Below are 56325 nucleotides of genomic sequence, written 5' to 3'. Positions count from 1 at the left end.
TGAACTGATCACGGAACGTGTGAACGCCGGGATCACGGCCGCCCGGGAAGGCGGCACCAAGTTCGGCCGGCCCCTGTCAGATCCCGTCGTCGTTGCCGACAAGCTCAAGCTCGTCACCGAGGCCAGGGCAAAAGGCCGAACCGCGGAGGACGCAGCGAAACTCGTCGGGTGGAGCCGCGCCACTCTTTACCGGCATCAGAAGGCCCTCGCGGCTCGCGAGAGCACCACCGTGTAGGTGACGCATGGACGCGGCCGAGCGGTGGCGTGTTCTTCGGCTGCATGTCGAAGACCAGATCCCGCTCGCAGTCCTCGCCCGAGAGACCGGGATCTCCGTCCGAACGCTGCAACGCTGGAAACATCTCTACCGCGTAGGCGGCGTCGCAGCCCTCGACCCTCATGACCGCACCGACAAGGGCGTGCGCCGAACCCCAGCGGAGACGGTCGCGTTCATCGAACGACTAGCACTCACTCGGCCACGCCCGGGCATCGCCACCTTGCACCGGCTCGCCTCTACGGATGCGAGAGCTCACGCACTGCCGTCGCCGAGCTACGCGACCGTGCGACAGATCGTGCAGGCACTCGATCCGGCTCTTGTCACGCTGGCACTTGAAGGCCCGGTCTCGTACCGGGACAAGCACGAGCTCGTCTTCCGGCGCCGAGCGGAACACCCCAACCAGACGTGGCAGTCCGATCACACCGAACTCGATATCCTCATCGTCGGCGCTGACGGGAAACCTGACAGGCCCTGGCTGACGACGGTGATGGATGACTACTCCCGGGCGATCTGCGGGTACATGGTCTTCACCGGCGCACCCTCAGCAATCAACACCGCCCTCGCCTTGCGGCAGGCCATCTGGCGCAAGACCGATCCCGCGTGGGCGATGTGCGGCATCCCAGACATCCTGCATGTGGACCACGGCTCCGACTTCATCAGCCATCACCTTGAGCGGACCGCGATCGCCCTGCACATCAGGATCATCCACTCGACCGTCGGCCGACCCCAGGGACGAGGGAAGATCGAGCGGTTCTTCCGCACCATTAACACCGAGCTCCTGGCCACGCTCCCCGGCCACCTCCGATCCGGCAGCCGGACACCTGCACCGGTCCTCGACCTTGCCGGCCTCGATCGTGCGATCAGCGAATTCATTGGCACCTACAACGAGCGAACCCACAGCGAACTGGGGACCTCACCGCGCGACGCGTGGGTTGCGGATGGCTGGCTGCCTCGGATGCCCGACAGCCTCACAGAACTCGACGGGCTGCTCCTTACTGTTCCGAAGAACCGGGTCGTGCAACGCGACGGCATCCACTTCCAAGGCCAGCGCTATCTCGCCCCGACCCTGGCCCCGTTCGTCGGGCATACCATCACGATCCGGTACGACCCCCGCGACATCTCCGAGATCCGCGTGTACGACCGCGACACGTTCATCTGCACAGCCATCGACGAAGCCCATCCCAACCTTCGCCTCAGCCTCCGCGACATCGAAACGGCCCGCCGCACCCGCCGCAAGCAGCTGCGCCGAGCCATCAACGATCGCATCCCGACCGTGGCCACACGCGAGGAACCCCGCACCCCTCAACCGACGAAGCGGCGGCCGAAGTTGCGCACTTACGAAGAGGACGAGTGATGAACCAGGCATTCATCGTCACCAAAGAACACCGACGCTTCACCGAGTTCGCCAACGCCGTGCGGAAAGAGAAAACCATCGGGATCTGCCACGGCGCCGCCGGCGTCGGGAAAACCAACTCCGCACGCCGCTACGCCAACTGGGACGCCCTCGAGCCCTACATCAACGAATGGGGACCCAGAGGAGACCACGACGCGAAACACTACGCTCTCGCGAACCGATCCCGCACCGTCTTCTACACCCCCGAAGTCCTCTGCCGACCCAAAGACCTCATGCACGACATCGACCACTGGCAGATGAAAGTCGGCATCTGCGCCGACGAGCACATCCGCTCCCTGATGCCTGAGCCGGAACGGCTGAGGCAGAACGACGTCACTCGCCTCGTCGAGCTGCTTATCATCGACGAAGCCGAACGCCTCACGCCCACGGCACTGGAGTTACTTCGCGATCAGCACGACCGCACCAACCGGGCGATGATCCTGATCGGAATGCCCGGCATTGACGAACGATTCCGCCACTACCCCCAGCTCTACAGTCGGCTCGGGTTCTCACATCACTACCGTGCCCTCGGCCGCGAAGAACTCCTCTTTGTTCTCGACCGCCACTGGAAGCGACTCGGCAGAACTCTCGACCCTGACGACTTCACTGACGCGCAAGCAATTGCTGCGATCGAACGCATAACCCGCGGCAACTTCCGCCTCCTCGAGCGGCTATTCCCCCAGATCAACCGAGTACTCAAGATCAACCAGCTGGACAGCATTACCGACGACGTCATCGAGGCCGCCGCCAGCATCCTCGTCATCGGCAACTAGCGACAAAAAGCGACCACAGAAAACCGCCAAAGAGCGCCAAAGTCCACATGAGCGAGGAGGGTGTCAGCTGACTCATGAACGGTCGTTCGCGAGGGCGTCCCACTCCCGGTAGCGGAGAAGAGGGACGGACTATCGGGTTGCAGTGACGGCGGTTGTTTTCATCCAGGGCCCGCTCCACCATCCGCGCCAACCAAGTGGGAAGGTCGTGACGGTGAGGCCTGCGGCGCGCAGGTCAGTCGCGTACTCCTTCGCACGGCGGATGTCGGCGATGAGGATGCGGCCCTGCGGGGCGAGGACTCGGACAGCCTCGGAGACGGCTCGGTGACGACCGTCGCGGCTCCGAATGTTGTGGATCGCCAAGCTCGCAGTGACCAGGTCGAAGGTGCCGTCAGGGTAGGGCAGTGCGGTCATGTCTCCGGTGTCGAAGTGGATGCGGTCCTGGACGCCGTTCAGTGTTGCGTTGCTCTGCGCGGCGGTAATGGTGTTGCCGGATTGATCGACGGAGCGCCAGAGGTCGATGCCGGTCACGATGGTGTCGGGGAACCGTAGAGCTGTCATGATCGCGACAGTGCCGTGCCCACATCCCAGATCCAAAGCGGATGAGCCGCCCGAGAGAGTCGTCTGAGAGAGAAGCCGATCCCAGAGGACGAACTTGCCGCGCAACGAGGTGTGCCAGTAGAGCGCGGCTCCCGCGGCAAAGCCGATGGTCGCAAGGCCGACGAGCGCCACGACCCACCACCAGGCATCCCAAAGAGTCGCCGCTGCAATCGTGATCGCGGCGTAGAGCACGGTGTATCCGATCCACATCCAGGGAACCCATGGTGCGTCGATGCCGTAATCGCCACGCGGTCTCACTGCCGCCATCTCGAACCCCTTACTATAGTTTTAGTAAAGCTTAGAGGAGGCGGTCGCCCATGTCGAGACAGACCACACGGCTGATGGTGCTCGGCGTGATCGCATACCGGCAACCGATCAGCGGCTACGGGATCCAGAAGACTCTGGACGAGTGGGCCGTATCCCGGTGGACGACGATCGCGCCCGCGTCCATCTACCAGCAACTCCGCACCCTCACCGCCCATGGAGCAGTGGAGCCTGTGCTGGGTTCGACTGGGCGAGCCACCGAGTATCGTTGCGCTCCGACCGGGCGAGAAGAACTCCGCGAGCTCATGCTCGGCCTGCTTCACGAGCGTGACTTCCAGCCGATGAGCCTGATGCCCTTGCTCTACTTCACCCCGAGCCTCAGCATTGAGGAACTCGACGCGGGGCTAACTACCCGCGTCCAAGTCATCGACGACGCTCTCGCGATGGAGCACGCGATGATCGAGCGCTCCGAAACCGTCGGACCATCGCACGTGACTGAAATCTTCCGTCTCACCTGGCACGGACTCCGCGCCGACCGCGACTGGTGTAACGAATTCCGAGGCCGCCTCACCGGCGGACGGCCATCATCGGGAACCACCTGAAGCGCGGGATGCCCCGAACAGCAATCGCCATTTGAGGCTGAGAGATGACAAATAGCGTCGCTCGAAATCGGCCATCTACCGTCGCGAATCACATGTCGGTTGGGGGCACCTGTGATTTTTGGCTACTTCTTCCCGCCGCGGAACGCCCTGATAAGGCGCACGACACGACGGTTGACCTGGTCGCTGAAAGCAGCGACCAGGATCACGACGCCAAGGGCGAACCCGAGGAACGGGAACGCGCCGGCGTATTGAAGAGCCTCGGTCAGCAGTGGGGGCATGAGCCACCTCCTGTTGCGAGGTGTCGACCCAACCGGTCGACGAAGGTTGACCGCCGGACGGCAATCAGCCAGTCACATGCGGCGATCCGCACGGGTGGGTGCGGAGTTCGCCGGTTAAACAACAAAACGGCCGAACCTTCCGGTTCAACCGTTTTTTGCGCACTACTAGAGCGCTCCTCACTTTACCGCAAAGGCGCGGAGAGAAGCAACCAGTGTGCAGTTATCCCCCATCACCGCGCACTTCATCGTTTAGGTACATACGACGAGTGAGACGTCGCATGGCGTGGTGCGCCAGCCGAGGGATGCACTGAGGGACCGGCTATCGGGCGCTATCTCAGGACAGGTCAACAAATGAGTTGGATTGCAATGATTTCCGGCTCATGTCCCATGCACCGGAAGCCGTCCTCCATTGCACCCTGTCATCTCGAGGGCAATACTCAACTAAAGGTGGGCTCAGCCTTTCGGGGGGCGTCCAGTCGTCGTCGGGCTTCCTCGTGACGATCGACTGGAGTGGCGTCAATGACTCTCCGCACCATCAGCTCTAGAAATCGCGACGGCTGGAGCGCCGGCGGCACCGCGTCGTGACGGATGGTCACACGCGGCAGGTTATCGAGGGCTTCGTCAATAGCCGAGGCGGGAACTTCCTCGACCTCGTCTTCGTTCTCGTCTGGTTCGAGGCCGGCGGCCGCGAGGGGGTTCTCGCCGTCGTCCTCATCCACGTCGCCCTCGGCGGGCACTTCAGCGCCGTACTCGATCATGATGAGTGCGACCGCGTGGTAGGCGTCGTCTTCGCGGCCCAGCTTTTGAAGGAGGTCGATCAGCCACCTGGCCTTTTTCGCTTCCTCAGTCAGGATCGTTGAGCGCAGACCGTAGACGAAGCCGAGAGCAGCGAGTGGGTGCCGGAGCCGGAGGTTCTTCGCGTCGCCATAGCTCTCCTCGACCCGGTTCGCGGCGTTCTTGCCGAAGCTGGAGTCCATGCGCTTAGTACTGATCAGCAGCTCAGGCCCGGTATCCCAGTCCGACATGACGACGTCGACCTGCTTGAGGTAGTTCTTCCCCAGGATGTTCGCTGAAGCCGAGACAACACCCTTCATCGGTGTGGGCTTCGCGAGGCGGGCGACGAGCTGCGCGCGCTCCTTACCTTTCAGGCTTTGAAGCAGGTTCGCGATCGCCGTCGGCAGGATTCGAGGATGTTCGGCGCGCGGCCACGTCGCATTCGGATCGAAACCGGCACGGCGCAGCTCGTACGAGACCCACACGTCCAGAGCCAGAGCAGGGACACCGGAGGTTGTCGGTGCCTCCAAGTACAGAGGGACCCCAAGAAGCTTTTCAAGCACGTCATAGTCGGGGTCATAGCGGACTTCACCGTCTGCCCCTTGAGCCCAGGGATTGGAGTGGATGCCGCCAGGCGCCGCGTCGGAGCAGATCCGGTCAAAAACAGCCCATGCCTTGGACCGAGCGGATTGTTCAGCGGCCACTTTCTGCCCTTGCTACTCGTCGTGAGGTCATCGCCTGGTGTGCCCGGCGCACGACGTCCACGTCATGCGCCGAAAGCTCTGTTGAGTCCAAGAGGAGGGCCTGGTCGACAACCTTGACGGCTTCGAGCAGTTCACCCGTGCGCAGAAGGCGGGCCACACGCGGCTTGATGGCGCGAAGCGCGTCCGCGCGTGCTGCCACCAGGGTGGGCGACGGCATGGCCCAGACGTCTGCTTCCCTGGGTTCAATCTTGAGAATGCCGCCGCCATAGGAGCGGCCCACCATCTCCGCATTCAGCAGCGTCACCGAGTTCAGGCTGGCCAACGGCAACAACTCTCGGCCGAGCTCTCGATGCTCGTCCGAGAGGTAGACACCGTGTACCGAATTGAGGTGCAGCGCGCCGGCCTCGTTGGTCGTCAGTCGCGGCGTGTCGGCATTCATGCATGTCAGGAGCAAGTCAGCCGGCGGAAGGAGGGGCACTTGGTACCAAGTACGCCGGACGCGGCACTTGTACGCCTGGTCGACGCCAGCGGTGTGGCCGGCCTTGATGTACTCCTTGGCAGCAGCAGAGGGAGTATCTCCGGGGCGGAACAGCCAGGTCGCTTTGCCCGCGTTGCCGAGGTCGGTCATGTTGTGCCGCGTGAGGGAAAGCCCCCGAAGATGTGAGCTGCCCGGAGGAGACAACCGCAAAAGATCGGATCGGCTCAGGCCCAGTTCTTTCACGCGTGCAGGCGAGAGGGCGAAGTATCCGTTGTTACCCGTCACCATCCCCAGGGTCGTGTCACCCCAGTCCTCGAGCACACCGAATGCACCCGATTCACGCAACTCCCTCAGAGGTCGAAGTGCTTCCGCACCGATCAGCAGCCCAGTCCATTTATCCGCCGGCGTCCTCGGCGACCATGTGAGCGGGACGCCGAGCGTTTCGAGGGCTTCGGCGTCGCGGGCTTCGTGGATGGTGGCGTGATCTGCGGGGCCCTCATCGAACCCGTCCGCGAGCAGAAGAACGACGTCAGCCTCAGCTTCCGGAAAGACGCGCTCGGTGAACAGCACCAGCTCGACACTTCTGAACCGGTCGAAGAGGAACTGCCGGACCGGGGCTGCGTAGTTCACGCTCAATAGCTCTGCAGGTAGCACCAACCCCATGCGGCCCCCCGGGCGCAGAAACAGGGCCGACTGAATGGTGAAGGCGGCCCAACTGGACGCGAGCCCGCTCAGAGCCACCCCGGCCTTGAGCGCTGCTGCGCGTGAACGGCTGCGGGCTTCGCCGGTGAAATCTTGGTATCGGATGTAGGGAGGGTTCCCGATCACCGCGTCGTAGCGGGGGGCAGGATCGACCAAGAAGAAGTCGCTGTGGGCTATGTTGGGAGCACCGCCAGCGCCGGTGATGCGTTCGCGCGCGACGCGAGCGCTGTGCTCATGGATCTCGACACCGGCAACGGTGGGCGCCGCCACGCCCAGGTCGACCAGCCGGCGTACCGCCTCGATCAGGAATGCAGCATCACCCGCCGAGGGCTCCATAACCTGATCGGCAGGCGTGCGGACCGCCCACTCGGCGATGAACCGGGTCAGCGGCTGTGGGGTGAAGAATGCGCCCCGCGCTTTGCGCAGCTCTGAGGTGTCAGAGGCATCAAGCAGGGACACGGAACTCACTCTCCCATTCTTTAGCATCCCGATGACAACCGCCGACGACTCTCCCAAGGCGGCTGGTTAACCTGCACCGCGGGCGGCATCGGCGAGCATCGCACTGGGGCTGCGTCCGGTTCGCGGGTCGAGACCGGCCCGCCATCGTTCGCGCTGCTCTTCGGGAGTGATGATCGTGCCATCCGGCGCGGTCGCCGGCGCGAGGAAGTTCGGCATGCCAAGCGCCAGCGCGCACGCGTCGAGCGCCTGCCGCAGCTCGTCGTAGTAGCCCAACGGCCAGCGGTCGCTGCGCTTGAGAACCCAATGGTCGACGCGGTACATCATCAGCGTTTCGTGCGTGTCGGAGCGGGTCGCCGGCGCGTACTCGATCTGGAACTCGATCCGGTTCGCAGCGTCGTCGAGGACCAGCCAGACCTTCTCCCCCGCGTGCAGCGTTTTCACGTTTCCTACCTCCCACAACATTCGAACATATCTTCGAATTGTGGTGCAATGGGGTGACACCGAGCAGTTGGAGGTCCTGGTCATGAGCATCGCGCCCGCCGCAGACATTGTTCACGTCTGGATCGAGCAGGGCTCCCCGGTCCGCCTGGTGTGGGCGGGTAACCGGTACAGAGCCGTAGGCGCTGAGGCAATCCGGACAGCGGTGGCCCACGATGCTCTGACGCATCCGGCCGAGCACCTGGTCGGGTGGTCGGTCATCGGCCGCAGTGAGCAGGATCCGGCGGACGTGCGCGTGTTCCAGCTGCAGCGCCACGGTGTCGGCTGGATCCTGGTCGACGTCGACCCGACTTGAGAGCTCGTGGGTACGAACAAGCGCTACGACGTCTATTCGGCACAGCTGGCGGAGATTACCAAGGCGGCCGAGCGACAACCGCGGCCGATCAGCCTCCCGGACGAGATGGTGCGTGCCAGCGGTCGACGTCGAGACGAACCTCAACCGGTCCCGGTGAAGGCGCACGTGCCGGTGCAGGTGGCCTACACCGACGTGCAGCTCGTCGACGCCGAGGCGATCGCCTGGACCACCGGTGGCCTGGTCCTGATCCGCTATGTTCCCGAAGGCGGTCGATCGCCTGTCTACGTATGGGTGGCGGGGAACTTCGTGCACCGGCTGTGACACCCGTTAGGCTGCGCGCATGCCGCTGGTGCCGTTCCCCGACCGGGACAACCCGACGATGTGGGTCAATCCTGAACACATAACCTCACTGGTTCCAACGATCACGACGCCTCCAGCGCCGATCATGGTCAGCGTCCGATGCAAGCTGCAGGGACTCTCGGAGTTCGTGGTGCACCTGGGGCAATTCGACTCCCCCACTGCTGCGCAGCAACGCTGGCGCAGCCTGCTCGAGCTCCTGGGAAACGCCGTGCTCGACGCGCCTCGCGGCTCGCTCTAGACACAAGAAAGCCCCGGCCGGGAGAGTGCGGCCGGGGCTGGCTCTTGGGACGTGAGGCGTCGTCGGATGGTCCTACGCGGTGGCCTCATGGGTGCGGCGGGAGATATTGGTCAGTGCCTGGTTGTCGGATCGGTACGTCCCACGGGGTGAGGGGCGCCGACTCGGATTCGTTCTTGGTGCGCCGCTCGAGCACGGTCATGTAACGCAGATGGCGGTTGACGATCTGGGCGATTGTTCCGTCCATCGCGATCACCGTGCGTTCTATGTCGTGTTCGGCGTCTTGGATCTGACGTAGGAGTTCGTCTCGCTCCTGCAATGCGGTGCATACGCCGTGCACGTACAGAGCAAGGCCCTTCTGGGTGAGGCGGTCCAGTCGGACTCGCCGTGCCGGCCATTCGAGGTCCTTGCCACCGAACGCCGGCGGTGAGGGATGGAAGTCCACCGCACCCTCCTGCTGCGGTTCGGGCCCGTCGTCGACGAAGGCTCGGTGGTAGTAGTACGCCGCTTCCTGACGGAGTTCGTGCAGCTCGACGTATAGGTCCGCGAAGCTCTCGCGTGTGTCCTGGATACCCCCGGCGATGATTTCGGCCGGTGTGTACTTGGTCATGGAGACAGCCCGCCCCGGCGCGCCGAAGGAGGGCGGGCGCGCTGCGCCCGCCCCTGCGGCTTCTTCGCCATCACTGGCAGGAGTCGCATTGAAGGTCCTCCATGGGGTCGATCGGGACGATGTAGGGCTCGGGAGCGGGCATGTAGTGCTGGTCGCCCAGCTCGTCACTGGTGGCGTGCGCGTCGAGCCACAGGTCGGCAGCGGCGGGCTCCCCCAGCGCTCGGAGAATTCCTGCCAGCGCCTCAGTTTCTCGGCATCCCAGCGTGGGTGCGACGTCGTGCGCGAGGCCCACGTCCGAGAAAACTGCGCAGAACCGGGTCACGTCGTCGGTGTCCGCAATGAGTGTGCTCATCGTTCTCTTCTCTCTCTCAACCAACCGACCCTTCTATGGGTCGGTGTCAAATTGGTCTGCCGGGCCGACTGACCAGGTGAGGGCGGTTCTGCTGTCCTGCTCCTGATCGACCCTTCTATGGGTCTGTGTCAAATCAGCGGGTGTTGCTTTGGTTGTCCCGCCGATCAGTTTTTTTGCCGTTCCGGCAGAGAGATCGAGAGCGCGTGGAGGCAGCGCAGTGCCCGGAGTGGAGCGGTTGCTAAGCGGAGGGAGCGCAGCGAGTGGAGTCTGCAAATAGCGACCGGAGGGAACGGAGCTGCCGGAGGAAGCTATGATCGGCCGGCCGGAATGGCGAAAATATGGTGGCAAGAACAGCACGCCGTAGGCGTTCCGAACAGCAAGATCAGCGCCGCCTCCGTGCGGCTCCGCTTGGCTGTGGTGACTAACCCGACTGGGTGTTAGGCCATGACTGTGTTCAGCTGTCGGAAGAGTTGCCGAGCCAGGTAGCGTTTCAGGGCGCGGCGGACCTCTCGGCGGCTTTTGCCTTCCGATGTTCGTCGCGCCATGTAGTCCTGGGTGCCGCGGTCGCAGGTGAGTCGGACCCGGATGATGGTGTCCAGCGCCCGGTTCAGTTGCCGATCGCCTTGCCGGTTCAACCGGTGCCGGGTGGTGTTGCCGCTGGAGGCTTGCAGCGGGGCGGCGCCGGCGAGGTTGGCGAACGCGGCTTCGTTGCGGATCCGGCCCTTGTGCGAGTAGGCGGCGAGGACCTGAGCACCGGTCACCGGGCCGACGCCGCGGATGTTCTGCAACCCGGGCGCCAGCTGTTCGACGTAGTCAGCCAGCGCCTCCCGGTTGAGCTCGAGCTGCTGCGTCAGCTCGATGATCGAGAGCGCAAGCCGGCGCGCTTCTTGGCGGATGGTGGTCATTGGCGCATCCTCGGCGGGGCGGTGCCGCCAGCCGGCGATCTCGCGGATCTGGCCGTCGGTGAGCGGCTTGCGGACGTCCATCCCCAGCTGGAAGCTGCGCATCAGTGCGGTGAGCGCGTTGCGGTCCGCGGTGCGTCGCCCATCCATCGCTTGCCGCGCCATCAGCAGGACTCGCAAGGCGGCGCGGATCCCGTCCGAGCGTGGGGCCGCGAGCCGCTCGACGTCGGTGGCGAGGGCGGTGCGTGCTGCGGCAACGGCGTCGATCTCATCGGACTTGCCCCGGCCAGCGCGTGCTGCGCGTTTCGGCGGCCGGACATCGCAGACGGCCAGGCCCGCGTCCTGGAAGACCCGGGCGATGACGGCACCATAGGAGCCGGCCCCTTCGATCGCGATCAGCAGCCGGCCATCAGCGCGGCGATGCATCCAGGCCAACGCTCGGCTGATTCCTGTGGGCGAGGTGGGGAACATTGCCGAGTCGATCACTCGGCCAGTGTCCGCGGCTAGCGCCGCGTAAGTGTGGGTCTTGGCGTGAGTATCCACCCCGACCACGTAGTCGTATTCATCGGTCACGGTCGTCACCGAGCACTCCTCCCTTTCTCAACGGATGGTTCATCACGTCGGTCAAGGGTGTTGCGAGGCGTATCTCTAACGAGTCACGCAGCCCAGAACGCCGGGAGCGGACGACCTTCTATGAAGCCATCGGAACAGACAGACCGACATTCAGCCCCCAGCGCGCGGACGGGTCGATCGGAAGGCACCACCTCACGGCGGGCCAGTTTTTCTTGGAGTCACGCAGCGCCAGGGCCGAAGGTTAGTCTGTCAGCCAGCCTCAGACCAACCACTGATCATTAGAGTTTTTCTTTGCCTGCCGACGAGAGAATCGATAGCGAGCGGGAGCGGCGAGAGTGCCGGGTCGTGGAATACCGGAGTGAGCGCAGCGAGGGAGGATATGCCGCGAAAGCGCGGAACGGCAGCCGCGTAAGCGAGCTACGGTGATCGGCCGGACAGGTCAAAGAATGCAGGACACGCTCAGCGCCGCGCAGCGGCTCCGTCAGCGCGCGGCCTCCGTGCCGCGTCGCCGCGTTAGGCTCTGCTCCCCGCGCATCCGTCCCCCTCGAACACTCGCCGCCATACTAAGTGAGCGTCACCGCTCGAGTGCGGCTCGGTGTTCGTTGCCTACGGGGTGGGGCACGGGTGCAGCACCATTCCGGGTCGCCGACGTAGTAGGTGATGCCGCCGCATTCCTCGCCGGTGGGGCTGAGGTTGGGGGCCGCCGCGAGTCGAGCTGGTACGGCTGGAGGGTCTCGGGCCGTTCGTAGGTGATGATCATGAGGTTTTCCGTTCTGCCGGGTGGCGAGTGCCCGCCTGTCAGGCGGCGTCCTCTGCGGGGTCGTCGGCGGGGTCGAAGATTTCCGCGATTTCGTGGGCGGTGTGGAGCACGCGGGCGGCGGTGGACTTGATCAGGTCGGTGTCGCCCTGCGCCCATCCGGCGATGTAGCCGATGCTGTAGGCGCTGGTGTCGAATCCGGCGAGGCCGGCAACGACGTAGGCGACGGATTCGGCCTCGGTCTCCATCAGTCCCCGGTGCTGGGCGTATTCAGTGAGGTCGTCGGTATGTCCGAGCAGAATGTGCGCGGTCTCGTGAATCAGGGTCTTGGCGGTGTGCTCGGGGCTGAGGTCGCTGTCCAGCACCACGGCGACCACCTCCGGGTCGGTGTAGCCGTTCTGGGTGCCGGGGAGGGGGCGACGCTCGATCGTCCAGCCTTGTGCGACCAAGTGCGCGGACAGGGCGTCGATGACGCCGAAGTCATCCGCCCCGGTGAGCTGCTGCGCGAGGGAGCTGGGATCCTCTGCTCCCTCGATGAGATCGGTTTGGCTGATATCGAACACAGACAGGACCGGAAACCGGGCCACCCGCTTTTCCACCTCGTCGCCGTTCTCGTCCTCGTCGGTGATCTTCTTGGTGGAGTAGCCGAAGATGCGAATGCCGGTCTCACCCTTGCGGACCTGGCGGCCGAGCGCCTGCCACTTGCGGAATCCGGCGACGTGGCTGGCGTCGGCCTTCTGGGACAGGATTAGCAGGAGGTTGTTCAGCGAGTAGGTGTGGAACGACTGTGCGAAGTCCAGAAACGCGCGCCACCGCTCCGAGCTGCGCAGCTGCTCGATCTGCTCACTGATCGAGTCGTGCAGCGCTTGTGCTTGGGCCTTCTTCTCTTCGATGCTCTTACTCGTGCGGCGGGCTTTGGTGCTGGTGCTCATCGGACTCTCCCCAGGTGGACAACTGTTTTTTGTGCCTTCCGGCGAGAGAAATCGATAGTGAGCGGGAGCGCCGGAGGCCCGGGTCGTGGAATACCGGAGCGAGCGCAGCGAGTGAGGATATGCCGCGAAAGCCCAGGCTGCAGGCGCGGAGCGAACTACGGTGATCTGCCGGAATGGTCACAAAAGACCGACAAGGGCTGTGCCGCGCAGCGGCTCCGATTCGATGAGACAGTGCGGCGGCCACGCCGCCGCCCCTCATTTCCCGGCGCTGATGCCGGGCACCGTCACGCCGATATTGGAGTGATATCACTCTGCAATCGAATGGGCCGGCCTCCGTGCCGGTCCTGGTGCGGGGAATGCCCCCGGACCGCTTTGGGGAAAACGGCCAGGGGGTGGGAGGGGCAGCGGATGGGATGCACGCCGCCCCTCCCAGTTCGGTGGCTATTCGTCGAAGTCGGTGTCGTCCTCGTCGTCCTCGATCAGCGGTGCCGTGCTGCGGGTGGCTGCGTTGTCGATGACGATCTGCTCGACGTCGGACAGACTGTAACCCCACGCGGCGAGCTGGGACAGGTAGGCCGCCTTGGTGGCTTCCGGGTAGCGCCAGGTGTTCTTGCTGGTGGCGGACTCGATACCGCCGAGCACCGCGGCGAGACTGACGTGCTGGGCCTTGGTGGGGGACTGCTCGACGTGCGCGGCGAGCTTGTCGTCGTAGTAGCCGCCGCGCTCGATGCCGAGCAGGTGGTGGGCCAACTCGTTTCCAGCTGCGGCAGCGGCTCCCACGTCGCGGCGGTGGATGGTAAGGCCCTGGGCGATCACTTTGGCGGCGTCCTTGGGGAGGGTCTTGCGGGTCAGGAACTCGGTGAGCCATTCCCGGCGAACCGTCTCGGCGGACGCCCACGCCTTGTTGTTAGCGATCAGCATGCGCCGTTCCGCCTGTGCCTTTTGGCGACTGAGCTGGCTCTTGGCTGCGGTCAGATGAGTGGACTGCGGGTCGCTGAATCCTGCTGGCTGTCTATAGCTGACCCGGCTCCACGATGAGTTGACTTGCTCCAAACCGGTAAATCGCCTGACGCTCGCGACGAAGATCAGTGCCGATTCGCTCCGTGGTTCAGTTAAGAAGCCGGTATTCAACAGGTAGAGCTATAGGAAGAACTACAGGGGGCGGCACGCCGATGGCCCCGACTCCCGCGCGAGTACTGGGATCGCGGGCCGTCCTGAACGGTGCCTGCGCCACCAGATGACCCCATGACTGCCACCTGTTGATCCCACGGGCGCCACCGGAAGACCCCAGAGCGCCACCGATTGATCCCAGTAAATCCGGGGACATCTGGTGGCGGGAATCAGCGCCGAAGAGGCCGTTTCTGCCACCGATTGATCCCAGCCGGCAGCGTCCGCGGATCAGACCGGGCGCCACCGATTGACCCCACTCCCCCGCTCTCGATGAGCTGCTCGAAGGCCGCCACCAAATGTCCCCACTCCAGCGGGTTCCGCGCGCCACCAATTGGCCCCAAAGCTGCCACGGTGATCGAGCGCGCCACCAATTGACCCCACGGGATGTTCGCCAGCACGGCGAGCAAGGGCCGCCACCAAATGACCCCGTTGGCGACGGGTCGAGCAAAGCGCCACCGAATGACCCCAGAGCGACCGCCTGGTGCGAGCGCCACCAATTGACCCCACGCTTGGCGCACCGACTTGGCTCGTAGCCGAATGGCCGAGGCTGTTGCTTACTTCGCGGGTCGGGCCTTCGACTCGACGGCCTTGTACGGCTTGTGAGAGCGTACGTGGGTCAGCGACGGCCGCAGGATCAGGTAGTCCTGTGTCACCTCGGCGTTGAGCGCCGGGTAGACGATCTGCACCGCCTGGAGCTCCTTGATGAAGGCCGCCTTGAACGCGCGCAGGCGACCGTACTGGGCGCCGAACTGGTTGCTGAGGTCTTCCCACTTGATGCGGGTCGGCTTGGTCATGTAGTACATGCGGTAGGTCGCCCAGATGTACAGGTCAATCCGCAAGCTGCTGCCGCCGAGTGCCCGGATTGCCTTCAGGTCGACCGGTACCGGGGATGCCTTGATCGAGTTGAAGAACTCCTCGGAAAGGTGCACCTCGGATGCCCAGAGCCCTTCGTCGCCGAGCTCCTCCCGGTTCGCCCACCAGAGGCTGACGCTCTTGGCGATCTGGAAGTATTCGGAGACCGTGCCATGGCCGGATTCGGTCACGGCCAGGCCTTCGACTGACAGCTGGGCGCCGAAAAGCGCGGCGAGCTGGTCCTTGACGATGTTCGCGTTCCGGCCGCTGTACTCGACGTTCAGCTTGGACAGGAACGAGCGCATGCTGCGGCCGAGGTCAATGACCGGACTCTGCGTCCGGAACGCCTCCGTCGCGACGTACGTGAGGGCCAGACGTGGGTAGATCCCGTAGGGGTACTTCCGCACTTTGGTCCGGTCTCGGCGCGTGATCAGCCCCGGGCTCATCGTCAGGGTGACGTTCCCGTTGCGGCGTTCGTAATACGGGATCTCGCCCGGGTTGCGCTGCGGCAGGGAGACCTGCGCGAACAGGCGTGCCGAGAAGCCGATGTTCTGGTCCTCCGCCCCCTGCTCAGCTCGAGTGGCGAAGTCCAGCATCTTCAGGCGGGACCGAGGCACGACGAGGCCGTTCCAGCGCTCTTCCTCGATCTCTCCCGCATCGAGGTCGCCGGGCTGCGATGTGTCGAGCCGGAACTCGCGCTCAGCAGACATGCTCGGGTGTCCTGTCCAGGTTGATGGTCACGTGCGTCACGAATCGGTCGATCTCTGCCATTGTCGGCGCGGGCGCTGGAGGGCCGGGGAGATAGTGCGGTGTGTCACAGCCCCACTCCCCCGCCACGACACCTGGATGACCGGTTACGAGCCGATCGGCCGGCCCCGCGGCAGTGCCTTCTCGCGGATCGGGAACGGCTGGCCGTTGTTGTAGTCGTCCTGGATCCGCTTGGTCTCACGTTCGAGCAGATCCTGGAAGTACGCCTCCGCGCTGGGCCATCCCTCGTGCAGCTTGGCGGCGAGGAAGGCGGCGTCGAAGGCCTTCTTGGAGCTTCGGCGGACGCGGAAGGTCGTGTTCACGAGCGCGTCCTGCTCGGCGTTCGACACGGCGGGTGCAGCCGGCTGAACGGGTGCGACCGCCGTGGGCTGGGCGGTGGCGGCAGATTCGGTGACAGCCGGTTCGGTCGTCGGCTCCTCCCCCACCGGCGCTACCGTCGAAGGAGGGCTCACAGGGGCGTCTGGCCGATCGAGGAACGCCGCGGGTGTGATGGTCTCATCGGCCTGATCGAGCTGCGCGGTCTCGGGGCGGTCGGTCTCAACGGCGGACACTTCAGCCTCCGCGGCCGACGGGAATGACGGCTGCGAACGGTTCCGCTTGATGAGCGAGCTCGCCGGGGCCTTCGCGGCGCGCTTCGGCGGGCCGCCGACGGGGCGAGAGGTGGTGTCAGACATCAGCAGTCTCCTGTTCCTGCTCAGTGGCCTCAGTGCGCGCGGTGAAGCGAGCGACGAACTCCTGGGTGACTGCCTGGAGGCTGTCGGCGACGGACTGTGCGGACGCCGGGCCAGGGCTTTCGACCTTCTGGCCCTTCTTCATCAGCTCGTACCACTTGGGCGCAGCCTTGATCGCATCGTCGAGCTCGTGGACCAGTAGGCCTCTATCACGAGCCTTCTTTGCCGTGGCCTCGGAGTGGCTGATGAAGTTCTGGAAGACGATGCCTTCGGCGTCTGTCACGCCGAGGATCTCGTTGACTTCGTCGACGGCCTCCTTGCGGACGCGCTTGGCGCTCTGTGAGGTGCCGAAGAGCACGATGCCCAAGAGGTCGAGGTCCGGGTTCAAGTCGATGACCTGGTCAAGCCGATTCGCGGTGAGGGTGAGACCCTTACGCGAGGCGGCGTCGCTTCGGGACGGAATGAGTACGTAGCGGGCGGCAGCCACGGCGGCGGTCTGGAGGACGTCGATGTTCGGCGGGCAGTCGATCAGGATGATGTCGTAGTCGCCCGCGATCTGGTTGAGCGCGATCGCCAGGGCGAGCCGGCCCTGAATTGAGTTCGCGCCCCCTTTGCCGATCTTCGTCGCCAGCGTCGCAGCGGCACCCTCGAGGTGGTGTCCGCCGGGAAGAACGTCGAGCCCCGGACGAATGTCCTTCAAAGGTCTCGGAGCGTCGCCGTAGACCAGCGCCTTCGACAGCTCCTTGCCGTCGTCGTCACGGTCGGTATCCGCGTAACCGAGGTCGAAGCCGAGGTTGCCCTGCGGGTCGGCGTCGACGACGAGTACTCGCCAGCCGCTTGCCGCAAGCAGTCCCCCGACGTTCGCAGTGATCGTCGTCTTGCCGACGCCACCCTTGCCGTTGATCACAGCGACGACCTGCTGCAGCTCGCTGCGGTCGAAGTCGATTTCCGCCAATTTCAGTCCGATCTCACTCGATGATGCCGCCACAGTTCCGGCAGGCTGTCGGGCACGAGTGTAGCTATCTGGGTCGCCCAGATCGTTTGGTGAGTCGGGCGTGTCTGGCATTGCCGGAATCCCCCGATAGCGCAATCGGACCGATCTTGCTTTGTTGGAACTACCAGATAGCGCTATCGGGCACGTCTGGCAGATCGGGCAATTCTTTCTTGCCCTGTCGGGTTTGCACTCTCTGGTCATTCTGGTACGGCTGGCAATTCTGGCCATTCTTGTATACCCAGCAATCCCAGAACTGCCCGATAGCGCTATCGGGCAGTTCTGGCGCGTCGGGGTAGCGGAAATTCACCTGTATCGAGCGAATCGGTTCCGCTGAGGGTATCTGGGTCCAAGACGGGGGAGGGGCGGTCAGCCGGGCGTACAGCGCTGCTGAGAGGGTCCCCGCTCAAACGCTGCTGGCCGCGGTGACCCTTAAAGGCGGGATATCGATTTGGCGGTGGTCGCACGTACTGTCAGGGACCATGGGGGAGTCAGAGGATCCGCTGAAACACGCAGCGGAGGATATGCGCGATATCTACGCGAACGAGATCGCACGCGTCGTGTCGGCGGGGGAGTGGCCGGCTCTCGAGCTCGTACGTTCGTGGCAGCGGTACTCCGCAAAGGCCGATGAAGATGTTCGGAGGTCCGGACCAGCGCCGACGGGGGAGTAGCGGTGCTGCCGGAGCCTCACGCCTCAGCGGCCGAGTCACCACCCGGGCCGGCCGAGACCGACTGCACTCGCACCGTCTTCTCCGACAATTGCCAAAGCGCGTCGATCGAGTCCTGCAGCAGGTCGGGTCGCAACTCTGCCTGACGCACGAGGTGATCCACCATCAAGGCATCGTTCTCGTCAAGACTTGGCCGGAGCGATTCCGCCGCATCGCGGATCAAATGGAGGCGTTCGCGGTATTCGCGCAACTTCCTTACGGACCGGGTGGTTTCGGCATCTTCCTGGGTAGCGTCTCTGCGCGCGTTCGACTCACTCGCGTTCGCGAAGTCCACCCGCAGCTGACCGATGCGCTTCAGCAATGCGACCACAGTCGGTGTCGCGGCAACGGCATAGCTCAGGACCCAAGGGAGCATCTGGAAGTCGATCGTGAGGGGGCTGCCGTACTGGATGCGCCGCACCGGTAGTTCGTCGATCGCCTCGGCGTCGAGCAGCTGGCCGGCTTGTTCGCCGAAGGCCACGGTTCCCAGCCACGCGCTGAGGGCTGCGATCCGGGCCAACGACCGGATGTCGTACTCGAGCTCGCGAACGGGGATGAGGTCGCCCTCGACGATGAAGGCCTGGAGGAAGTCCTCTGGGGAGGAGGAGCTGGTGTCCGTCATGGCCAAAGGATACTCACTGGCTTGGGATCAACAGCGAGTCCTGATCAGCCGTCAGGCCGCCTCGCGATAAGTGCCGAGGGTCCACCTCGACGAGGGACTCAGCAAGCCGGCCTCGACGTCCTCACGCGCCCGCCGGTGATCAGCCAGTGCCCGAGGATCATCGCGTCGCCGGGGGTACATCGGCCATTCGGTCTCTCCGCCTCGGGCGCGGTCACCCCAACTGAGGGCACGGTCTGTGATGTGTCGCCGCTTGGAGCGTTCCCACGGGGGAGTGGTCATCCGCTCGAACTCAGCACGCCACCAGCGCCAGATAGTGCGATCGACCTCGTGACCGGCCTCACGCGCCCCGAGGTAACCGGTGACGCCCAGTCGTTCAGCGGCCGAGCGTCGGAGGTCGCGTCGCGCGCTGGTCCAACCCTCGGCAGACGTCCGAACGAGTTTCACTCCGCGAAGGCGTGAGAGGAGCTCGGTGGCGTGGCCGTAGCTGACCTGCATGGTGCGGGCAAGTTGTTCCACCGTCCAGACAGCTCCACCACGCATCAGAGCCCAGACCTGGCCAGCCTGGTGACCAAGTCCCTGATAGGTGAACACGTCGTGCTGCAGGTCGCCAAGGAACTGTTCGAGTAACTCCAGCACGCTAGAGCGGCGGGCGTAGAGCAAGGCCAGTTCAGAAGAAGGTTCGTGGGGGCGGGGTGTGTTGTTTAAGGGTTGTGTCGCACCTAGATCTGAAGCTGTGTAAAAGCTCTGGCTGGGGATCATGGACCACGCCGCTGCGTTGACGCCCTCCGCATGCTGGATACGTCCGATGAGGCCATCTGCTTCCAGGTCGAGGAGGGCGCGTGCGGCCGTGGAGTGGTCGATATTGCAGAGCTCGGCGAGGGTGCGTGTTGATGCAGCGACGGCGCTCTTGCCAGTGCGGAGCGTCAGATAGGCCAGGGCGGTCATAACTGTGCGACGGGTGGGCGCGCCGTAGCGGCCGCCCCATCGGCCTGGGTTCACCCGGAACCGCTCCAGGAGGTCTTCGGCGGCCACCACCTGGCGCTGCAGCGTGACGACGTCCTTCGGTTCGGCAGCAGGCGCCGAGCGGCGGACTCGCACTCGCTTAAGGACCTTCTCCCACGCGTCCTCGAGACGAGAGCGTGCTTCCTCTGCTGACCGCGGCCGCCGTTGGCCACGTTCGCCAGCGCGCCGGGTGCGGAAGTGTTCGAGCCCTGGGGCGATCGCGGCGATGGCCACCACGTCCTCGAACGAGAATCCGTTGGAGGCTAGGACCAGTAGCGCGATGAACGCAGTCCTGGATGGGTCGTCTCCCCCGCCGTCTACTTGGAGCCAGCGCTCCTGAGCGGGCGAGAGGGTGCGTCTGCCGGTGAACTCGATGCGGCGCAGCTCGCCGGAGATTGCAGCATCCTCCGGTGAAAGCGCAGGGGAACGTTCCAGGAGAGCGTCCAGCAGCATCTCGAGGTCGGCCACGGTCGTCGACGGCGCCGTCAGGTAATCGAGCGAGCCGCGCAGCACTCGTGAGAACGAGCCGTTCCGGTGCGGAGAGAGCGGCGGCCGCGCCCCACCGCGCTGCGGGTTGGAGAGCATGCCGCGGTCGAGCCGAGGCAGAACCGCCTTGGCTGCGATTCCGACCTGGGCGACGAGCTCGGCGGGAGCGCCCTCGGCCATCGCGACCCACACGTGGCGACCGCCCTTCGACGAGGATTCGCAGACGACGTGGGGGATCGACAGCTGGCCCAGCAGGATCGAGAGTGCGTCGGCATGGTCCTGCGCCTCTTCGATGCTCACCGGGTCGCCGGCGACGACGTCGAAGTCGAAGGCGAGCAGCCAGTAGCGGCAGTCGAGATCAGCCAGATGGACCAGCCACGGCGTCATCGGGACGACCGGCCCCACCCCGTGCGCAAGCGTGTAGTCGTTGACCGGCTGACCGTAGGCGTCGCGGGCGGATTTGTGGACCTCAGAGCGCGGGGAGATCAGTCGGGTGAGCTTCCAGGCCCGTTCCCAGGACGGCGACACGCCGGTGCCGGAGACGTCGCCATCACCACTGATGGGTGCGAGCAGCGCTACCATGAAGGCGTCCTTTCGAGAGAAACGGGCATAGCCTCGCCCCCCGGTTCTGCCGGGAGACTTGAACTGAACAGTCCAGATCCGGGTTCCTCCGCCAAGATTCGCCGGATCGGCAAGGAACTTCTGGCCCGTCGCATAAGCGGCGGGCCACTCGTTTTAAGGGCTCTGGGTGCGCGCCTCCAGGGTGTCGAAGGGTGCCCGCGCGGGTCCGCGCAGGAAGTCGGCGGGGGAGAGGGGCCGAACGAGCTCGACGCCGGCGGTGGTCACGGCGGAGCGGACGGCAGGCGACACGCCGACACGCGGGAAGACCACGAACGTGACGGAACCAGAAATCTGGGTTACGATGCTGCCAACTCCTCTCAGGATGTTGAAGAGCCTCCGGGCTCTCCGGCTTACTGGGTTGAAGATCGAACCGTAACTTTGGCGAGTGGGCGGTTCGGCTTCAAAGTGAAATCGTGGGGACGGGCCGCCGAAAGGCGGCCCTCTCTCGTTAAGCGGCGGTGATAGGCAGCTCCAGTCGAGTGGGGTCGGCCGGTCGCGGTGCGAACTCGAGCATGTTCGTGTCCTGCGCGATCAGCGTTGCGAGGTAGTCGTTCACGTTGAGGCCGAGCTCGGCGGCCTTGGTTCGTGCTGCTTCAGCGAGGAGGACGGGGGCTCGCGTACCAAGTAGTTCGCGCTGCCCTTTGGACCTACGGCCACCACGTGCGTTCGACATGGTCTGAGTCAAGCGTGAATTAGTAACAGTTACTGGAATTAACGGACCGCGTGTCGCGAAGAAGTCGTAGGCGGTGCTGGGACGGACGTATCCCTGACGTGCTGGTCGCATTCGACAACGACGTGGTCGCGTATGGCTGACAAGCAGTGACGGGGCTGGGATGAATGTCGGCATCAGTAGTTCCTGTGGCAGGTGTCGTTGCAGAGGGTCATGCCGAAGAGTTCGTAGAACTTCTCGGGGTCGACCCAGCCGGGCACGGCCGAGTCGAGGGGGAGCGTCGCGACCTGCGGGTTGATGTTGCCGACGACGTTGATGCGGAGGTCCAGGTGGCATCCGGTGGCGGGTGCTTCATCCCCAACGAGGGAGATCTTCTCGCCGGTCTGCACGGTGTCCCCGACCTTCACGAGCCGGTCGGATTGGTGGCTGTGCAGGTAGGAGATTGTGTACCCGTCGGGGCTCTTGATCGAGAGGTAGAGCCGGTCGGAGAGAACGACCGTGCCGGGTTGGATAGCGTAGATGGGCTTGCCGCACGGGTTCGGCCAGTTCTGCAGGTCGTCGGCCGGGTGGTAGCTGCTTGCGCCTTCGGTGGGTGAGCTGCGCGGGCCGAACTTGTCGGTCATGTTGAACGGCATATCCAGCGGCATGGCGAGGGCGCTGCTGCCGCATCCGGTGGAGGGAGAGGCGGTGACGCCGCTGAGAGCGGCGGTGACCTGTCCGGCCGCGTCCCAGTATTTGGCGTAGTAGTACGGGTCGGCGTTGACCTGCACCTTATGGGCGGCGAGGGTCGGCTCGAGGGTCTCCCAGTTGGGGACGTTCTTCAAGCGCTCGAAGAAGAGGGTCGCGGACTTGAAGGGGTCCATCCGGTCTGCAAGGCTGCCCCAGCTGTCGCGCTGCTGGAACAGGCCTCGGGAGTCCGGCCCTACCTGGTCGCCGTGGTCCAGCACGCGGAGTCCGGATTCGCCCATCGCCGTCATGACGCCGATCTGTTGGGCCTGGGCGTTCAGGCCCAGCGCTTCGGCGGCGTTCATGATGTAGGCGGCGTTCACGAGCTGGTCGTGGCCGTAGCCGGCCACCGCGGCGGTCGGGACGGTGTTCTCGTCGACCTTGACGCCTGCACCGGCCGGGCCGCACGCGGCCGCGGCGGCGTTGCTGCCGCCGAGGAGCAGGATGAAGCCGAACAGGAGTCCGACGAACAGGAGGGGGACGAGCAGTAACGCGAGCACCCCCTTGCCGCCTTGCTGCATGTGTCTACCTCCCTGGTGGTGTGATTCGGTCGACGAGCCACGGGTCGGTCGGCGCCTTGCGGGTGAGCGAGACGGCGTAGGTTCCGATATCGGTCGGAACGGTCACAACCAGGGCGTACGCGGTGGCCCCGTCGACGACGGAGCCGCGGCCGGTGACCTGGTGGACGGGGACGTTGGACGGGTCAGTGCCTTCGTAGGCGGCTGCGCCCTGCTGCGTCAGCATCGGGTAGAGGGCGTTCATCCATGTCGTAGCGTCCAGCTGCGGACGGGCGAAGGCCGTCATGAACTTCTCGGCAAGCTTGACGGCCGCCGCCTGGCTGGTGGAGTCCGCTGGGGCCGGCGTTGGGCCGTTCGGCCCGTCGTCGAGCCCATCGGTCGGCGTTGAGCGTGGTGTCTTGGTGGTGCCGTCCGGGAATGTCGCGACCGGCGTTGAGACGGGCGACATGTGCGGTGCGCATCCGGTCAGCATGAGAGCCGCGAGGGCGACGCCAGCGGCAGCGACGGCGCGCTTCATAGGCCCTCCGCGACGGCGGCCGCAGCGGCAAGCCACGCACGCCGCGTGACGGGGTTGAGGGCGTCGTAGCGGATCTTGCCACTGTGCAGCGCCTCATCGAACGGGATGGTTACGACTCGACGCGCGATCGACGAGAAGCCGTTGGCGATCTGCTGTGCGTCGCCCTTGTCGGCGCTCTTCTCCGACTGGGAGACGATCACCACGGCGTTGTCGGCCAGTGCGGCGGAGCGCTCGTCGCGCTGGGCGAGCCCGTCCAGGAGCAGTGCGCCGGCTTCGGCGTGCTCTCCGAGCGCGGTGGTCGCGATGACGAGCTGGTCGCTGCGGTCGATCATCTGCTGCCAGCGCTCGGCGGACTCGTCGTTGCCGGAGTCGATGAAGATCAGACGGAAGTATTTGCTGGCGACCTGGTGCAGAGCGTCGAACTCGACGCGGCTGATCCGCTGGTCAGCGGAGAGTGCTTGCGGGTTCGAGCGAAGCACGTCGTACTTGTCGCCTGTCTGGTGGTGCACGAAGTGTGCCAAGTCGGACGACTGGGCGGCGGGGGAGAGCAGCCGCTCCGTCTGCGGCAGGAGGTTGTGCACGGTTGCCTCGTGCGGACCCTGCTCGGTGCGCCACCCGAGCGTGCCGCGCGTCTCGTTGTTGTCCCACGCGAGCACGCCTGAGCCGCCGTAGCGGGCGAATACCGCAGACAGGAGCGCGGTGGTCGGGGTCTTGTTGGCCCCGCCCTTGCCGTTCACGATGGCGATCGTGCGCGGTCCCGGCCAGTGCTGGCTCACGGCGTGGACGTCGCGCCGCTCGGCTAGCTCCGACTCGGAGGGCGCAACCTGGACGCCGACGCGGGCGAGCACGCCTCGCCATCCCTGCGTCGCGGGCTGCTCGGGTGCTTCTTTCTCGAGGAAGGATGCGCGCGCTGCGCGCCGTTCGCTGATCGTCGTCTGCTGCGGCGCTGCAGCCTCCACCGGCGCCGGCGCTGGCGTCGGAGTTGCGGCGGGAGGCGGAGGTACACGCTCGACGTCATATGTCGGCGGCACCTCCACCCGCTGCACGGTGTCTTCTACAGCGGATGCTGGCTCAGCTGGAATGAACTCTCCGACCGCTTCGACACTGCCGTCCGGTGACACGATCAGCTGCCCTTGGCCCATCGCGTCTTGCGTGATGAGCATCACCGGGCGGCCGTACATACGCGCTCGGCCGGTGACTTGGGTGAGGATCTGTTCGCGGACGTGAGTGTCGTTGTTGCCGGCGACCTCGTGGTGAGTCCCCTCGATCACCAGCACCCCGGTTGCATCCGGGTTCACAATCGCCCGGATGGTGGGCTGCGAGGTTTCCTGCTGCGCCATGTTGCCGCCTTCCTAGTTGTCGCTGTGCCCGGTATAGCGCGCCCGTGCCCACGCGCCGAAGTCCGCTGTGAGGATCGTGTAGCCGCGGCCGATTCGCAGCGCGGGCAGGCGTTCCTCGGGGTTCTCGGAGCCGATGGCGCCGCGGATCACGTCTTCGCTGACGTTGAACACCTTGGCTGCCTCGCTGACGCTGAGAGTCGGCGGGAGCCCCGCCAAGAGGTCGTCGAGGGCGCTCATGTCAAAGTCCGGCCATCTGTCCATGCCGAACAGTTTAGGCGTATAGTTCGATCAATCGGCAAGGTTCGGCAATATCCGGGTCTATTCGGCAACATCGCTGACGCTCCATCCTCGGGGGTGTGGGTGGTGATGTTTCCAGTATCCCGTTTCGTGTCACCCATGCAGGTGATACTGGGTAGACGACTCAGTTCATGTACCGAAGGAGGGGGCTCTCCGGTGACGGACTCCCAGCACCCGTGGCTTGCAGGACCGGGCGTGCCTCAACAGGCACCGCCACCCGTCCGGGCTCGCCGCGAACTCCCACGCCCGGCCGCTCCTCAGCCGGGCGTTCCCGCGCCCGATCAGGCTGACCGGCTCCCGCGGAGGGACGTCAATCGTCCGGCACCGTTGTGGTGGCTCGGCGTTCACGGGGGCGCGGGGGAGTCCACCCTGGCCAACCTGGTCGCCGGCTCCCGCTCGGCGGGCCACGCGTGGCCGGTTGGCTACGACGGAGCGACGACAAACGTCGTCCTCGTTGCCCGCTCGAATGCCTCAGGACTCGCCGCCGCGCAGCGCGCGGCGATCGAGTGGGCATCCGGCGTGCTCCCATCGGTGAACCTCATCGGCCTCGTGATCGTGGCCGATGCGCCCGGCAAGCTTCCGAAGCCTCTCCGAGAGTTGGCCCACCTGGTTTCCGGGGGAGTGCCGCAGACCTGGCACATCCCTTGGGTAGAGGCGTGGCGGCTCGGGGAGACGCCCGACCTCGAGCACGCACCCAAAGACGTTCGGACGCTCATCGCCTCGGTGAGCGCCTTGACCACCACGACCAGCGCCTAACACGGCCTGACCGAAAGGAAGCACAATGCACACCCTCCACACCGTTCTCGACACCGTGAACTCGTTCGTTCCGCTCGACGTTCCCGACCCCGGAAACGGCTCCGCCCCTCCCGGATCGGAGAAGTTCATCGCCGTGATGGGCTGGGTGAAGTGGCTCGCGCTCGGCGTCGTGATCATCGGCCTGATGATCATCGGCGCGAAGCTCGCGATCGAGAGCCGACGCGGCGAGGGCGGCGCCCACCTGGGCGCGCTCGGCATGGCAATGGCCGGCGTAATCGTCATCGCCGGCGCAGCCAGCCTCGTCGGCTTCCTCGTCAGCTGACCGAAAGGAAGAGACGCATGTCCGACAGCCAGCCATCCGAGTCGAACCCGTTCACCAGCCGACGATTCATCGTCGCGGCGGTCGTCGTTGGGGTCGTCTTGCTTTGCGCGGTCGTCCTAATCGTTAGCTCAGTGATCGGCGGCCAGGCGAAGCCGAATGCGAATCCGTCAGCGGCGCCGACCAACACCTCTACGCAATCGGCCGTGAGCGAGGCTGATCGGAGCGCGTGCGGGCTTCCCGGGTTTGAGAAGTCTGGAACCCTTACGCAAGCGCCGAACACCAAGTGGGCGCTAGTTGGCACCGTTGCCGCCCCGACCGACCCGAAGGGGTCGGGACCGGGCAACGTGGAGTCCTCCGGTTTCCGGAGCTGCTACGCACACACGCCAACCGGCTCCCTCTACGCTGCGGCGAACATGCTGGCGGTCGTATCCGATCGCAGCCTGTTGCACGAGGTAGCCGACAAGCTGACGGTGCCGGGCCCCGGCCGTGACGCGCTTCTCAAGCAGTCCGGAACCCCCAGTTCCACGCCCGTCCGCTACCAGATCGCCGGCTTCAAGCTCGATTCATATTCGAGCGACCAGGCCACCGTCGACATTGCGGTCAACCTCTCAACTGGCGAACTCGTCAGTTTCCCCTTCGCGCTGCAATGGGTCGACGGGGATTGGAAGGTGAAAACCACAGATGACGGCGGCTTCACCTTGCCGCCAGCGCAGCTGCAGAGCCTCGGCGGCTACATTCCTTGGTCGGGCGCATAATGGCCTGCTCAATCATCGACCCCACCGGATGCGTTTCCGGCATCATTTCCAAGGCGACCAACGACAGCCTGCAGCAGCTGGTGAACAACGTCGTGGAGGGCGTTGGGAAGGCTTTTGCAGCGCTCGGTTCGGTGTGGGTGCTGATTCCCACACCGAACCTAACGGGTGGCGGCTCGACCGCCGCTAATCACTCGGCTGAGGGTGCCGCTGGCGCATCGGGCTTTCTTACGATCCTGCAGTGGTCCGTGTGGATCTCCCTCGCGATCTGCGTTCTCTCGCTGATCGCTGGCGGTGCGCTCCTGGCCGTGAATCGTCGCCGGGGCGACGGTGAGCGGCATCTGGGGCGGCTCGGCGTGATCCTCGGCGCGGTGGTGCTCATTTCCGGAGCCTCTGCCATCGTCGCGGCGCTCTTGCCCGGCATGGGATCCTCGAACGCGTCGGATGCGGTCGGCTACATCCAGGACTCGCTTTGGTGGTACACGGGCGGGCTGGCGGTGTTGTCGGTGATCATCGCCGGCGCACGGATGGCATGGACGCAGCGGGCGCAGGCAGGCAAGGACCTGCTGCAGTCACTCTTCACTCTCGTTGTTGTGTCAGCTGCCGGCCTGACCGGCATCGGCCTGGCCGTCGCGGCCGCTGATGGGTTCTCGACGTGGATTCTTGACGGCGCGACCGGCAAGGACTTCGGTCAAAACATCACGGCGATGATCGCCATCAGCTCAACGAGCGGGATCGGGCTCATCGCTCTGCTGATCGTCGGCATCGTCGCGACGTTCTTCACCTACATTCAGGTGATTCTGATGGTGATCCGTGGTGGCATGCTCGTGCTGCTCGCCGGCATCTTCCCAATCTCCGCAGCGTTCACGAACACGGAGACCGGGCGAGCCTGGTTCAAGAAGTGCACCGGCTGGCTGATCGCGTTCATTCTCTACAAGCCCGCCGCGGCAATCGTCTACGCGGCTGCGTTCAAACTGACCGGCGCCGACCTGTTCAAGGATGACGGCAGCGGCCTGATCAAGATCCTCACTGGCCTCGCGCTCATGGCGATGGCGCTCGTAGCGCTGCCAGCCCTCATGCGTTTCGTAGCGCCAATGGTGTCCCAGGTCGGTGGTGGCGGCGGTGCCGGCTTGGCTCTCGCCGCTGGCGCGGGTGCGGGCGCAGCAGAAATCGCCACCGGCGCGATCCGCAAAGCCAACACGGGTGGCGGATCAGGTGGTGGTGGTGGCGGCTCCACAAGTAATCCGAACGCGACCGGTGCGATGAGTACACCCGCGACGAAACCCGCCCCCGCCCCCACGGGCGGAAACACCGGCACAGCGGCTACCGCCGGGAAAGCGGCGGGAGCTTCCGGCGCTGGGGGCGGAGCTGCAGCGGGTGGAGCTGCGGCAGCTGGCCCGGTGGGCGTTGGCGTTATGGCGGCCCAGAAGGGCCTTGAAGCTGGACAGAAGGCAGTCGGCGCAGTGCGCACCGCTGCGGCAGATGCAGCCGGTGACGGCGCATCGGGAAGTAACTAGGAGTCAGCATGACGAACACGCAATCGCAGGTCCGCACCTACGGAAACTGGCGTCGACCGACGACACCCGGCCTGTTGGGGCTGGGGATGGTCGGGACGATCGTGCTCCTGGCAGGCCTCGTCGCGACGGTCATCACCGTCATGTTCGGCGGCCTCATCAACGGTGTGATCGTATTCGCCATCATGGCCGGCTTCCTCCTGACCGTCGCGGTGAAGGACAAGCACGGGCAGAGCGCGCTCACCCGCACGACGAACCGTCTGAACTGGACGCGTGCCCGCTCGTCCGGCTCTAATCTGTACCGCTCCGGGCCTCTGGGCCGAACCGATTGGGGCACCGCGCAGCTGCCGGGACTTGCAGCCCAGTCGCGGCTCAGCGAGTACACCGACTCGTACGGACGACCGTTCGCGATGATCTACGTGCCCTCGGCTGGCGACTACACCGTCGTGATCGGCACCGAGCCCGACGGCGCTGCGCTCGTCGATCAGGAACAGATCGACAGCTGGGTAGCCGACTGGGGCCACTGGCTGGCGAACCTCGGCGACGAGGCGGGCATCGTCGCCGCTGCCGTGACGATCGAGACGGCCCCCGACACGGGCCGTCGCCTCCGTGGCGAGGTCAATCTGAACATCGACCCGGAAGCGCCGGCGTTCGCCCAGGCAATGCTCCGCGAGGTCGTGGCCAGCTACCCGTCCGGATCCGCAACCGTGCGCGCGTACGTCTCCATCACGTTCGCGGCGGCCACCCGCGCCAACGGTCGACGTCGCGACGCCGACGAGATGGGGCGGGAACTCGCCGCCCGCCTCCCTGGCTTGACGCAAGCATTGTCGGCAACTGGCGCGGGTGCTGCGCGGCCTCTCGGGGCGCAGCAGTTGTGCGAGGTAATCCGGATCGCCTACGACCCGGAGATTGCGGAACTGATTGACGACGCGCACCAGTCCGGCGAGCCGTTCGAACTGCGCTGGTCCGACGTCGGCCCTTCGGGTGCTCAGGCGAACTGGGACAGCTATCGGCATGACTCTGCACTCTCGGTGACCTGGCAGATGACCGAAGCTCCGCGCGGCATCGTGCAGGCCAACATCTTGACCCGGTTCCTTGCCCCGCACCGCGATATCGCGCGCAAGCGGGTGACCTGGCTGTACCGGCCGATCGACGTCGCGCGTGCGGCGGCGATCGTCCAGTCCGACTTGCGCGCCGCGAGCTTCAACATGACTTCCAGCGACCGGCCCACCGCCCGCGACGTCGTGGGAACGCGCGCCGCGATGGCGACGGCAGAAGAAGAGGCCAACGGTGCCGGCCTGGTGAACTTCGGCATGGTCGTCACCGCCACCGTGACCGATACAACCCGGGCAGCCGACGCCAAAGCGGCGATCGAGAACCTGTCGGCCACGGCCCGCCTTCGGCTGCGGGTCGTGACCGGCGCCCAGGACTCCGCGTTCGCGGCTGCGCTCCCGCTGGGAATCGTCGTTCCCAAACACCTGAAACTGCCGGCCGAGCTGCGAGGGGCACTCTGATGGCCACCTGGTTCAAGAAGCTCTCCCGTTCGAGCAGCCCGGCCGAGCGTGGGGCCCCCCCCCCCGCGGGCCCCCCCCCCCCGGGGGGGCCACCTGCCACGACCACGGCGACGCCGCGCCGTGTTCCGGCGCGTGGATACCCGGGCCGCGGCCGCGGCGAGATGATGGTGCTCTCCGCCGCCCCGGAATGGCGCGGCACTACCGTTCAGGTGTGCGGCCTCTGGCCGTTCGGCGTAGGTACGGGCGCGCCGATGATCGGTGTGCCGCTTGGCCGGCACCTGGTCAATCGAGGGACGGTTTGCTGCGACCCGATTTCGTGGTTCCAGCGCGCGAATCTGATCTCCAACCCGTCCGCGTTCGTGCTGGGCAAGCCCGGCTTGGGGAAGTCGACCATCGTGCGCCGGATGGCGACCGGCCTGGCCGGATACGGCGTCCAGCCGCTCGTGCTGGGCGACTTGAAGCCGGACTACGTGGACCTGATCGAAGCCCTCGGCGGCCAGGTGATCCGCCTCGGCCGCGGCCGCGGGTTCTTGAACATCCTCGACCCGGGCGAGGCCAAGGAAGCGGCACAGCTGCTCCGCGACGCCGCCCGCGCCGAGCGTGAGGCTGCTGCTGCAGAAGAAGCGGAGCTCGCGCAGCTGCGCTCGCTCGAGGTACCGGAGGATCCCGAGCGGGCACAGCTGATCCGTGAGCGGATCGCTGCGCTGGTCGGTTCCACGACGGCCCGCGTCGAGCGGGCGAAGCGCGATGACGAACTCGCTGCGGAGGTCTTGCAGGATGCGCACGGCCGCCGCCTCACAATGGTGTCGGCACTGCTGACGATCATGCGCAAGTCGCCTCCCACAGATCGAGAGGAAACTATCGTCGACCGGGCGTTGAAGCTGCTCGACGAGCAGCATGAGGGCGTGCCGGTGTTGAAGGATCTGCTGGACCTGATCCGCGAGGCACCGCCCGAGCTGCGCGCCGTCGCGCTGGACCGCGGCGACCGCGCCCGGTACGACGCAATCACCGAGAACCTCGAAGCCTCCCTCATCGGCCTCACCACGGGAGGACGGTTGGGCGAGCTGTTCTCACGGCAGACCACCACACCGATGCGCCGAGACCGGCCCGTCGTCTACGACGTCTCCACCATCGACGACTCCGAGACGGATCTGCAGGCCGCCGTCCTGCTCGCGTGCTGGTCAGCCGGGTTCGGCACAGTCAACGTGTCGAACGCGCTGGCGGATGCCGGCCTGGAACCGCGCCGCCACTACTTCGTGATCCTCGACGAGCTGTGGCGGGCGCTGCGCGCCGGCCGCGGCATGGTCGACCGGGTAGACGCGCTCACTCGCCTAAACAGGCAGCGCGGCGTCGGCATGGCGATGATCTCCCACACGATGAGCGACCTCATGTCGCTGCCCACCGAAGAGGACCGGATGAAAGCTGCCGGCTTCGTCGAGCGCTCCGGCATGGTCATCTGCGGCGGCCTCCCCTCCAAGGAGATGCCGCTGCTCAACAGCGCCATCAGCATGTCCCGCGCCGAACAAGAGATGCTGCAGGGCTGGCAGGACCCGCCCGCGTGGGACCCGATTACCGGCCAGGAGGCCGACCCTCCCGGCCGCGGCAAGTTTCTGATCAAGGTCGGCGGTCGCCCCGGGATCCCGCTGACCGTGGAGCTCACGGACGCCGAGCTGCACATCAACGACACGAACAAGCTGTGGCACGCCGTTTCCCGCACCGGCACAGTCGGCCGCGCCGAGGTCCCGGCATGAGCCCCACCAACCGCATCAAGGAGCCGTCCGCCGCTGGCGACGGCGCTCTGGTCTGGGTGTTCATCGGCCTCGTCGTCGTGCTCGTCGGCGGCCTCTGGGTCGCCGTCACCCTCGGCTCCAAGCACGACGGGGTGAACCCCGGCCTGCCACTGAACCCGTTCACGGTGTTCTTCGGCACGCTGAAGGGCACCTACGTGTGGCCGCCATCTGCCACGTGGATCCTCATCGTCGCCGCGGCTATCGTCGTGCTCCTCGCGATCCTGATCATGGTCGCGATCGCCAAGCGCCGCCGGCGCCGTTCGCGCGTCGACCACGCTGCCGGACACATGGGCCGCGGCCGCGACTTGGCCGCCCTCTCGACCAAGGGCGCGAAGAGCACGGCGCAGCGGCTCGGCGTCGCCGGATGGCTCGGTGTGCCGATCGGCATCACCGTCGCCGGCCGCCAATGGCTGTACGGCTCCCCGGAGGACATGCACGTCGACGTGTGGGGCCCGCGGACCGGCAAGACGACCTCCCGGGCGATCCCGGCGATTCTCAGCGCACCGGGCGCTGTCATCGTCACCTCGAACAAGCGTGACGTGCTCGACGCGACCCGCGACGTGCGGGCGGAGAAGGGCACGGTGTGGGCGTTCGATCCTCAGGGGATCGCCTTGGAAGCACCGTCGTGGTGGTGGAATCCGCTCTCCTACGTCACGGATGAGGAGCAGGCGGCGAAGCTGGCCAATCACTTCGCTTCCGGCTCGCGCGCGGGCGATGCACGCGCGGATGCGTACTTCGACCCTGCCGGGCAGGATCTCCTTGCCGGGCTCCTCCTGGCGGCCGCGCTGGACAATCTGCCGATCACTCAGGTGTTCACCTGGACCACCCGGCCCAGCGACGAGAAGGCGATCGATATTCTGCGCGACCACGGCTACGACCAGGTGGCCGATGCGGTCGCCGGCTACGTGTTCGCGGCGCCCGATCAGCGCTCCGGTGTCTTTGGTACGGCGCAGCAGATGGCCTCCTGCTTGAAGAGTCGGAAGATCGCCGCCTGGGTCACACCGACCGGTGGCAACTTCGCCGGCGATGCGCGGCGGCACTTCGACCCGCATGTGTTTGTGCGCAGCTCGGACACTCTCTACAGCCTCTCCAAGGAGGGGAAGGGCACCGCCGGCCCTCTCGTGACCGCGCTCACCGCGGCGACGATCGAGGCTGCCGAGCAGCTGGCCACCACGCAAGCGGGCGGGCGGCTGGCCACGCCCATGCTGGGCGTGCTCGACGAGGCGGCGAACGTTTGCCGCTGGGAGGCCCTGCCGGACCTGTACTCGCACTACGGCTCCCGCGGCATCGTCCTGATGACCATCCTGCAGTCCTGGTCCCAGGGCGTCGAGGTCTGGGGTCGCAACGGGATGCGCAAGCTGTGGTCCGCCTCGAACGTGAAGGTCTACGGCGGTGGCGTGGCCGAGACCGAGTTCCTGTCCGAGATGTCGCAGTTGATCGGTGACCACGACAAGCGCACCGCCTCTGTGAGTGTCGGCCGCGGAGGACGCTCGACGTCGAACTCGATTCGTCGTGAGCGCACGATGGATGTTGCCGACCTTGCCGCGCTTCCGCGCGGCCGCGCTGTCGTGTTCGCCTCGGGCGCTCCCGCGACGCTGGTTGAGACCGTCCCGTGGACGCGTGGTGACCAGGCTGACGCGGTGCGCGCGTCGATCGCCGCCCACGACCCCGCGAACTCCCCTTTTGAGGTTCCTGTCCCCACGTTGAGCCCATCTGATGGCTCAGCTGGCACACGGGCCTGGCTCGACGCGGCCGCGTCACGAGAGGACCGGCTGTGAGCTACGAGGACGACATGCGCGACGACGAGTTAGACGAGCAGGGCACGGCCGTCGACGACGCCGGCGAGACGCCCGAGCCGGACCTGTTCTACGGCTCGGTCGACGAGTTCGTGCGCGAATACCTGATCAAGGTCTACCGGCGTCCCGTGGGCGCTCAGGGCGGCATGAAATGGGCTGCACGCTGGTGGGAGTACCCGGAAGCTCTCAGCCGGCTCGACGCGCTCTGGCGGGCGTGGGAGCATCTGCGGCTGGACCCAGCTACCGGGATGAGTGTGTGGTGGCGTGATCACGCCGACCACCACATGCCCGCACTACTCAGCCCGAACGGGCCATTCGCTGCATCGGACGATCAGAACAAGCGCGGCGAACCGCTGCCCTATGAGGCTCCGCCGGCCGGCCTGTTCCCCGACATGCGCCGGCTCACCTGACGATCAACTAGCAGCTGCTGGATCGTGTCCTCGACGATCGAGAGCGGAGTCCATCGCGGGAACAGGTTGTCGAAATCCCGTTGCGTGAATCCGAGTCCGGCCGCTGTGGGATTGATCTGCACGCGGCCGTCCTCGGTGTAGACGTGACGGTCGTCCGTCCACACCAGGTAGGGCCGTTGGCGCTGCAGCTCCTCGGTCGCTGTGAGGGTGATGTTTGTCTCGATGACCTCGACAATCCGCGCCTGCTTCGCCTGGAAGCCAACCGCCGGAAAGTCCGGGTCGAGATCCATCTCCCCAACAGGCTCCACTCGATAGAGGGCACTGGCCCCTGTCATCCGCATCACCGCCGCAGCGAAGACACGAGCCAGCTCGCGATCGAGCGTGAAGTAGACCCGATCGCGCCTCGACTCCTTCATGCCAAGATCCGCAAGGTTTCCGATGGCGTTGGTGTGAGTGGGCGGCAGCAGCCGGTCCCCTACCGCCAAACCGGCAGCGCCTCCATGCCACAACGTCAGGGTTCGCGCTGCGTCTCGCGCAGTGCGGCGACGCTCCTTGTTCGCTTGTGCTTTCCCCACGTCCCCGATTATGTACTGAGGCCGCAGTCACAGCTTCGCGATGAATTGGCGGAGATCGAATAGGACTTCTTCCTCCGACTTGTTGGATGCGGCCGCGAGACGGTCCACGAGCCAGAGGGTGGTAGTTCCGGTCGCGAGAAGGACCGGGGTGATCTCAACCTGCGCCACGTGCTCGTCCGTCATGGTGATCGAGAACGCACCCACATCGTTGAATCGCGAGAGGGCCGTATTGAATGCAGCTTCTCGGACCTGCTCATCCTCGGAGGCGGCAAAGCCTGCGTAAAAATCGAGAAGTACGTCGGCTGTTCGCTTCGCGTTGTCGTCCATCGTGCGATGCTACGACTCGCTGAGGTGAGCTGCTCATATCACCTTTTGCACGGGCTATGTTCCCCATCCCGGGCGCAGCCCCCACAGCCCAGGAATCTGTCGACCAGCTCACACGGCGGATTCTGCGTGTGGCCGAGGCAATCTAGAGGAGCGCAGACCATCCCCATTTCTTGCGTGAATTTTGCGCTGGATCCGTCAATCCTGGTGGCATCCACGATTTGCTGATCGGTGGGCTGTTGTGGTCCATGATCCACGTGGGTCACGGCCTCTGACCACGGTGAGCCGAAGAGGCGACCCGTCGTCATCAGGTCGATTCGAAGGCTTTCCGCCGAGCCCGCCTTGTCAATCGCGGGTCCTACACCTCATAGGCAGTCGGCGGTTCGGCACCTCGACGAGAAACCGTCACGGCCGCCGCGCGCGCGGCGAAGAGCGCTGCAGCGTGCATATCTGTGGTGCTCCCGATCGCAGATACAAGGGATCCGCTCGCAAGGAGCATGTGAAGGAGCGCAGACATGTAGCTGTCTCCGGCACCGATCGTGTCCGCAACGGGCGAAGGTACCGGCTCGATTTCGATGATGTCTTCTTTAGTCAGCACAAACGACCCGGCCGCGCCCCGGGTAACCGCCACGACCGGCCCCAACGCGGCTATGCACCGCGCAGCTTCGCCGAGGGTCGTGGTGGGGTAGAGATACTGCGCGTCCTCGTCACTGAGCTTCACAAGGTCAGCGCTCGAAGCTATCCGTTCAAATCGCTCTCTCGCTGCGTGATCGTCCCCGAGGAGATCGGAACGGATGTTCGGATCGAAGCTGATCGTCGTTTTGCTGGGAAGTGCGGCGAGTAGCTCTTCGATCTGGTCCGCGCCAGGTGAGAGGAAGGCCGCAATCGACCCGATATGCACATGGTGGACGCGCGGTAGTTCTACTCGATCAGGCAGACGCCATCGGATGTCAAATTCGTATCTGGCGGAGCCGTCGGCCTGTATTTCGGCCACCGCAGTCGAGGTTGCGGGAAGACTCCACGATTCAGGCAGTATCGTCACCCCGGCAGCGGCCAGCCGCGCGGCGATTGCATCGCCGCGGGCGTCGGGACCGAGAGCGGTGAGGAAATGAGTCGCTGTTCCCAGACGTGCGAGACCGAGTGCGACGTTGGCTGGGGACCCGCCAGGGATCTCTTCGACGAGGGTCGGGGTGCTAAGGATGTCCGTCAGCGCTTCGCCAACGACGAGGACTTGCGATCTCATTCGTCCCCTCCAGCCGCATGGACGCTGGGCAGGGTGTGGCCGCCTCCTCCAGGAAGGGAATCGAGGAACTGTAGCTCGGATGCGCCCGCCACGTGAGGCGCTAGGGCGTGATTGAAGATTGCGTTGACCTGGCTATTCAGATGGTCAGTAAACGCCGATTCATCCTCGTAGCGCTCGAACACGACGAACCTTGAGGGTGTGGCTGCATCGCGGTATGGCTCGAACTGTATGCAGCCCGGCTCACTTCGGACTGCCGACGTGTAGTCCGCCAGAAGCTGCGCGGCGGCGTCTTCGTGCCCGGCAATGGCCGTAAAAGTCGCGATGAGTGCAACGCCGGTGCTGCTGGAGCGGGTGAGGGAGTCCGGTGAGTTCATGGGTTATGCCTTCGTCTAGTCGAGCGGCGCTCAGTCGTCTGTGTCGGCGGGCCACCACCGGCTGGAGGTGACTTTCGGGTCGAGGCTGATGCGTTGCACTGCCAGTTGCAAACCGTCGGTGTCGCCTGAGTGGGTGGCCGAGACGCCCGCGAGGAGCTTCATCTGTGAGCTCTTTCCTGGCCGAATGTCGAGGGACCGCAACGTGTATTCGGGCCGATCGACGGCTTGAAGCAGCAATGCGCGAACGCGCTGCTCGCTCTTGTCGGTGGTGACGACCTCGAGCACGTAATCGGTCGAGCTGTCGTCGTCGAGTTCGAGTGTTCCGGCCTTTTTTTGTCCGGTGTGCAGGTTCACCCATCGGCTGATGGGCCTGAGCAGTGTGTTTGTGGCAACGATGGCGGTCGCACCGATGAGTGCCATGAGCAGCATGCCGGAGCCGGCGAGAGCTCCGATCGCGGCGGCGCACCACAACGTCGCGGCGGTTGTGAGGCCGCGGATGTTGAGTCCGTCTCGCAGAATCACACCCGCGCCGAGAAAACCGATGCCAGATACGATCTGGGCGGCGACTCGTGTCGGGTCGGCATTTGAACCTTCGATGCCGACAGCTCCGACGATCACGAATAGGGCAGCACCCACCGAGACCAGTGCGTTTGTACGCAGTCCAGCGCTACGCAATCGCCATTGACGTTCGAGTCCGATCGCGGCCCCAAGGAGAATCGCGACCAGCACGCGAAAAGACAAGTCCAGCAGCAGCGCAGGGTTTGGATCCATAGCGAGCATCACCGCTCTTTCAGTCGTTAGGCAGAAGAAAGGTCGGGCCCGGCAACCTGGGACCGGTCCCGCGATGACGAGTACGTTACCCCACGTTCGTCAAGATTTCATCTTGCAATTTCCAGCTATTTGTTTATGCTGGGACCGGTCCCGCTAGCCTATTCCTGAAAAACCGGTCTAGACTCGGGACCGGTCCCAATCACTGTCGATTTGAAAGGCCCCATAAATGCGTTCCCCCAAACGAACCAAGCGCATCGTTGGTGCGGCAGCTGCCGCAGTAGCGATTGCTGTCGCCGTTGCAGGCTGCTCCTCCGGGACTTCCTCTTCGTCTTCGTCGTCGTCCAGCGGAGGCAAACCCGTCAACCTCAGTCTCCAGATGTGGGATCCCGAGCAGCAGGCGGGCGTCCAAAAAGCTGTCGACGGTTTCGAGAAGGCCAACCCGAACATCACTGTGGACGTGGAGCAGATTCCCCAGGCGCAGTACTACACCAAGCTCGACGCATCCCTCGCCGCCGGCCAAGGCCCCGATGTGATGTGGCAGAGCTCATTGGCGTCGCAGTATGTCGACGGCGGCGCGCTCGAGCCGTTGGACAAATACATCAAGGAGTCCGGGGTGAAGCTCTCCGACTATCCCTCGAAACTCGTCAACCTCTATAAGTTCGACGGCAAGCAGTACGGCATTCCGAAGGACGAAGACGTCTGGAGCTTCATCTACAACACCGCCACGTTCAAGAAACTCGGCATCACGGATGTCCCCACCGACAAGTGGACGTGGGATGACATGATCCGCATCGCCAAGGAAATCAAGGCCAAGCAGACCACCGATTCTGACTTCCCGATGTACTACTACACGACCTTCGTCAATGGCGTGGCCGGCATCGTGCACCAGCTGGGCGGCACCGTTGTCAAGGACAACAAAGGCACGATGAGCTCCAAAGAGGGCACTGAGGCACTTCAGCGGCTGAAGGGTCTGCAGGACGACAAACTCGTCCCGCCGGTCTCCCTGGCTGCTGACTACAGCGAAACGTCAGCACTGATCTCCGGCACCCTGGCTATGGGAGAAGTTCCTTCGTACTATCTTTCGGATCTGACGAAGGCCAACCTGCCGGCCGGCACCCTCCATGCCGTACCGGTGCCGTCGATCAACGGCTCCCGTGCGACGGACACGAACGGACTGTCCTACACGATGAACGCCAACTCGCAGCATAAGGACGAGGCGTGGAAGCTCATCGAGTACCTCACCTCGGAAGAGGGTGCCAAGCTCCACGTCGAGGGCGGGGCCGGCTTTGCCGCCAACACCTCCACCGCAGTGCAGGACGCCTACTACAAGGCCAACAGCTCGATCGCCAACCTGAAAGAGGCGTACCAGCCGATGCTGAAGGACAGCTACCTGCGCACCACAACGCAGTACCCCGCCATGCGACCGAAGAACCCGGAAATCGAAAGCGCTGTCGGCGACTACTACCAGGGTTCTACGTCGGCAGCCGAGGTCGAGAAGAACATCGACTCGATCCTGAATGACGCCCTCGCGAAATGACCACTTCCACTGCTACACGGCCTCCTGAGGTCGTCGAACCGAGCCAGCGTCGCCGCCCTGTGCGGCGGCGCCCGCAAGGCCCGCGGGGGGGGGGGGCCCCGGGCGCGCCCGGCGCGACGCCCGGATCGGCCTGCTGTTTCTTCTGCCGCTGTTCGCTGGACTGGCAATCTTCCGCTTCTACGGGTTCGGCTACAACGTTTGGCTCTCGTTCACCAAGGCGGGAGCGTTTGGTCCACCGAAGTGGATCGGCATCGAGAACTACCAAGAAATGTTCAGCGACAAACTGCTCGGTGTCGCGATCATCAACACGTTCAAGTATTGCGTCTTGATCGTGCCCTGCGTGGTCATCCTCTCGCTGCTCTGCGCGACGCTGATGAAGTACAAGTTCCCGGGTCAGTCCGCATTTCGAGCCATCATCTTCCTGCCCGCAGTCGCGCTGCCCACGGCTGTCATCCTCCTGTTTGGCTGGATCTTCCAGTCGCAGTACGGAATCATCAACGCGGCAATCAAGGCGATGGGCGGATCCCCAGTCAGCTGGCTTGGAAGCGCCAGTGGGTTCGCGGTCGTAGTGACCGTGATTATGGTCTTCCTCTCATTCAGCGTTCCGACGATCATCCTTTACGCCGGGATGCAGGAGATCTCCGCGGAGGTCTACGAGGCAGCATCGTTGGATGGCGCGGGCCCAACCCGCCGGTTCTTCTCTGTAACTTTGCCGCTGCTCAGCCCATCGCTGTTCTTCGTCATCCTGACGACCACAATCGGCACCTTGAAGCTGTTCGACGTCGTCTATCTGCTGCTGCCGCCGGACCAGCCCACGGCAGCAAAATACGGAATCACAGTCGTGTATTACTACTACCAACTCGCCTTCTACGGCATCGGCCAGCGCGGCTACGCCGCCGCGGTGTCAATCCTTCTGTTCTTGATCATCATGGCGGTCTCGCTAGTGCTCTTCCGCCTCCAGCGCCGCTTTGTGCACTACGGGGAGGACGGCTGATGCTACAACTGACTCGCGCCCGCTGGTGGACCTACATCATCGTCGCCATCGTCGGCCTTGCCATCCTGGCCCCGTTCGCGTGGATGATCTCCACAGCCCTGATGAGCACCGCCCAGACACTCCAGGTCCCGCCGAAGCTCTTCCCCTCGCCTGTCACTCTCGAGGGAGTGGAGCAGGTCTTCCAACGCCTCCCGTTCTGGAGTCTCTTATCGAACACCGTCCTCGTCTCGGCCGCCCGCGTGATCGGCACGGTCGTGATCGGTGTCCTCGCCGCTTACGCGCTCGCGATCATCAAGGTGCCTGGGGCGCGGTTTATCCTGATCGGCATCCTGGCATTGCTGATGGTTCCCGGGGACATCTTCATCATCCCGAACTACGCGATCATCGCGTCGGCCGGGCTCACGAACACCCTGGTCGCTCTGTTCCTGCCGAACATCTTCGATGTGTTCGCGGTCTTTCTGCTCTACCAGTTCTTTCGAGGTATCCCGCGAGAGCTGGTCGAGGCGGCGCGCATCGATGGTCTGACGCACGTGCGCATCATCTGGTCCATCGTCGTTCCGATCGCCAAGAGCGGCATCATCACCGTGGCGCTGCTCACGGTGCTCTCGGAATGGAAAGAGCTGCTCTGGCCGATTGTGATCAACAGATCCGTCGATAAGTTGCCGCTGGGGCCCGGGCTCGCTCTGCTGCAGGGCACCTACACAACCGATTACAACGTCCTGATGTCCGCTGGCGCCTTGGCCGCTCTGCCGATGGTGATTATCTTCCTCGTTCTGCAGAAGCACTTCATCGCCAGCGTGGCGCGCTCAGGACTGAAGTAGCCGATCGAATTCCCACACCATCCCGCCTCTCGTCGTCCCCCCAGCGCACAAGGGGCGGGATGCCACACCTGAAAGGACACCCATCGGTGACCACAATTGACCCGCTCGAGCTGCTGGACATCGCGTCGGTGGTCGCCGGAGAGGCCGGCGCCTTGGCCGCGAGCATGCGCCGCGACGGCATCAGCGTGGCAGCGACCAAATCCAGTCAGCTTGACATCGTCACTCAAGCTGACACCGCGGTCGAATCTCTTATCCGCGACCGGCTAGCCCAAGCGCGGCCCGGTGACGGCGTGCTGGGAGAAGAAGCGGGCAAAGACGATCGGGACAGCGAGATCGTCTGGATCGTCGACCCGATCGACGGCACGGTGAACTATCTGTACGGATCCCCTAACTGGGCGGTCTCCATCGCCGCGACGGCCCCGGGACCAGGCGACACCCGCATCTCGGTAGCCGCGGTCGTCTACGCACCCGAACTCGGCGCCGAGTACACAGCGGCGGCGGGTCACCCCGCTCACCGGAACGGTGCCACTCTGCGGGTTAACACGCAGGTGCCCTTGGATAAGGCGCTCGTCTCCACCGGTTTCCTTTACGGGCTGGCCAGCCGGGCGCGCGTGGTCGAAGACATCGCTTCCCTCAGCCCACGCATCCGCGACTTTCGCATGAGCGGCTCCGCTGCGCTCGGTATCTGCGGGGTGGCCGATGGCAGCGTGGACGGCTATTTCCAACGCGGTCTCCCGATCTGGGACTACGCCGCCGCCACTCTAATCGCCGCTCGAGCCGGCGCGTCAGTGCACGGCCTTGATGGAGGCGCGCCCTCGAGCCAGCTGCTTCTGGTCGCTGAGGGTGACCTCGTTGACGCACTCCAACCCCATCTGGCCTGACTGGCCCGACATGTTCTTTCGTGACCAAACTGAACAAAGGAAACACTCGATGACAACCTCTCGCTCCTTCGTCTTCTGCGGACATCGCGGGAACATGGCGGAAGCTCCTGAGAACACCCTGCTCGGTTTTGCCAGCGCTGAGCGGGTCGGTGTCGACGAGATCGAGTTCGATGTGCGCGTGACCAGCGACGGTGTGCTCGTGATCGTGCACGATCACACCCTCGCGCGAACAGCAGCTGAATGGAGCCCTTACCTACACACGCCGATCGAGGAGCTGACGTTCGAGCAGGTCCGTAGTGTCGACCTAGGCCAAGGCCAGCGAGTGCCAACGTTTGAGGAGACGCTTGAGGCAACCACCGTGCTGCTTCAAGTTGAGATAAAAGCTCTCAGCGCCGCCCGCCCGTTGGCGAAGTTCCTGCGAAGTCGTCCGAGCAGTGACCTGCAGCGGTCCCTGTTCACGAGCTTCGACGCCCTGTCACTTGCCGATTTCGCTGATGAGTGGGGCGACACTGCCATTGGTCGCGGCATCGGGTTCCACACCCACGACGTCACCAGCAACTGGCGCGAGGCCGCGAAGCGACTGGGCGCGACCATGGTGCTCATCCCGCTGGACATGCTGGATCGCCAGCTCGTTGACGAGCTCCACGAGGAGGGCTACCTGGTCGCTGGCTCCCTATTGGAGAACCACGGCGACGTCCGCCGCATTCTTGAGCTTGACGTCGACACCTCGGCATGCAATCTCCCGGCACACGGCCGTGAACTGCTTACCGGCAGCGAGGAGTTCGTCGAACGTTTTCCTACGTTCGTGTCGGCCGTGACGGCGACGGCGTGACTGATGATGAAGGTCCCGCAGAGGGAAGAGGGGGTTGCTAGTATGACGGCCATGCCACCAGGCCAGAACAAGCAGCATGGTCGCAGGTCCAGTACGATCCGCGACGTCGCTGCATTGGCCGGAGTTTCCAAATCCACGGCCTCCCGCGCCGTCGCCGGCCAAGGCGGTGTCAGCGCCGAGAACCTCGAGAAGATCCTCAAGGCGATCGAACAACTCGACTTCGTTCCCAACCAGATCGCACGCAGCCTCACGGCCCGCTCGTCGGCGGTACTCGGATTATTCCTGCGGCATACACGCGCACCCTTCTACGCACACCTCGCTGGTGCGTTCGAGGAGAGCGCAGCGGTCAAGGGATACGAAGTGATGTCCCTGGCCTCGGGAGACCAACCTGATGAGGCCAACTACCGATCGCTGATGCTCATGGCAGATCTCCACACCGCTGGCATCGTCGTAGCGACGCCGAACGTCGATCCACGCACCATCCGTCAGGTGGCCTCGCGGGTTCCCCTCGTCCTGGCCAGCCAGATGGGACAGCCCTCCAACCCTGGCGTACCGTTCGTTGCCCCGGACCCGCGCGACGGCGGCCATCTCATCGAGCACCTCGCTGGCCTCGGCCATACTGCGATCGCGGTTCTAGCACTTCCGGCCCAACACGCGCCGACGCAGTGGGCTCGCATTTCCTGGATGCGAGACGAACTCACCCGCCGCGGCATGCTCGCCGGGTTTGAATGGATCGAACCGGACCAGGACCTCACCGAAATCGTCGACAGCCTCTACCGATCGGGTGCCACCGCAATCATGGCCCCGAGCGACTGGGTCGCCTTCGATGTCCTCTCAGCCACTGACAGACTCGGCCTCTCCGTACCCGGAGATCTTTCTGTCACGGGCTACGACGGCGTTCCACCGTTCGACCACTCAGTGTTCGGATTGACCACGTACCGGATCCCGGTCGACGAGATGGCAGCAGCCGCGTTGAAACTCCTCGACGACCTCATCCACGACAATCCGATCGGCACCAGCGGCGTTCTACTGCATGGAGAGATGATCGTCGGCCGGACCACCGGACCCGTTCCCGCTCGAAAAGTGGCCGACCGCATCTCTTGATTCCAGCGGGAACGTTGCTTGGCGATCTGTGCTGTGCCATTGGAGGCACGACATGACTGATGCTCCGAACTACCGTGATGCGATCTTCCGATCGCCGAACGGTGCCCTCGCGCGTCGCATCGAACTCGTCGGCGGGAGACCGCCACAGTGGATCGAGCTCCCAGCCAAGGGGCGAAGCGGCGCGCGGGACCTTTACATTCTCGCGGTTAATGACCCAGTGCGTCCGGTGTACCGGTGGCAAGCCAGGCAGCCTGGCGAAGCGGCTGACTAGGCGCTGCAAGTCAGCGCTTTCGCGGCGGGACGCTCATCACTGCGGCAAATCACATCTTCCGATGGCGCCTGAATGATCGCGAGTGCGCAGGCGTCAGCCTGCATAACGGCGGGTATCGGCCTCGCCGGGCAAAGGATGGTCACGCTCGCAGCACGACTCGAAGAGTCTTCAAAGATGGGTCAACGGCACCCCGCACATACCCACCAGGCGTCGCGGCAATTCGTTGAAGGAACTGGATGACGTCCTTCGTTATAAGTTCGCCTGGCAGGACGTTCGGGATACCTGGAGGATAGGCCGCAAGCGAGTCAGTGGAAACGCGCCCCGCGGCTTCGGCGATCGGAACGACCTCGGAGGAGGCCAGAAAGGCGGTTCGCGGCAGCATTGCCAGGGGACCAGGTGCCGGCAATGCTCGAGCTACTTTCTCCGCTCCCAATGGCGATTCTGTTTCAGGCTCAAGGTCATGAAGCGCGGAAACAATGCGTTCCACGTCTGGCACCACTCCTGCACCCAGAACAGCGACCACGCATGAGTCAGTTGCGATTTCGAACGATATGCCAGCGTTTTCTAGCGTATCTCGCACGGTGTGTCCGTGTAGCCCACCCTGTGCGACGTTGATCGAGACCCGGAGGGGATCGGCATCGATGATGTCCGCGAAGTCCTCGAAGGTGTCGCTCACGATGCCAAAGCGCCTGCGGCCGCGGATAGCTGCTCTCATCCGGTCGGCGGCAGCAATGGAAGCAGCTATTTGCACTCGGCCTTTCTCGAGGGTGTCTCGCGCGAGGTCAAGAGAGGCGAGTAGCAGGGAGCTCGCGCTTGTTGACTGGGTCAGCGTGAACGCGCGCTCGACGAGGGGCTCGAGCTCGTCTGCATACGGCCCGTCAGAGAGGTGCAGCATTGCCGACTGAGTCAGGCTCCCCCCAAGCTTGTGAGTGCTGGAGATGACGAGGTCCGCTCCTAGGCGAACCGGGTTTTCAGGCAGTCCGTCATGGAAGCCGAAGTGCGCTCCCCAGGCGGCGTCCACGATGAGCGGAACTCCATGTTCGTGGGCGACTCTCGACAGAGCACCGATGTCAGCAACAGCGCCGAAGTAGCTGGGGCTGATGAGATAGACGCCCTTAGGGCCGTCCGCGCGGTCAAGCGCGTTTTCTAGCGCTATTACGGAGACGCCGTGATTGATTCCTAGCCGGGTGTCGATCGAGGGTAGGACGAACTTGGGGTCCAAACCAGCAAGAATGATCCCGTCGATGAAAGAGGAGTGTGCGCTCCTCTGTGTAATAACCGGCGCATCGCCGGCACGGAATGATGCCAGGGCCAGCGCGGAGATTCGATTGCCTTGCGAGGCACCGTTCGTTAGGAACCATGTTCGGCGCGCGCCCCACGCAACGGCGGCGAGTTCATGGGCCTGGTCGAGCGGGTTGTTGTGGCCCTTGTCCAGCCCGGGTAGCAGAGGAGGGACGTCGCGAGTGAGCGTGTCCATTCCGAAGAACGCCGCAAGTTCCGGCGCCGCTGATCTGTTTGCCGCGTGTCCAGGCACATACACGCGGGCGCGGTCCACTTGCGCATATCTCGCGAGCGCTTCGGCGTAGGGAGCGACCATGATTTCGTCGATTTCCTTTTCTGGGCAGGCAACGCCTGGCCGATGTCGGCATAGCCGAACTTGGATTAGTGTGCCCTCTGCGCGAAGAGAGCCTCGTTGCGTCTAGGAAGACACTGGGGGTTAGGAGGCGACGCGTCCCTTTTTCCCCTGAATGATCGCGATTTGATCTGCCTCAGCCTCGTTCAACCGCGTCTCCAGCTGCTCCCGCGCCTCTTGAGTTCGCCCCTCGCGCAGCAACTGAAGGAATGTCACATGGACTTCTTGCGCCACTTCCAACTCGGCGGGCGATCGCATACCCTCCGCCATCGCTAGCTCGAGTTTGGTGAGTTGGCGTAGGTAAAAATCTACGAGGTCAGGGGATCCCACGAGCCCCACGGTGGCGAGGTGGCAACGAATGTCGGCTCGTGCGACACCGGGACGGTCGCCCGCTGCCACCGCGTCTGCGAGTTCCCTGGTTGCCGTCTCTAGCGGCGCCAGGGCGCTGAGCGCCTGGGATTTCATGGCGTCGACGCCTGCCAGCTCAAGGAGGCGGCGGACGATGTAGATTTCGCGGATCTCCTGTTCGGTTACCCGTGTGACGTGTAGAACGCGGGTACTGGGATTGCGGGTGAGGAGTCCTTCGACGACGAGGGCGCCCAGCACTTCGCGCATGGTCGGCCGCGAAATGCCAATTTCTTTGGCCATAGCATCTTCGGTGACGAGGTCGCCGGGACGCAGCTGGCCTGCGAGCATTTGCGCACGTAGGAGCTCGGCACTCTGTTCTGCCACTGTTTCGCGACGCAGTGTCATTTCTGCTCCATCCTGCTGGTCAACTGGGCCTTCATTGTTCGCCTGGCCGACGCGGCACCGCGGTCTGTCTATGTCAACTCGAATGACTACCGGTAGGACGGCTTGATTCACTACCACCCGGTGGGGCGGGTCAGGCGGTTTGGAGCTGGTTCATGGTGTGGGCGAGGCGGTAGGAGTCGGTGCCGGTCTCGATGATTGTGCTGTTGAAGGTGAGCCGGTCGACGATCGCGGCGCAGAGTCGGGGGTCGGTGAAGGTTTTGGTCCAGCCGGAGAAGGATTCGTTGGAGGCGATCGCGATCGAGTTCTTCTCTTCCCGTTCGGTGAGGACTTGGAAGAGGAGCTCGGCGCCGCGCCGGTCCAGTTCCATGTAGCCGAGCTCGTCAATGATGAGCAGATCGACCCGTCCGTAACGGGCGATCGTGCGGGCCAGCTGCTTCTCGTCGGCGGCCTCGACGAGTTCGTTCACGAGCCTGGTGGCGAGCGTGTATTTGACCCGGTAGCCCTTCTCCGCAGCCGCCGTGCCCAGCCCAATGAGGAGGTGGGACTTCCCGGTGCCGGAGTCCCCGATCAGGCAGAGCGGTTGGCTCTTGCGTATCCATTCCCCGGTCGCGAGCTGGTTGATGGTGGCGGGGTTGATGTTCGGGTTTGCGTCGTAGTCGAAATCGCCCAACCATTTGTCTCTCGGGAACCCGGCAGCGGAGACGCGGCGGACGGAGGAGCGGCGGTCGCGGTCATCGCACTCGGCCATCAGCAGCTCGGCGAGGAACCCCTGGTAGGACAGTTGCTCCTTCTCGGCGACCTTGACCGCCTCGTCGACGACGGCGCGGATCGTGGGCAGCCGCAGCCGTCGGCAGGCTTGATCGACGGCCGCGGTCGCGGCTTCCTCGGTCAGCCCGCGACGGCGGCGGAGGGTGGTGGTGACGGTGGTGGTGGTGACGGGGCTCATGTGCCGGTGTCTTCCTTCTGAGTTGGTGCTGCAGGGAACTGGGGTGTGCGGCGGGTCAACAGTTCGTCATAGCCGGCAACCGTCGGCAGTGGTCGTCGGTCCGGTGGCAAGCCGGCGATCACAGCGGTCGGGTCGGCAAGCCGGCGCTGGGTAAGACTGACAACCCGCCGCTCGGGGGTCGGCGGATGTTCAACGAGATGACGGTTCGAATCGCGACCACCCGCCGCAGCGTGCCGGCGTGCCTCGACCGCGACAACGTCCGCGGTGACAGCCCCAACGGTGAGCGCAGCCGCGATCCCGGCGGTAACGTCGGCGGCGGCCATGGATCGGTGCAGGAGAAGCACATCGATGAGTTCTCTGGTCGCGGTGGCATCCCCGTCGGTCTTGCGCGCTGCCGCCCAAAACGCCTCATGCTCGGCGGTGAACGTCCCCGCGGCGCGTGCCTGCGCCAGCGCGGTCGAGCCAGGCATGGCGCCCGGTTTGCCGCGGAGCACCTCGAGGTAGTGGTCCAGGTTCACGCTCTGCCCGTGCGCTGCCGCGACCCGGGGGTGGCGGGCGATCTCGGTGCGGCCGTCGAACACGACCACCTCTGACGCTTGCAGCGACACCCGCACTGGGCGGCCGATCATCCGGGCAGGGACGGAGTACTTCGCCATCCGGACCGTGATCAGGCTTGACCGGTCGACCCGCGGTGTCAGCTGCAGGCCCGGATCGAACCGGTCAAACGGCAACGCGACCAACTGCTCCCGCTCAGCGGCGAAGTCCTGGCCGACGGTGCGGATCCGGTCCGCGATCCGCCTGTTGTCGTCCGCCTCGTCCCAGGCTCGGATCCGGTCGTTCAACTCTGCCAGGGAGGACACGACCGGCATCGGTGAGAGATGGTTGCGCCGGAACCGGCCGACATCGCCCTCGATCCCGCCCTTCTCGTGTGCGCCCTCGATCCCGGGCTGGCAGTAGAACGCGTCGAACCCGTAGTGCGACCGAAACAGCACCCACCGGTCGTTCTCCGTGCGCTTGCGGCCTTTGCCGTAGATGACCGCGGTCACCGCGGCGGTGAGGTTGTCGTACTTGATGTGCTTGGACGGGATCCCGCCGATCGTTTCGAACGCGTCGATGTGGCCCTCCAGGAATGCTTCCTGGCCCTGGGTCGAGTAGACCCGGTGGACCGCCTTCCCGGAGTGCGAGAGCCGGAACGCGAACATGTGGCACTTCGTCTTCACCCCGGCCAGCACCACCCAGACCTCACCGAAGTCGACCTCCGCCTCAGCACCCGGTGCGTGCTCCTGCGGAACGAATACTTCCAGGCGGCGACCGACGGCAACATCGATCTCCGGCCGGCGCCGGCGGACATAATCCCGGACCGTCGAATACGACAGATCGATGGCGCCATGCTCCTCCGCCAACCGCGCTAAGACACGACGGGCGGTGTGACGTTGCTTCTTCGGTGCCGTCGTGTCCTCCAGCAGCATCGAATCGATCGCCGCTTTGAACGGACCCAACCTCGCCGCGACACGGACCGGGACCTTCCGCGGCGACGGCTCCGCCTGCGCCAACGCCGTCCGCACCGTCTCCCGGGACACCCCATGCCGTCGCGAGAGCTCCCTGATCGAGAGACCCTCGACCCGCGCATCCCGCCGGATCCTGGCGAACAGCTCCATCCGCAACCTCATATCTGCCCTTCACCGCTGGCATCCCATCAAGCCAGATGCTCCAACGGTGGGGTGGGCGCCGATCAAACCGTCACGATCACCCGGCAAGTCGGAAGGTGGTAGCGAATCAAGCCGTCCTAGTGGTCTCCACTCAAGCTGCCATAGTCAGCGGTCAGGATATAGGGGCTTTGGTTGTGGAATCGATCAGGCCTGAAGGGATCTAGTTCTTCTCGTTCCTTACCGAGTACCTCGTCGGCGACACTTTCGCCGAGGAAGGGTGCGAGGGTGATGCCGCTGTGTGTGGCTACGACGTACAGCCAGGGAGCGCTCGTCAGCGGGCCGGCGATCGTGCGGCCGTCGCTTGGCATGGCGCGCTGCCCCACGACGAGTCGTTCGACTTGCGCGGTGTCCGCGCCGTTGATGATGTGGCGCAGGCGCCGTAGGAACTCTTGTGCCAGCGGGGAGTCGGTGGCAGGCACATTACTTGGATCGGCGGTCACGTCCAGATCGAGGGCCTGCAACAGAAGTCGCCCTCCACCACTGGGGCGGAAGTTGAGTTCAGGGCTAGTCACGATCTGTTCAAGCCGGAGGGGGAGTGGGCCGGTTTCCGCGAGATACCCGACCGTGTCGTCGCCGGGTGAACTGAATGGAGCGCTTTCCAGCTTGCCGATGGCCCGGAAACGGAGGGAGCGCTTCTTTCCGGCGCGCGTGGCGACGATGGGTCGCCAGTCGTCGCAGTGCTCAGCGATGGGCGTAAGCGCGCATAGTAAGTGAAGTGCGAGTTCAGAGGTTGAAGATCGGCGGAGGCAGGGCAGCCGATGCAATTGGCAACCTGTGGTGATACGACGGTGGGCTAGAGAACGCGGGCGAGGAACGCCCGTGTTCTCTCATGCTGCGGGGAGTCAAGCACCTGTTCCGGTCTTCCTTGTTCGACCACAACCCCGCCGTCCATGAAGATAACGCGGTCTGCCGCTTCTCTGGCAAACCCGATCTCATGCGTAACGACGACCATCGTTAGTCCCCCGGCTGCTAACTGTTTCATGGTGGTCAGGACCTCTCCCACTAGCTCGGGGTCCAAGGCAGAGGTGGGCTCATCGAAGAGCATGAGCTTCGGCCGCATCGCCAGTGCTCGCGCGATCGCGACACGCTGCTGCTGGCCACCAGACAGTTGGCGAGGATATGCCTTTTCGCGCCCTTGCAGCCCGACCTGGGCGAGTAGGCTCTGCGCGCGGGCGATTGTTTCGGATCGGGGCTCGCCCTTGACGCCCACGGGTGCCTCGATAATGTTCTCGAGGACAGTCATGTGGGGGAAGAGGTTGAAGTGCTGGAAGACCATGCCGATCTCGCTGCGACGCTTTGCCAGTGTCTTCGGAGACACTTCGCGTAGGCGCCGGCCAGCGGCGATGTCGTACCCTACATCCTGACCGTCGACGAGGATACGTCCGCCGTCGATGGATTCGAGCAGGTTGATGCAGCGCAGAAACGTGGATTTCCCTGATCCAGAGGGGCCGAGGATTGCTACGGTCTCGCCGCGTTCGACTGTCAGGTCAACTCCTTTCAGTACCTCCACGTGGTGGAAACTCTTTCGTATCCCCGTGGCTTGGAGAACGGGGCCGGTCGAGGTCTGAGCGAGATCTGCGGTGTTGGTTGACGCGTTCATGCGGTCGGTCCCTCGGTGACGGGGGGAGTCGTTGCTTTGGGACGAATGCGCAGGAAATCCCGATACGTGGTTCGCGCGCGTCGGTCGCTCCGGCTGAAGCGTCTCTCGATGAACGATTGTCCGACGTACAGGACGGACGTGATAGCGAGATACCAGATGCAGACGACGATGAGAAGGGGAATCGTCTCGAAGGTGCGGTTGTAGATCGATTGCGCTGCGTACAGCAGATCGGACAGCGCGATCACACTCACCAGTGCGGTGGCCTTCAGCATGCTGATCACCTGATTACCGGTGGGGGGAATGATGAAGCGCATCGCTTGCGGCAGGACAATTCGCCTCATGACGCGAGCGTCCGTCATTCCCAAGGCGTGGGCGGCGTCTTGCTGCCCGGCATCGACCGACAGCAGCCCGCCGCGCACGATCTCTGACATATAAGCACCCTCGTTGAGACCAAGACCCAAGATGGCGGCGAATAGCGGCGTGATGACGGCGTTCGTGTCGAACGTCGCGAACTGCGGGCCGCCGAAGGGGAGGCCGATGCTCAGATGAGGAAACAGCGCCGACAGGTTATAGAAGAAGATCAGCTGAACGAGCGTCGGCGTTCCACGGAAGAACCATACATACGTGCCAGCGGCGGACCGCAGGACCGGGTTCGGCGAAAGGCGCGCGATCGCCAGCAGAACTCCGAGCACGATTCCGATAATCATCGCGATCACGGTCAGGAGGAGGGTGACCCCCAGACCCTTGATGATCGATTCGGCACGCAGCGCACTGAACACGACAGGCCAGCCGAAGTTCGGGTTGGTGACAAGATTCCGTACAAAGTCCGCAACGAAGATGAGGATGATGATCGCGGAGACCCAGCGCCACGGATGTCGCCGACGCGAGGCGTATTTGATGTCGAACTCGGGATCCACGGCCATTATGGTGCGTTCCTTTTCCAGGGTGGTCATGGTCTACTGCCCGCTGAGGTTGATGCCGGGCTTGGCGAGCTTGTTGCCTTCGAGTCCCCACTTGGCGATGATCTTGTCGTACGTCCCGTTGGCGTAGAGCTTCTGGATGGCAGCAAGAATCACCGGCGCGAGAGGCGAACCCGCTGGAACCATGGCGCCCTGGTAGGTGGCCCCGAGCCCGTTGGCCTGGCCGGCTCCGGCGAGTTCGAGTTTGTTGCCATGCTGCTTGATGTAGTAGGTCAGAGGACCCTGCGCGGCGAAGTCGGCGTCCGCGCGTCCGGACTGGACGGCGAGGAACGCTGACGGTGCGTCCTGATACGACTGAACCTCGACCGTTGGCTTGCCAGCAGCTGCGCACTTGTCCGACTGCGCCTTAATCGTCTTCTCGGCCGACCCGCCGGCGAGAACGGCAATTCGGTTACCACAGGTGTTATCGAGGCCGTTGATGTTCTTTGGGTTGCCCTTCGCCACCGCGAAAAGGACATGCTCCTGGATGTAGTCGATGAAGGTCGCCTGCGTGTGCCGCTCAGGGTAGTCGCCGTTCGGGTCCACTTCGAGTTGGTACCGGTTACCTTGCATCCCTGCGAGGGCGGGGGCAAGGCCCGACACAGCGGTTTGCTCGATCTTCACACCGAGGATCTGGCTAAGCGCATCCGACATATCGCCCAGGAGGCCGCTCGGGGCCGAGCCATCGGCGATGATTGAGTAGGGCGGGTAGTTCCCCTGGTTAACGGCGTTGATGGTGCCGGAGCTCTTGATGTCGGCTGGCAGTTGGTTGTGCAGGGTCTGGTCCAGCGTTTGGACGGGAATCGCAGTGGACGCTTTTTTGGACGGCGTCGTGCCAGAGATGCCAGGGTCGGCTGTACAGCCGACAAGTCCAAGCGCCAGCAGTGCAATAGAGGCCAGCGAAGCTTTCCAGGGCATGGCCCGGCGCGCGGTGTTCGAGGCGTGCTGTGGGATGGTGGGGCGATCAACCGACATGGCTGCTCCTAATGGGGTCTGCTCATCATTGAGTGGATGCCTGGGACAATGCTTGAGGTTGTGCGGTGCCGGTCGACCGGTCGGGTCGGGGTTCTGGCCACCGGCGACGCTGGGATCAGTCCAGGGATCACCGGAGTATAGAAAGGGAATGTAACTAATTACATTCTATGACAGCACACCGGCGACGCGTGGTCAAGATTTTCCTTCCAACCCTCGGGCGAAGATCCCGGAGCGCGTTGTCGAGCAATGCGATAGGCGATGCTTTGCAGCGGCCGTCCTTGAACGCCGGGCATGCCAACATGGTGTGCAACAAGTTACTTTTGACGCGTCTCTGGCTCCCATCGAAGCCGAATCGCTCCGGAGCCTGCTGGCCGGTGCCCGCGGAGAACGCCTCAATGGCCAGGGCGCGGATCCAGGTAGGGGAATTCTGATGAAGAGGACGACAATAGGTGATGTCGCCGCAGCGGCCGGCGTGTCGATCGCAACTGTCTCCCGCGTATTAAATGGCGGCCCCGTTACCGAAATCACAGCCGCCAAGGTGCGAAGCGCCGCAGACCGACTGAAATACACCCCCAACGCGCTCACAAAGAGCATCTTCGCCGGTCGATCGAGCACACTCGGCGTGCTCATCGACGATCTGCGCAGCCCGTTCTATACCGACCTGATGCGCGGCATAGACGATGTGGCGAATGCCAACGGAAGCCTCGTCATGTTCTCGAACACCTTCTTCCACACCGGCCGCGAGGTCGCGCAGGTGCAGGCGATGGACGAACAAAGAGTGCGCGGACTAATCGTGACAAGCGGCCCATCCGTCGATGAACGCGTGCAACGCATGGCGGAAGAGGGCACACCCTGCGTCCTGGTCGCGAGGGCGCCTCAAACCAAAGGGCCCCGACTGCACTCCGTCTCACTAAACAACCTTGCCGCAGGCCAGATTATGGCCGAACACCTTGTCGCCTGCGGGCGGACATCCGTTGGGGTGTTATCCGCCGGAACGTCGGCATCCCAGGTGGCACGCGTGGACGGGCTCAGGTCCGGCCTGCGACGCCACGGAGAATACCTCATGGACAGCGCCGTCGAGATCCTGGACGACGACGGCGGCATGGTCGAGGTCGACAACGCCATCGGCACGCTTCTGGACAACAACGCTGGGTTGAACGCCATCGTCTGCATGTCTGGGCGACACACCGTCGCTGCTCACACCGCACTTGCGAATCGATCGCTGGCCATCCCGGCTGATATGGCATTCCTCAGCATGGATGATTTCGCCTGGGCCGCTGCACTGGGCATCACTACAGTGGCCCAGCCGGCCTATGAAATGGGCTTAAGCGCCGCCCGATTCGTAGTGGAGAACTCCCTCGCCCCGAATCGACTCGTCTTCGAGCCGGAGCTCATCGCGCGAACGTCATGTGGCGAGGCTGGGTAAAGCTTTTCCGAAACATCCCTGGGACCGCTTTCCGCGCCAAGCAAGCGCAGCGCAAGCGTGCGGTCGGGGCGGATGCTGCACGAAGCGCCGATATCTTGTGAATGTAACTAGTTACAGTTACGCTACTTGAATGCTTGTCTTGAAGAACGCGCAGGTCGTGGTCGGTGATGGCCGCACCCCTGTCTTCAGTGGGTCCATTGCAGTCGAGGACGGGACTATCGCTGCGGTGACCCCGGGGGATCTCAGCGGGGCACCTGCGGACACGGTGATCGACGTGCGCGGCCACGTGGTCGCACCTGGAGGGATCAACGCGCACGCGCACGCGACCGCCCCGGGTCCGCGTTTTGCCAGCGGGACGCCGGGGCTGTCACTCCCGGAGGTGCTTGGCAACCTACGACTTCACCTCGTACAGGGCCACACTACAGTGGTCGATCTTGACGGGTTCAAGACCCCAGCGGAGAACTCGGCCGTCCATTTGATTCAGCCAGTCAAGGTGGAGAAGTCGACCGTGCATTTCGACCCGATGTTCGCCGCGGCCGACGCGTGCGACGGCACCGGGCTGACCGAGGAGCATCGCCGGCTGACCGCTAAGGAACTCGCAGACCAGGGCGCGGTCGTCATCGGTGAGGTCGGCGCGGGTATGACACTCGGTGGCGGCGGACAGGACTACATCTACATTCCCGCGGCAGTGGCGAACGCAACCGGCGTCGTCGTTGACCCAACGCAGGCGGAAGCCCTGAAGTACGCCGTGCTCGGCCGGCACATCCGCCCCGGCAACCCGGACCTCGAGCAGGTAGGCGTTCTGATCGACTCGCTCGGACTGCAGAAGCTGTCCGTTGACGATCTGGTGGCGTTGATCGAACAGTCGGTGCTGCCGTCAATGGCATCGGCGCGTGAGGGCGTGGTGCGGTCCGCGTCGCTCGCCCGCGACCTTGGGATACCCACCCTGGTCCACAACGCTGCCGCGTCCGACGACGCAACTCGCGAAGCCGCCCGGGTGGCCGGCGGCCTGTTCATCGGCGGCCACACCAACCATGACAGCTACACAGCGGACGAGGCTATTGCCAACGCCCGCTGGATCCGATCGCACGGCGGGCACGTCGAGATTGACACGTTTAGCTCCTGGGGCCGTGGAGACCTGCGCCCGAACACGCCCTCCCACCTGATCCCGCTCGTGCAGGAAGATCTTGTCGACATCATCGCCACCGACTACGGTGCCGGCAGTTGGGACAGCGCTTGGGAGATGGTTGCCGCGATCATCCAGTCCGGTCTCGCTTCTGTTGAAAAGGCCGTCGCGATGGCTACCGGAAACGTCGCACGCGCGATCCCGCGAATCGGGCAGACCCGTGGCCTGGTTCGCCCGGGCCTCGCGGCCGACCTCGTCGTCGCATCACCAAGGAACCTGTCGGACATCGAACTCGTCCTCATCAACGGAGAGATCGCCCACACCAGCCCGACCGGGCCGTTCCACTTGGAATCAATTACTACCCGGGCATAAGCATCGCGCCACACAACCAAACCGAATGAACAGGGAAAACGAATGAGAGTCATCGTCATCGGCGCCGGGGTCCTCGGGTCGTCTATCACCTACCAGCTCGCCAAGCGCGGCGTCGACGTCACCATCATCGACAAGAGCATTCCCGGCGATGCAGCCAGCGCCGCCAGCTTCGCCTGGATCAATTCCAACGACAAGGCCGATCCCCGAGAGTGGCACAACCTCAGCGCAATGTCGATCGGCGAATGGAACCTGCTCGCCCGCGAAGTCGGCACGACGAGCTGGCTGCACCGAGATGGCAACCTGCATATCGTGGACAACCCTGCGGATGCCGAAGATCTCCTCCGCATCGTCGAACAGTCCCACTCCCTCGGATACGCAGCCGTCCCCATCCCGCTACGTGACCTGTCCCGCCTGGAGCCGCAGCTGCGCGCGCGTCCCGAATACGAACTGGCCGTGTTCTTCCCTGAAGAGGGACACATCACCATTCCCCTGCTGATCCATGATCTGCTCGGCGCGGCAACCTCTCTGGGCAGCCAGCTGCGTCATAGCACCACCGTCACCGACCTTCACCGAAGTGGCGACCAGGTCACCGGTGTGATCCTCGACGACGGTACGCGACTCGAAGCCGACCTGGTCGTACTGGCTGCGGGTGCCGGAATCGGCGACCTGCTCGGAAAGCAGGGCGTTGATGCACAGACCAAGGGCACACCTGGCATCACCGTGACCACGTCGCCAGGCACCTCGAACGTGTCCACGATGCTCCACCTGCCAGGGCTCAGCATCCGCCCGGATACGAGCGGCCGCATCGTTGTCCGGTCGTCGGCGGCTGACCGCGAGATCGACCTCGCGACTTGGACGCTACCCGACCATGCGATTCGCCGACTCTTCGAGCAGGCCGCAGCCGCTGTCGTAGACGTAGACTCGGCGCTCGTGCGTTCGGAGCGTGTGCAGATTGCGCACCGCCCCTATCCACTCGATGGCCTTCCCGTCATCGGCGAGTGGGACGGCGTTCCGGGACTCTACGTGACCACGATGCACAGCGGGGTTACTCTCGGTGCGATCACCGGTCGCCTTGCCGCCGAGGAGATTGCCAGCGGGGAGAAGTCCGCGTTGTTGCAGGCATTCCGCCCGTCCCGGATCATCGACGCCGCCACCAGTGGAGCTGTGCACTTCGATCCCTATGCGGTCGAACGCGAAAAGCAGCCGACCCTCTGACTGGCAAAACCCCAGACGTAAATTTGCATCGCCGATCGAGACGGCCGACAGCCGCAGTCACGAGTCTCGGACGAACGGGATATTGCCGAACCTTACAGTTTCCCGTAGCGACGCGGATGCCGATCGGCACTGACGATGACAACGACGAAGATCGGGTGTATCTGCAAATCTTGCCAGTACACCTGAGACTAGTGGTGACCCTGCGTATTCCCGACCGGCGTATTCGTCGTAATCGAAGCCGGCGGCGAGGGCCTCAGTAG

58 protein-coding genes (1 of these 58 only partly in view) are annotated in these 56325 nt (G+C 64.5%); 24 read left to right on the top strand and 34 right to left on the bottom strand.

What is annotated here, in order from left to right:
* The 3 genes in view from LLS1_RS18895 to LLS1_RS18885 are tightly spaced (at most 7 nt apart) and all read left to right on the top strand, a layout consistent with a single transcriptional unit that may run on beyond the window.
* Positions 1-235, top strand: partial view of a recombinase family protein gene (locus LLS1_RS18895; RefSeq protein WP_226657984.1) — the 3' end only. The gene continues 362 nt to the left of window position 1, outside the view; 235 of the gene's 597 nt are visible here — the last part of the coding sequence; the start codon falls outside the window, past its left edge; it ends in the stop codon at positions 233-235.
* Positions 236-242: 7 nt separating this feature from the next.
* Positions 243-1628 carry a Mu transposase C-terminal domain-containing protein gene (locus LLS1_RS18890; RefSeq protein WP_226657982.1) on the top strand — a complete coding sequence of 462 codons (1386 nt, stop codon included), beginning with the start codon at positions 243-245 and terminating at the stop codon, positions 1626-1628.
* Positions 1628-2440 carry an AAA family ATPase gene (locus LLS1_RS18885; RefSeq protein WP_226657980.1) on the top strand — a complete coding sequence of 271 codons (813 nt, stop codon included), beginning with the start codon at positions 1628-1630 and terminating at the stop codon, positions 2438-2440. Before LLS1_RS18890 ends, LLS1_RS18885 begins: the two co-directional genes overlap by 1 nt.
* 129 nt (positions 2441-2569) lie before the next feature.
* Here the strand turns inward: LLS1_RS18885 and LLS1_RS18880 are convergent, their stop codons facing one another.
* Complete coding sequence (locus tag LLS1_RS18880; RefSeq protein ID WP_226657979.1) at positions 2570-3304, bottom strand: class I SAM-dependent methyltransferase; 735 nt, start codon at positions 3302-3304, stop codon at positions 2570-2572.
* A gap of 50 nt (positions 3305-3354) precedes the next feature.
* Between LLS1_RS18880 and LLS1_RS18875 the strand changes: the two genes are divergently transcribed.
* Positions 3355-3903: a PadR family transcriptional regulator gene (locus tag LLS1_RS18875; protein ID WP_226657977.1), complete on the top strand. Its 549-nt coding sequence runs from the start codon at positions 3355-3357 to the stop codon at positions 3901-3903.
* A gap of 122 nt (positions 3904-4025) precedes the next feature.
* On the opposite strand, the gene LLS1_RS18870 is transcribed toward LLS1_RS18875, so the two are convergent.
* The 4 genes from LLS1_RS18870 to LLS1_RS18855 all read right to left on the bottom strand — a co-directional run bounded on the left by LLS1_RS18870 (position 4026) and on the right by LLS1_RS18855 (position 7739).
* On the bottom strand, positions 4026-4181 hold the full coding sequence (locus LLS1_RS18870) for a hypothetical protein (RefSeq protein ID WP_226657975.1): 156 nt from the start codon (positions 4179-4181) through the stop codon (positions 4026-4028).
* A 437-nt stretch (positions 4182-4618) separates the two neighbouring features.
* Positions 4619-5659, bottom strand: a complete 1041-nt coding sequence (locus LLS1_RS18865) for a hypothetical protein (RefSeq protein WP_226657974.1) — start codon at positions 5657-5659, stop codon at positions 4619-4621.
* Positions 5649-7307, bottom strand: coding sequence for a class I SAM-dependent DNA methyltransferase (locus LLS1_RS18860; protein ID WP_226657972.1), 1659 nt, complete (start codon positions 7305-7307; stop codon positions 5649-5651). Before LLS1_RS18860 ends, LLS1_RS18865 begins: the two co-directional genes overlap by 11 nt.
* Positions 7308-7364: 57 nt before the next feature.
* Entirely contained in the window at positions 7365-7739 is a 375-nt protein-coding gene (locus LLS1_RS18855; RefSeq protein WP_226657970.1) for a hypothetical protein, read from the bottom strand.
* Positions 7740-7779: 40 nt separating this feature from the next.
* On the opposite strand from LLS1_RS18855, the gene LLS1_RS18850 reads away from it, so the two are divergent.
* The 3 genes from LLS1_RS18850 to LLS1_RS18840 are packed head-to-tail and all read left to right on the top strand — an operon-like array spanning position 7780 to position 8689.
* The gene (locus LLS1_RS18850; RefSeq protein ID WP_226657968.1) at positions 7780-8091 is read left to right on the top strand and encodes a hypothetical protein; all 312 of its coding nucleotides are present in this window, start codon (positions 7780-7782) and stop codon (positions 8089-8091) included.
* A gap of 6 nt (positions 8092-8097) precedes the next feature.
* On the top strand, positions 8098-8412 hold the full coding sequence (locus LLS1_RS18845; RefSeq protein WP_226657966.1) for a hypothetical protein: 315 nt from the start codon (positions 8098-8100) through the stop codon (positions 8410-8412).
* Positions 8413-8431: 19 nt separating this feature from the next.
* Positions 8432-8689, top strand: coding sequence for a hypothetical protein (locus LLS1_RS18840; protein WP_226657964.1), 258 nt, complete (start codon positions 8432-8434; stop codon positions 8687-8689).
* A gap of 85 nt (positions 8690-8774) precedes the next feature.
* Here LLS1_RS18840 and LLS1_RS18835 read toward each other — a convergent pair whose 3' ends face one another.
* From LLS1_RS18835 to LLS1_RS18760, 16 genes are all read right to left on the bottom strand, one after another.
* A complete protein-coding gene (locus LLS1_RS18835; RefSeq protein ID WP_226657963.1) occupies positions 8775-9296 on the bottom strand; it encodes a hypothetical protein in 522 nt (173 codons plus the stop codon).
* Positions 9297-9366: 70 nt separating this feature from the next.
* Positions 9367-9648 carry a hypothetical protein gene (locus LLS1_RS18830; RefSeq protein WP_226657961.1) on the bottom strand — a complete coding sequence of 94 codons (282 nt, stop codon included), beginning with the start codon at positions 9646-9648 and terminating at the stop codon, positions 9367-9369.
* A gap of 437 nt (positions 9649-10085) precedes the next feature.
* Complete coding sequence (locus LLS1_RS18825) at positions 10086-11132, bottom strand: IS110 family transposase (RefSeq protein WP_226657959.1); 1047 nt, start codon at positions 11130-11132, stop codon at positions 10086-10088.
* Between the two features lie 789 nt (positions 11133-11921).
* The gene (locus LLS1_RS18820; protein ID WP_226657957.1) at positions 11922-12812 is read right to left on the bottom strand and encodes an ArdC-like ssDNA-binding domain-containing protein; all 891 of its coding nucleotides are present in this window, start codon (positions 12810-12812) and stop codon (positions 11922-11924) included.
* A 441-nt stretch (positions 12813-13253) separates the two neighbouring features.
* Positions 13254-13733, bottom strand: a complete 480-nt coding sequence (locus LLS1_RS18815) for a hypothetical protein (RefSeq protein ID WP_226657956.1) — start codon at positions 13731-13733, stop codon at positions 13254-13256.
* 803 nt (positions 13734-14536) lie between these two features.
* A complete protein-coding gene (locus LLS1_RS18810; protein WP_226657954.1) occupies positions 14537-15544 on the bottom strand; it encodes a replication protein RepA in 1008 nt (335 codons plus the stop codon).
* A gap of 144 nt (positions 15545-15688) precedes the next feature.
* Positions 15689-16276, bottom strand: a complete 588-nt coding sequence (locus LLS1_RS18805; protein WP_226657952.1) for a hypothetical protein — start codon at positions 16274-16276, stop codon at positions 15689-15691.
* Positions 16269-17339: a ParA family protein gene (locus LLS1_RS18800; RefSeq protein ID WP_226657951.1), complete on the bottom strand. Its 1071-nt coding sequence runs from the start codon at positions 17337-17339 to the stop codon at positions 16269-16271. Before LLS1_RS18800 ends, LLS1_RS18805 begins: the two co-directional genes overlap by 8 nt.
* 612 nt (positions 17340-17951) lie before the next feature.
* On the bottom strand, positions 17952-18593 hold the full coding sequence (locus LLS1_RS18795; RefSeq protein WP_226657949.1) for a hypothetical protein: 642 nt from the start codon (positions 18591-18593) through the stop codon (positions 17952-17954).
* Positions 18594-18644: 51 nt separating this feature from the next.
* Positions 18645-20663, bottom strand: coding sequence for a hypothetical protein (locus LLS1_RS18790; RefSeq protein WP_226657947.1), 2019 nt, complete (start codon positions 20661-20663; stop codon positions 18645-18647).
* Positions 20664-20816: 153 nt separating this feature from the next.
* Positions 20817-20972, bottom strand: coding sequence for a hypothetical protein (locus LLS1_RS18785; protein WP_226657945.1), 156 nt, complete (start codon positions 20970-20972; stop codon positions 20817-20819).
* 178 nt (positions 20973-21150) lie between these two features.
* Complete coding sequence (locus LLS1_RS18780; RefSeq protein WP_226657943.1) at positions 21151-21375, bottom strand: hypothetical protein; 225 nt, start codon at positions 21373-21375, stop codon at positions 21151-21153.
* A gap of 173 nt (positions 21376-21548) precedes the next feature.
* Entirely contained in the window at positions 21549-22619 is a 1071-nt protein-coding gene (locus LLS1_RS18775) for a M23 family metallopeptidase (protein ID WP_226657942.1), read from the bottom strand.
* Positions 22620-22623: 4 nt separating this feature from the next.
* The gene (locus LLS1_RS18770) at positions 22624-23133 is read right to left on the bottom strand and encodes a hypothetical protein (protein WP_226657940.1); all 510 of its coding nucleotides are present in this window, start codon (positions 23131-23133) and stop codon (positions 22624-22626) included.
* The gene (locus LLS1_RS18765; protein WP_226657938.1) at positions 23130-24473 is read right to left on the bottom strand and encodes an ATPase; all 1344 of its coding nucleotides are present in this window, start codon (positions 24471-24473) and stop codon (positions 23130-23132) included. The genes LLS1_RS18770 and LLS1_RS18765 overlap by 4 nt, the downstream gene beginning before the upstream one ends.
* A 12-nt stretch (positions 24474-24485) precedes the next feature.
* Positions 24486-24734, bottom strand: a complete 249-nt coding sequence (locus LLS1_RS18760; protein ID WP_226657937.1) for a helix-turn-helix domain-containing protein — start codon at positions 24732-24734, stop codon at positions 24486-24488.
* 363 nt (positions 24735-25097) lie between these two features.
* Here LLS1_RS18760 and LLS1_RS18755 point away from each other — a divergent pair, with 363 nt between their 5' ends.
* From LLS1_RS18755 to LLS1_RS18720, 8 genes are all read left to right on the top strand, one after another.
* Positions 25098-25526, top strand: coding sequence for a DUF6668 family protein (locus tag LLS1_RS18755; RefSeq protein ID WP_226657935.1), 429 nt, complete (start codon positions 25098-25100; stop codon positions 25524-25526).
* Positions 25527-25551: 25 nt separating this feature from the next.
* Complete coding sequence (locus LLS1_RS18750) at positions 25552-25848, top strand: hypothetical protein (RefSeq protein ID WP_226657932.1); 297 nt, start codon at positions 25552-25554, stop codon at positions 25846-25848.
* A 17-nt stretch (positions 25849-25865) separates the two neighbouring features.
* A complete protein-coding gene (locus LLS1_RS18745; protein ID WP_226657930.1) occupies positions 25866-26603 on the top strand; it encodes a hypothetical protein in 738 nt (245 codons plus the stop codon).
* Positions 26603-28117: a hypothetical protein gene (locus LLS1_RS19510; protein ID WP_264186958.1), complete on the top strand. Its 1515-nt coding sequence runs from the start codon at positions 26603-26605 to the stop codon at positions 28115-28117. Before LLS1_RS18745 ends, LLS1_RS19510 begins: the two co-directional genes overlap by 1 nt.
* 8 nt (positions 28118-28125) lie before the next feature.
* Positions 28126-29628, top strand: coding sequence for an SCO6880 family protein (locus LLS1_RS18735; RefSeq protein ID WP_226657929.1), 1503 nt, complete (start codon positions 28126-28128; stop codon positions 29626-29628).
* Between the two features lie 164 nt (positions 29629-29792).
* On the top strand, positions 29793-31379 hold the full coding sequence (locus tag LLS1_RS18730) for an ATP/GTP-binding protein (protein ID WP_226657927.1): 1587 nt from the start codon (positions 29793-29795) through the stop codon (positions 31377-31379).
* On the top strand, positions 31376-33196 hold the full coding sequence (locus LLS1_RS18725) for a type IV secretory system conjugative DNA transfer family protein (RefSeq protein WP_226657925.1): 1821 nt from the start codon (positions 31376-31378) through the stop codon (positions 33194-33196). Before LLS1_RS18730 ends, LLS1_RS18725 begins: the two co-directional genes overlap by 4 nt.
* The gene (locus LLS1_RS18720; RefSeq protein ID WP_226657924.1) at positions 33193-33624 is read left to right on the top strand and encodes a DUF4913 domain-containing protein; all 432 of its coding nucleotides are present in this window, start codon (positions 33193-33195) and stop codon (positions 33622-33624) included. The genes LLS1_RS18725 and LLS1_RS18720 overlap by 4 nt, the downstream gene beginning before the upstream one ends.
* On the opposite strand, the gene LLS1_RS18715 is transcribed toward LLS1_RS18720, so the two are convergent.
* From LLS1_RS18715 to LLS1_RS18695, 5 genes are all read right to left on the bottom strand, one after another.
* Positions 33573-34199, bottom strand: a complete 627-nt coding sequence (locus LLS1_RS18715) for a hypothetical protein (RefSeq protein WP_226657922.1) — start codon at positions 34197-34199, stop codon at positions 33573-33575. The two genes, LLS1_RS18720 and LLS1_RS18715, sit on opposite strands and share 52 nt — an antisense overlap.
* Positions 34200-34226: 27 nt before the next feature.
* The gene (locus tag LLS1_RS18710) at positions 34227-34526 is read right to left on the bottom strand and encodes a hypothetical protein (RefSeq protein WP_226657920.1); all 300 of its coding nucleotides are present in this window, start codon (positions 34524-34526) and stop codon (positions 34227-34229) included.
* Positions 34527-34881: 355 nt separating this feature from the next.
* Positions 34882-35766, bottom strand: coding sequence for a PfkB family carbohydrate kinase (locus LLS1_RS18705; RefSeq protein WP_226657918.1), 885 nt, complete (start codon positions 35764-35766; stop codon positions 34882-34884).
* Positions 35763-36140, bottom strand: a complete 378-nt coding sequence (locus tag LLS1_RS18700) for a putative quinol monooxygenase (protein ID WP_226657916.1) — start codon at positions 36138-36140, stop codon at positions 35763-35765. Before LLS1_RS18700 ends, LLS1_RS18705 begins: the two co-directional genes overlap by 4 nt.
* A gap of 30 nt (positions 36141-36170) precedes the next feature.
* Complete coding sequence (locus LLS1_RS18695) at positions 36171-36911, bottom strand: MgtC/SapB family protein (RefSeq protein ID WP_226657915.1); 741 nt, start codon at positions 36909-36911, stop codon at positions 36171-36173.
* Positions 36912-37137: 226 nt separating this feature from the next.
* Between LLS1_RS18695 and LLS1_RS18690 the strand changes: the two genes are divergently transcribed.
* The 6 genes from LLS1_RS18690 to LLS1_RS18665 all read left to right on the top strand — a co-directional run bounded on the left by LLS1_RS18690 (position 37138) and on the right by LLS1_RS18665 (position 43080).
* On the top strand, positions 37138-38448 hold the full coding sequence (locus LLS1_RS18690) for an ABC transporter substrate-binding protein (RefSeq protein ID WP_226657913.1): 1311 nt from the start codon (positions 37138-37140) through the stop codon (positions 38446-38448).
* 268 nt (positions 38449-38716) lie between these two features.
* Positions 38717-39442, top strand: coding sequence for a carbohydrate ABC transporter permease (locus LLS1_RS18685; RefSeq protein WP_226657911.1), 726 nt, complete (start codon positions 38717-38719; stop codon positions 39440-39442).
* On the top strand, positions 39442-40263 hold the full coding sequence (locus LLS1_RS18680; RefSeq protein WP_226657909.1) for a carbohydrate ABC transporter permease: 822 nt from the start codon (positions 39442-39444) through the stop codon (positions 40261-40263). The genes LLS1_RS18685 and LLS1_RS18680 overlap by 1 nt, the downstream gene beginning before the upstream one ends.
* 86 nt (positions 40264-40349) lie before the next feature.
* Positions 40350-41144, top strand: coding sequence for an inositol monophosphatase family protein (locus LLS1_RS18675; RefSeq protein WP_226657908.1), 795 nt, complete (start codon positions 40350-40352; stop codon positions 41142-41144).
* Positions 41145-41193: 49 nt separating this feature from the next.
* Positions 41194-41976, top strand: a complete 783-nt coding sequence (locus LLS1_RS18670) for a glycerophosphodiester phosphodiesterase (protein WP_226657906.1) — start codon at positions 41194-41196, stop codon at positions 41974-41976.
* A 51-nt stretch (positions 41977-42027) separates the two neighbouring features.
* The gene (locus tag LLS1_RS18665; RefSeq protein ID WP_226657904.1) at positions 42028-43080 is read left to right on the top strand and encodes a LacI family DNA-binding transcriptional regulator; all 1053 of its coding nucleotides are present in this window, start codon (positions 42028-42030) and stop codon (positions 43078-43080) included.
* Positions 43081-43490: 410 nt separating this feature from the next.
* Here LLS1_RS18665 and LLS1_RS18660 read toward each other — a convergent pair whose 3' ends face one another.
* From LLS1_RS18660 to LLS1_RS18625, 8 genes are all read right to left on the bottom strand, one after another.
* Entirely contained in the window at positions 43491-44948 is a 1458-nt protein-coding gene (locus tag LLS1_RS18660) for an aminotransferase class I/II-fold pyridoxal phosphate-dependent enzyme (protein ID WP_226657902.1), read from the bottom strand.
* 120 nt (positions 44949-45068) lie between these two features.
* Positions 45069-45737 (bottom strand): GntR family transcriptional regulator, encoded by a 669-nt coding sequence (locus LLS1_RS18655; RefSeq protein ID WP_226657901.1) that lies wholly within the window; start codon positions 45735-45737, stop codon positions 45069-45071.
* Between the two features lie 130 nt (positions 45738-45867).
* Entirely contained in the window at positions 45868-46683 is an 816-nt protein-coding gene (istB, locus tag LLS1_RS18650) for an IS21-like element ISLxx3 family helper ATPase IstB (RefSeq protein ID WP_226657899.1), read from the bottom strand.
* Positions 46680-48353, bottom strand: a complete 1674-nt coding sequence (gene istA / locus LLS1_RS18645; RefSeq protein ID WP_226657898.1) for an IS21 family transposase — start codon at positions 48351-48353, stop codon at positions 46680-46682. The genes istB and istA overlap by 4 nt, the downstream gene beginning before the upstream one ends.
* A 116-nt stretch (positions 48354-48469) precedes the next feature.
* A complete protein-coding gene (locus tag LLS1_RS18640; protein ID WP_226657896.1) occupies positions 48470-49156 on the bottom strand; it encodes an FAD-binding oxidoreductase in 687 nt (228 codons plus the stop codon).
* 29 nt (positions 49157-49185) lie between these two features.
* The gene (locus LLS1_RS18635; RefSeq protein WP_226657893.1) at positions 49186-49992 is read right to left on the bottom strand and encodes an amino acid ABC transporter ATP-binding protein; all 807 of its coding nucleotides are present in this window, start codon (positions 49990-49992) and stop codon (positions 49186-49188) included.
* Positions 49989-50945, bottom strand: coding sequence for an amino acid ABC transporter permease (locus LLS1_RS18630; RefSeq protein ID WP_226657892.1), 957 nt, complete (start codon positions 50943-50945; stop codon positions 49989-49991). The genes LLS1_RS18635 and LLS1_RS18630 overlap by 4 nt, the downstream gene beginning before the upstream one ends.
* A gap of 3 nt (positions 50946-50948) precedes the next feature.
* Positions 50949-51926: an ABC transporter substrate-binding protein gene (locus tag LLS1_RS18625; protein ID WP_226657890.1), complete on the bottom strand. Its 978-nt coding sequence runs from the start codon at positions 51924-51926 to the stop codon at positions 50949-50951.
* A 430-nt stretch (positions 51927-52356) separates the two neighbouring features.
* Between LLS1_RS18625 and LLS1_RS18620 the strand changes: the two genes are divergently transcribed.
* The 3 genes from LLS1_RS18620 to LLS1_RS18610 all read left to right on the top strand — a co-directional run bounded on the left by LLS1_RS18620 (position 52357) and on the right by LLS1_RS18610 (position 56065).
* Complete coding sequence (locus LLS1_RS18620) at positions 52357-53352, top strand: LacI family DNA-binding transcriptional regulator (RefSeq protein ID WP_226657888.1); 996 nt, start codon at positions 52357-52359, stop codon at positions 53350-53352.
* Positions 53353-53482: 130 nt separating this feature from the next.
* Complete coding sequence (locus LLS1_RS19535) at positions 53483-54850, top strand: amidohydrolase family protein (RefSeq protein WP_308443830.1); 1368 nt, start codon at positions 53483-53485, stop codon at positions 54848-54850.
* A gap of 42 nt (positions 54851-54892) precedes the next feature.
* Complete coding sequence (locus tag LLS1_RS18610; RefSeq protein WP_226657886.1) at positions 54893-56065, top strand: FAD-binding oxidoreductase; 1173 nt, start codon at positions 54893-54895, stop codon at positions 56063-56065.
* The last annotated feature ends 260 nt before the right edge of the window (positions 56066-56325 follow it).

This window comes from Leifsonia sp. LS1 (genome assembly GCF_020521355.1).
In the GTDB taxonomy this organism is placed as follows: domain Bacteria; phylum Actinomycetota; class Actinomycetes; order Actinomycetales; family Microbacteriaceae; genus Leifsonia.
The sequence above is the reverse complement of the archived record's forward strand: the minus strand, read 5'-3'. Positions and strand labels throughout refer to the sequence as shown.

Bases quoted from the DNA above. Each gene is read 5' to 3' on its own strand.
- LLS1_RS18890 (WP_226657982.1), top strand. From the start codon at position 243: ATGGACGCGGCCGAGCGGTGGCGTGTTCTTCGGCTGCATGTCGAAGAC.
- LLS1_RS18885 (WP_226657980.1), top strand. From the start codon at position 1,628: ATGAACCAGGCATTCATCGTCACCAAAGAACACCGACGCTTCACCGAG.
- LLS1_RS18880 (WP_226657979.1), bottom strand. From the start codon at position 3,304: ATGGCGGCAGTGAGACCGCGTGGCGATTACGGCATCGACGCACCATGG.
- LLS1_RS18875 (WP_226657977.1), top strand. From the start codon at position 3,355: ATGTCGAGACAGACCACACGGCTGATGGTGCTCGGCGTGATCGCATAC.
- LLS1_RS18870 (WP_226657975.1), bottom strand. From the start codon at position 4,181: ATGCCCCCACTGCTGACCGAGGCTCTTCAATACGCCGGCGCGTTCCCG.
- LLS1_RS18840 (WP_226657964.1), top strand. From the start codon at position 8,432: ATGCCGCTGGTGCCGTTCCCCGACCGGGACAACCCGACGATGTGGGTC.
- LLS1_RS18835 (WP_226657963.1), bottom strand. From the start codon at position 9,296: ATGACCAAGTACACACCGGCCGAAATCATCGCCGGGGGTATCCAGGAC.
- LLS1_RS18830 (WP_226657961.1), bottom strand. From the start codon at position 9,648: ATGAGCACACTCATTGCGGACACCGACGACGTGACCCGGTTCTGCGCA.
- LLS1_RS18820 (WP_226657957.1), bottom strand. From the start codon at position 12,812: ATGAGCACCAGCACCAAAGCCCGCCGCACGAGTAAGAGCATCGAAGAG.
- LLS1_RS18815 (WP_226657956.1), bottom strand. From the start codon at position 13,733: ATGCTGATCGCTAACAACAAGGCGTGGGCGTCCGCCGAGACGGTTCGC.
- LLS1_RS18810 (WP_226657954.1), bottom strand. From the start codon at position 15,544: ATGTCTGCTGAGCGCGAGTTCCGGCTCGACACATCGCAGCCCGGCGAC.
- LLS1_RS18805 (WP_226657952.1), bottom strand. From the start codon at position 16,276: ATGTCTGACACCACCTCTCGCCCCGTCGGCGGCCCGCCGAAGCGCGCC.
- LLS1_RS18800 (WP_226657951.1), bottom strand. From the start codon at position 17,339: ATGCCAGACACGCCCGACTCACCAAACGATCTGGGCGACCCAGATAGC.
- LLS1_RS18795 (WP_226657949.1), bottom strand. From the start codon at position 18,593: ATGACGGACACCAGCTCCTCCTCCCCAGAGGACTTCCTCCAGGCCTTC.
- LLS1_RS18790 (WP_226657947.1), bottom strand. From the start codon at position 20,663: ATGGTAGCGCTGCTCGCACCCATCAGTGGTGATGGCGACGTCTCCGGC.
- LLS1_RS18780 (WP_226657943.1), bottom strand. From the start codon at position 21,375: ATGTCGAACGCACGTGGTGGCCGTAGGTCCAAAGGGCAGCGCGAACTA.
- LLS1_RS18775 (WP_226657942.1), bottom strand. From the start codon at position 22,619: ATGCAGCAAGGCGGCAAGGGGGTGCTCGCGTTACTGCTCGTCCCCCTC.
- LLS1_RS18770 (WP_226657940.1), bottom strand. From the start codon at position 23,133: ATGAAGCGCGCCGTCGCTGCCGCTGGCGTCGCCCTCGCGGCTCTCATG.
- LLS1_RS18765 (WP_226657938.1), bottom strand. From the start codon at position 24,473: ATGGCGCAGCAGGAAACCTCGCAGCCCACCATCCGGGCGATTGTGAAC.
- LLS1_RS18760 (WP_226657937.1), bottom strand. From the start codon at position 24,734: ATGGACAGATGGCCGGACTTTGACATGAGCGCCCTCGACGACCTCTTG.
- LLS1_RS18750 (WP_226657932.1), top strand. From the start codon at position 25,552: ATGCACACCCTCCACACCGTTCTCGACACCGTGAACTCGTTCGTTCCG.
- LLS1_RS18745 (WP_226657930.1), top strand. From the start codon at position 25,866: ATGTCCGACAGCCAGCCATCCGAGTCGAACCCGTTCACCAGCCGACGA.
- LLS1_RS19510 (WP_264186958.1), top strand. From the start codon at position 26,603: ATGGCCTGCTCAATCATCGACCCCACCGGATGCGTTTCCGGCATCATT.
- LLS1_RS18735 (WP_226657929.1), top strand. From the start codon at position 28,126: ATGACGAACACGCAATCGCAGGTCCGCACCTACGGAAACTGGCGTCGA.
- LLS1_RS18730 (WP_226657927.1), top strand. From the start codon at position 29,793: ATGGTGCTCTCCGCCGCCCCGGAATGGCGCGGCACTACCGTTCAGGTG.
- LLS1_RS18725 (WP_226657925.1), top strand. From the start codon at position 31,376: ATGAGCCCCACCAACCGCATCAAGGAGCCGTCCGCCGCTGGCGACGGC.
- LLS1_RS18710 (WP_226657920.1), bottom strand. From the start codon at position 34,526: ATGGACGACAACGCGAAGCGAACAGCCGACGTACTTCTCGATTTTTAC.
- LLS1_RS18705 (WP_226657918.1), bottom strand. From the start codon at position 35,766: ATGAGATCGCAAGTCCTCGTCGTTGGCGAAGCGCTGACGGACATCCTT.
- LLS1_RS18700 (WP_226657916.1), bottom strand. From the start codon at position 36,140: ATGAACTCACCGGACTCCCTCACCCGCTCCAGCAGCACCGGCGTTGCA.
- LLS1_RS18695 (WP_226657915.1), bottom strand. From the start codon at position 36,911: ATGGATCCAAACCCTGCGCTGCTGCTGGACTTGTCTTTTCGCGTGCTG.
- LLS1_RS18690 (WP_226657913.1), top strand. From the start codon at position 37,138: ATGCGTTCCCCCAAACGAACCAAGCGCATCGTTGGTGCGGCAGCTGCC.
- LLS1_RS18685 (WP_226657911.1), top strand. From the start codon at position 38,717: ATGTTCAGCGACAAACTGCTCGGTGTCGCGATCATCAACACGTTCAAG.
- LLS1_RS18680 (WP_226657909.1), top strand. From the start codon at position 39,442: ATGCTACAACTGACTCGCGCCCGCTGGTGGACCTACATCATCGTCGCC.
- LLS1_RS18670 (WP_226657906.1), top strand. From the start codon at position 41,194: ATGACAACCTCTCGCTCCTTCGTCTTCTGCGGACATCGCGGGAACATG.
- LLS1_RS18665 (WP_226657904.1), top strand. From the start codon at position 42,028: ATGCCACCAGGCCAGAACAAGCAGCATGGTCGCAGGTCCAGTACGATC.
- LLS1_RS18660 (WP_226657902.1), bottom strand. From the start codon at position 44,948: ATGGTCGCTCCCTACGCCGAAGCGCTCGCGAGATATGCGCAAGTGGAC.
- LLS1_RS18655 (WP_226657901.1), bottom strand. From the start codon at position 45,737: ATGACACTGCGTCGCGAAACAGTGGCAGAACAGAGTGCCGAGCTCCTA.
- istB (WP_226657899.1), bottom strand. From the start codon at position 46,683: ATGAGCCCCGTCACCACCACCACCGTCACCACCACCCTCCGCCGCCGT.
- istA (WP_226657898.1), bottom strand. From the start codon at position 48,353: ATGAGGTTGCGGATGGAGCTGTTCGCCAGGATCCGGCGGGATGCGCGG.
- LLS1_RS18635 (WP_226657893.1), bottom strand. From the start codon at position 49,992: ATGAACGCGTCAACCAACACCGCAGATCTCGCTCAGACCTCGACCGGC.
- LLS1_RS18630 (WP_226657892.1), bottom strand. From the start codon at position 50,945: ATGACCACCCTGGAAAAGGAACGCACCATAATGGCCGTGGATCCCGAG.
- LLS1_RS18625 (WP_226657890.1), bottom strand. From the start codon at position 51,926: ATGTCGGTTGATCGCCCCACCATCCCACAGCACGCCTCGAACACCGCG.
- LLS1_RS18620 (WP_226657888.1), top strand. From the start codon at position 52,357: ATGAAGAGGACGACAATAGGTGATGTCGCCGCAGCGGCCGGCGTGTCG.
- LLS1_RS19535 (WP_308443830.1), top strand. From the start codon at position 53,483: ATGCTTGTCTTGAAGAACGCGCAGGTCGTGGTCGGTGATGGCCGCACC.
- LLS1_RS18610 (WP_226657886.1), top strand. From the start codon at position 54,893: ATGAGAGTCATCGTCATCGGCGCCGGGGTCCTCGGGTCGTCTATCACC.